Genomic DNA, 56,437 nt, shown 5'->3' with positions numbered 1-56,437 from the left:
ACCTGCGATGGCCGCCCGGGACGGTCAACGAACCAGTCGGTCAGCTCCTGCCAGTCACCCGCCGACCGGCCACGGGCGCGTTCGACATCCGCGCCCAGATCGTCGGTGGAACCCAAGAGCCGCAACAACTCCGGCCGCGCGGTGGCGAACCGCCCGGTGAGGTGCTCGGCGATGGCCGGGGTCTGCCTCAGCACGTCCTCGACGACCTTCTGGATGTACTCCACCAGGAGGTTGCGGAATCCGGAGATCTCGTCCGCGCCCAGGTGGTGCCTGGTCACCACCTGGCCGAGGTACGCGTAGAAGTCGCGCACGGTCGCGGCCAGCTCGGCGTGCTGCAGGAACAGCGTGGTCACCTGCTCGGCCAGCAGCTCGCGGGCCCGGGTGGCGGCGGCCGACTCCGGGTCGCGCTGGTCCTGCTGGACCGCCGTGGCCAGTGACTTGCCCAGCTGGCTCAGGCCGCGCTCGATCGCCGGCAGGAGCTCACGGGACACCTCCCGGGCGCCCTCCGGCACCCGCAGCAGCTCGTCGACGTCCCGCTGCACCCGGACGGCGAGCTTGCTGACCTGGTAGCGCACGCTGCCGTGCTGGAACTCGGCGATGCTGGCGGCGACCACCTCGCGCCGGCCCTGCACCAGGTTGCCCCACTCGACCAGCTGCTTGAGCCGGGTGATCACGTTCTCGATGCGCGACTCGCCGCGCTCGACCGTGCCCTCCCGCTCGGCCGACGCCAGCGCCGCGGCCACGTCCCCGGCCGACAGGTCGGCCAGCAGCGTGGCCGTGAACAGCCGCATGATCGCCAGGTATGTCCGCATGTGCTCCCTGGCTTGCAGGTACGCGTACAGCCCAAGGCGATCCGTGGGCCCGGCGCCCACCGATCGGTCCTGCTGGTCGGGGTTCACGGCTTTGCACCCTAGCTGCCGGGTCCGACATAGGCGGCGCTACGGTTCCCGGTGGGGCGTTTTCGGGAGGGTTCGGGTGACAGCGGGACGGGCGTTGGGGCTGCTGCTCGGGATCGTGGCCGACGGGGTGTTCGGTGACCCCCGGCGCGGTCATCCGGTGGCGGTTTTCGGTGCGGCGGCAGCACGTTTGGAGAAGCTGGCCTACCGGGACCACAAGCTGCCCGGGGTGCTCTACACGGGCGCGCTGGTGGGTTCGGCGGTCGGGCTCGGGGTGCTGGTGGAGCGCGCCGGGAAGCGTCACCCGGTGCTGCGGGTGGCGAGCACCGCGGCGGCCACCTGGCTCGCTCTCGGTGGTAAGTCGCTGGCCAGCGAGGGCACGTCGATGGGCCGGTCGCTGGACTCCGGGGATGTCGAGGCGGCGCGCAAGCGTTTGCCCAACCTCTGTGGCCGCGATCCGGAGGCCCTGGACGCGACCGCGCTGGCGCGTGCGACCGTCGAGTCTGTGGCCGAGAACACCTCGGATGCCGTGGTCGCGCCGCTGTTCTGGGGCGCTGTCCTCGGCGTGCCGGGCCTGTTGGGCTACCGGGCCATCAACACCCTGGACGCGATGGTCGGGCACCGGTCGCCGCGATACCGCCGGTTCGGCTGGGCTTCCGCGCGGCTGGACGACGTCGTGAACCTGGTGCCAGCCCGTGCCGCGGCTGCGTTGACGGTCGCGGGAGCGCCCGTTGTGGGCGGGTCCGCGCAGGGCGCCTGGCGGGCCTGGCGGCGGGACGCGGCGGCGCACCCCAGCCCGAACGCCGGCCGGGTCGAGGCGGCCTTCGCCGGGGCGCTGGAGATTCGCCTGGGCGGGCGAACCGTGTACTCGCATGGGGTGGAGGAACGGCCGGTGCTCGGCACCGGGCGTAGCCCCGACGCCGGGCACGTCACACGAGCGGTTGAACTTTCGCGGGTCGTTGGTGCCCTCGCGGGTGGCGCTTCGGCCGTGCTCGCGCTGCTCAGCCGCCGGTAGTGCGGTGGCCGGGCAGGTCTGCCGTCAGCGCTTCATCCTCTGATGGGAGCTCTGGTTCCCGCAGTGGCGGTAGTTGCGGTGGATAGGAACGTTCCTGTGGTGGAAGGGGACTCCGCGCCCGTACCGTGCACGGCACGGGGTGAGGAGGCGCACAATGGAGCCCTGGGGCTTGTCGGGACCGGAGTTCCTGTTCATCTACATCGGCGCGATGATCGCCGCCATCTGGCTCAGCCAGGCTCTGCGTAACCACTGGTGGACCGCCCCGGAGCGGGAGCAGGGGCGGCTCAGCGAGGACGAGGTCGCCTACCTGTGCGGCGGCCCGCGCCGATTACAGGAGGTCGCCATCGCGCGGATGGTCGAGCGCGGCGCGCTGCGGGTGCAGCGTGATGGTGACCTGACGCCAACCGGTGCTCCGGCGCAGACCCCGCTGGAGCAGGACTTGCTGCAGTTGCTGGAACAGCGTCCCCGTTCGGCGGCACAGCTCGCGACGAGTGGCCATTGGACCGTCAATGCCACCGAGGAGTCGTTGTACAACAGGGGTTTGCTGCACCGCGAGACCCCACGGCAGAAGTTCCTGATCACGTTGCCGGTGCTCGTGGTGTTCCTCGTCGGTGTCGCCCGGCTGATCAACGGGATCTCGTTGGGCCGGCCGGTCGTGTTCCTGCTGATCCTGGTCGTGGTCTCGCTGGTGATCCTGCTCGGCCGGCCGAACGCGTCCACCCGGTGGCGCAGCCGGGCGGGCGACAAGCTGCACGAGGACATCGCGGCCGAGAAGGCGGGCGACCGCATCACGCCCCTCGTCGGCGCCGCGGGACTCGTTGCGGTGGGCGGCTTCGGGCTCTTCCCCGACCCCACCATCGCCACCGCGCTCGTCCCGCCAGTCGCCGAGACGACGTCGTCCAACGATGGCGGCGGTTGCGGAAGTGGTTGTGGCGGTGGAGGTTGTGGCGGCTGCGGGGGTTGCGGAGGCTAGATCAGGCTCTCGCTGAGCTTCCACAGCCGTTCGGCGGACTCGGGGTCGATCGCGTACGGCATCACGCCCTGGGTGTCGAGTTTCCCGATGGCCAGCCTGGCCTGGGTGGCGGTCGGCACGACCTGGGCGATGTCGGAGTTCTGCCAGTAGACGCCGCCGAGACCGTCGAGCTGCGGGCTGGTGGCACACCAGATGCTCTGGTTGTCGATTCCCGGGCTGGACCAGCAGGTTCGGCTGGAGACCGGTGACGTCGCCGTGTTCGACGGCAACCACGAGTTCACCGTATCGAGCGACCCCGGACTCGATCCGGTGGATGCGACGGGTCTGTTCGCCGGGCGCCCGCTGCCGATCGTGCACGTCGGCTCAGGCGATGAGGTGGCTTCGGTGGGCGGTCACATCGACCTCGGCGCGGCCGGCGGGGAGCTGTTGCGCGCGATGCCCCCGCTCACGTACTTGCACAACTGGCGAATGCGCTTGGCACAGCGGACTTTGCGTCAGGACGACACACCGTTGTCCACGCTCGCGCGGTCGCTCGGCTACTCGTCCGACAGCGCCTTCAGCAACGCGTTCAAACGCACGGTCGGCGTCGCGCCCAAGCGGTACCGGGACGCGGCGAAGAAGGCGGCGGTCTGATCAGGAACGGGCAGCGGCCGCGCGTTCGGCGGCCTCTTCCTCGGCGACCAGCTCGGCGACGGACTTGCGGCGCGGGCGTTCGCCGGTGAGAGCGCCACCGGGCTGCAGTTCACGCCAGGTGAAGTACAACCAGCCGAGCAGGGCCATCGTGCCGAACGCGATCCACTGCAGCGCGTACGACAGGAACGGCCCGGCGTCGAGCTCCGGCAACGGCAACGGCCCGAGCACACCCGGGCTGTTGCTCTCCAGCTGCAGATACCCGGGCTGGATGGTCAGCCCGGTGGCGCGGGCCACGACCCGGGAGTCGACCGCCCAGGACTGGAGTTTGCCTTGGGTACCGGCGTCGGCGAAGGCGTTGCGGTTCTGCGGGTCGGTCTCGTCGGCGCGGATCCGCCCGGTCAGCGTGACCTGGCCGGCCGGGGGCGCGGGGTAGGCCGGGACCTGGGACTGCTCTGGCCGCAGGAAGCCGCGGTCGACCAGCAGTACCTGGCCGTCGGTCCGGCGGAACGGCACCATCACCTCGAACGCGGGCTCGCCCTGCACGGTCCGCAGCCGCGCGACGATCTCCTTGTCACCGACGAACGTGCCGGTCACCGTGGCCAGCCGCCACTCGTGCATGGACGGGTCCAGCGGCGCGGGCGGGGCCTTGAACGACGCCGTGATCTGGTCGTTCGTGGTCTTGCGCTCCTCGTGCCGGCGGAACTGCCACGGCGCGAGCAGGGTGAAGCAGGCGATGGCGAACATGATCACCAACGCCGTCAGCGAGAGCCACCCTGGCCGGAGCAGATTCCGCAACCGCACGCCTCCACGGTAGCTACCCCAGCGACACGGCGGAGAACCTGACCCGGTAACCCGGCCCGTCCGGCGACGCGCACATCACCCCGGCGTGCACCGGAACCGCAGGTGGCAGGTAGGCCAGCCGCAACATCGTGCCGCCCGCGTAGACCGTCACGGTGTCGCCGGCGCGGGTGGCCCTGATCGTCACATTGGCGGCATCGGGAACAGGCACGACAGACCAGTCGGAGACACCACGAGTGACCACAACGGACTGTTGGTACTGGCCGTCGACCAGTTCGATGCCGGTCTTGACCCAGTTCTCCGCGTCGATCCGCAGCGCGATCCCGGCCTGGTCGTACTGGTGGGTGTACTGGCCCGCGAACGTCGCCTGGAGCGTGAAGTCGCCCTCGGTCCAGCGGCCGAGGATGTGACCGTTGTCGCGGATGAACCCGTAGTGCGTGGTCCGCCAGAAGTCCGACCCGGCGTCGGTGTGCACCGTCAGCCCGTCGTCGTCCAGCGTCCACTCCGCGGGTTCGGTGAACCATTCCCACCCGTCACTGCCGAATGCCTGCACGCCGATCATGCTCGCAGGGCGGCGCGCGCGGCGGACAGCGCCTGTCCGGCGTAACCGCCGCCGAACAGCACGGTATGCACGAGCAGCGGCCAGATCTGGTGCAGCGCCACGCGTTTCTGCCAGCCATCGGCCAGCGGGTACACCTCGTTGTACGCACCCAGCACGCGATCCAGCAGCGGGCACCCGAACAGCTGGAGCATCGCCAGGTCGGTCTCGCGGTGGCCGCCGTGGGCCGCGGGGTCGATCAGCCAGGCGCGGCCGTCCGTGGCCCAGTGCACGTTCCCGGACCAGAGGTCGCCGTGCAGCCGCGCGGGCGGCTCGACCGGCACCAGGTCCTCGAGCTTGCGGGCGACCTCGTCGAAGGGCGCCGGGTCGATGCCGGACTGCCGCACGTAGGGCTCGATCCGTTGGGTGGCATAGAACTCGGCCCAGGTGTCCATCGGGATGTTGGTCATCCGGGCCAGGCCGATCCAGGCGTCCGTGGGGCCGTCGGGCGGGGGCTCGCCGAACTTCCGTGCCCCGAGGCGGTGCATTTCGGCCAGATCGCGGCCCAGCTGTTCGGCGTGCTGCGGGCTGCCGGGCTCGATCTGCTCGATGACCAGCCAGTTCTCGTTGTGCCCCCGGACCGCCGGGACGGGGACGGCCGCCTCGCCGATCCAGTCCAGCGACTTCGCCTCGGCCAGCACCGCCGTTGCTTCGGAGTGCCACTTCGCGACGACCAGGTCTCCATCGGCGAGTTCGACCTCGTAGACCGTGCCGCCGAGCCGGTGCACCGACGTGGCCTCGTTGCCCGTCAGCTCCGCCACCGCCGCCCGCGGGTCCCTCACCGGTTCTCCCGCACCCACTCGACCAGCCCGGGCGCCGCCGCCTCGATCAACTCCAACACCTCGATGAACCCACCCGGACCGCCGTAGTACGGGTCCGGCACGTCGAGGTCGTCCGCGTCCGCGGCGGGATCGAACGACCGGAACATCCGGACGTCCGCGGCCGGGGCCATCCGCCGCAGGTCCCGGAAATGCCCGGAGTCCATGGCCAGCAACAGATCAGCGTCCAGATGCTCGCGGCCGACCTGCGCGGCAACGTGCGCACTGGGATAACCGTGGTCCACCAGAACCTTCTGGGCCCTGCTGTCCGCTGCCTCACCCACGTGCCACGGACCTGTTCCCGCGCTCACGACTTCGACGTCGTCGAGGCCCGCGCGGCGCAGGTACTCGCCGACCACCAGCGCGGCCATCGGCGAGCGGCAGATGTTCCCGGTACAGACGAAGGCAAGGCGCACGGGGGATCACCCTACCGAGCCCATTAGAATCCCCGTGATGACCAGCGAGGACCTGACCCACCACGGCGACAAGGACACCGCCCCGGGCATGCTGGACTTCGCGGTCAACGTGTGGCTCCCGGCACCGCCGCGATGGCTGCGTGACCGGTTGGCGGCGGCTTTGGACCGGCTGGCGACGTATCCGTCGGCGGCCGACGACGTGTCGGCGCGCGAGGCGGTGGCCGCACGGCATGGGCGGCGGGCCGACGAGGTGCTGGTCCTGAACGGGTCGGCGGAGGGGTTCGCGTTGCTGCCGAACCTCGAGCCGAGGCTGGCCGCGGTCGTGCACCCGAGTTTCACCGAGCCTGAGGTGGCGCTGCGGAACGCGGGTGTGCCGGTGCACCGCGTGCTGTTGGACGGCGACTACGTGCTGCGGCCCGAGTTGGTGCCGGACGAGGCCGACATGGTCGTCATCGGCAACCCGACCAACCCCACGTCGGTCACCCATCCCGCCGAACTCATCCGGAAACTCGCCCGGCCGGGGCGCCTGCTCGTGGTCGACGAGGCGTTCATGGACGCCCTCCCCGGCGAACCCGAGACCCTGACCGGCGATCCCGATGTCCTCGTGTTCCGCAGCCTGACCAAGACCTGGGCGCTCGCCGGGCTGCGGGCCGGGTATGTGCTGGGGCCGAAGCCAACGCTGGAGAAGCTGGCCTGGGACCGTCCACAGTGGCCAGTGGGCACGTTGGTTCTCGAAGCGGTACAGGCCTGCTGTGAGCCCGCCGCGGTCGCGGAGGCTGCCGCCGCAGCGGAGAAAGCATTGGAATACAAGGACGAGTTCGTCGCGGCGCTGAAGAACGTGCCCGGCGTGGAGATCGTCGTCGAGCCGAGCGCGCCCTTCGTGCTCATCCGGGTTCCCGACGGGCGCAAGACGAGGGAAACGTTGCGGGAACGGGGGATCGCCGTCCGCCGCGGTGAGACGTTCCCGGGGTTGTCGGTGGATCACGTCCGGCTGGCGGTGCGCCCGCCGGCCGAGACCGCGAGGTTGTTGTCGGCATGGCCGGTGGAGGTTGCGTGAGTACGGTTCATGACGTGGTGGTGGCGCTGGAGGCCGCGTACCCGCCCGAGCTGGCCGAACCGTGGGACGCGGTCGGCCTGGTCTGCGGTGACCTCGCCGAGCCCGCGGACAAGGTGCTGCTCTGCGTCGACCCGGTGGAGTCCATTGTGGACGAAGCGGTCGCTGTCGGTGCGCAGATGATCATCGCCCACCACCCGTTGCTGCTCAGGGGAGTGCACGGCGTTCCGGCCAGTACACCCAAGGGCAGCGTCGTGCACCGCCTGATCCGGGCGGGCGTGGCGTTGTACTGCGCGCACACCAGCGCGGACTCGGCGAACCCTGGGGTGTCCGACGCACTCGCCGCCGCGATCGGTGTGGTCGTACGGCGCCCGTTGAGCGGCGAAGGGCCGACCGGGCTCGGCCGGATCGGCGACCTGCCCGAGCCGATGACGCTGGCCGAGTTCACCCAGCAGGTGGCCGACCGGCTGCCGGAGACCGTCGGCGGGATCCGCGCCGCGGGCGACCCGAAGCGTCTCATTAGGACAGTCGCGGTCTGTGGCGGCGCGGGTGACTCGCTGCTCGGCGAGGCCGCGGCCGCGCATGTCGACGCCTACGTCACCGCCGACCTGCGGCACCACGTCACCGGCGAACACCTCGACTCCGCCGTGAGCGCGCCCGCCCTGATCGACGTCTCGCACTGGGCCAGTGAGTGGCCGTGGTGCGAGCAGGCGGCGGGCGTCCTGCGCGCCGCGTTCGGGGGTAACGTCGAGACTCACGTATCCACCCGCCGCACCGACCCCTGGACGTTGCGCGCGGCCAGAGACCAGGAGGACCAGCCGTGAAAGCTGACCCAGCCGTTCAGCGCCAGCTCCTGGACCTCGCCGAGGCCGACGCCGAGCTGGCCAGGATCTCCCACCGCAGGCGCACCCTGCCGGAGATCACCGAGATCGCCGAGGCGGAGAAGACCGTCCGGGTCAAGAAGGACGCGCAGGTCGCCGTGACCACGCAGCTCGACGACCTGGACCGGGAGCTCAAGCGCCAGGAGAAGGAGATCGAGGCGGTCCGCTCCCGGGCCGACCGGGACGCCAAGCTGATGCAGTCCGGCACGGTCGCCGCCAAGCAGATGACCGACCTGGAGCACGAGATCGCCACGTTGCAGCGCCGCCAGGGCGTGCTCGAGGACGATCTGCTCGAGCTGATGGAACGCCGTGAGGCGCTGGAGATGGACACCCAGCACGCCGAGGTGGAGCTGGCCAAGGCCGAGGCCGCGGTGTCCGACGCCGCGTCCCGCCGCGACGAGGTGTTCGCCGACCTGGCCACTCAGGAGGCGCGCGCCACCGCCCGCCGCGAGAAGCTGCTGCCGGTTTTCCCGGAACCGTTGCTGGCGCTGTACAACCGGGTCCGCGAGCACAAGGGCACCGGCGCGGCGCTGCTGCGCGCCCGCCGCTGCGGGGCCTGCCGGCTCGAGCTGGACCGGACCGCGTTGTCGCAGATCAAGACGGCCGCCGCGGACGACGTCGTGCGCTGTGAAGAGTGCGGCGCGATCCTCATCCGGACCGGGGAGTCCGGCCTGTGAAGGTCATCGTCGAGGCCGACGGCGGGTCACGGGGCAACCCCGGGCCCGCCGGGTACGGCGCGGTGGTGTTCGACGCGCAAACCCATGCGGTGCTTGCCGAACGCGCGGCCAGCGTGGGCATCACGACGAACAACGTCGCCGAGTACAACGGCCTGATCGCCGGCCTGACCGCGGCGGCCGAGCTGGGCGCCACCGAGGTCGCCGTGCGGATGGACTCCAAGCTCGTCGTCGAGCAGATGTCCGGCCGCTGGCAGATCAAGCACCCGGCTATGCAGCCGCTGGCCCAGCAGGCCCGCACGCTCGCCGCGAAGTTCGGTTCGATCACCTACGAGTGGATTCCCCGCGAGCTCAACAAACACGCCGACCGGCTGGCCAACGAGGCCATGGACGGCAAGCAGCAGGAAGAAAAACCCGTCACCACCCCGCAACGGTGGACCGGCGTCAAAGGCACGCCGACGCGGATGTTGTTGCTGCGCCACGGCCAGACCCCGTTGTCGGTCGAGCGTCGTTACTCCGGACGGGGTGAGCCCGCGCTGACCCCGTTGGGGGAGAAGCAGGCCGCGGCGGTCGCGGCCCGCCTGGCATCCATTGTGGACGCGTCAACGCCGATCGTTTCCTCGCCGCTGGGGCGCACCCGGCAGACCGCGCAGGCTGTGGCAGACGCGGTCGGCGGCAAGGTCGAGATCCACGAAGGACTCATCGAGTGCGATTTCGGCGCCTGGGAAGGGCTGACGTTCACCGAGGCGTCCCAACGTGATCCCGAACTGCACCGGCGCTGGATCGGCGACACGTCGGTGCCCGCGCCCGGCGGCGAGAGCTTCGACGAGGTGCACCGGCGGGTCCGCGAGGCCCGTGACGAGCTGATCGCCGCGCACGGCGGCTCGACGGTCGTGCTGGTCAGCCACGTCACGCCGATCAAGTCGCTGCTGCGGATGGGGCTGGACGCCGGGCCGTCGCTGCTGTTCCGGCTGCACCTCGACCTGGCGTCACTGTCCATTGTGGAGTTCTACCCGGACGGGAACGCGTCAGTCCGCCTGGTCAACGACACCTCGCACGATCCGGGCGAACGCGGCTAGCGACTCCTCGAACGGCGCGGCGTCGGCGTACCACTTGGTCTCGTGCTCCAGCACGATCGGCCCGGTGAAACCCCGTGCCGCGGCAAGGGTTTCCCGGATGGGCACGGTCCCGGTCCCCGGAACGAGCGGGCGCCGGTCCGTGCCCGACGCCGCGTCCTTGAGCTGCAGCTCGCCCAGCCACGGCCGCAGGTGTTCGCCTGCCTCGGCGGGGGTTTCGCCGTCCCGCCAGGTGTGCATGGCGTCCCACACCGCGCCGACGCCTTGGGCGCCCGAACGTTCGAGCACGGCCGCGATCTCCGCGCCCTTCAGCAGGAGATCATGCGTCTCCACAAGCAAAGTGACACCTTCGGCGACCTCGGCCGCCTGCGCCAGCCGCTCGGCGGCGAGGTCGATCGAGGTCTCCGGCGACTTGCCCGGGAACACGCGGATCGCCGGCGAGTTCATGTCGTGCGCCAGTTCGATGTGGGTCTTCAGCTTGTCGAGCGGGTCGTCGCAAAGCCGGTAGTACGACGCCAGCGAATTGATCCGCAGCCCGGCCAGGTCCTCCAAAGCCTGCTTTCGCGCGTCCTTGGAGATGCCCACGTGCACGGGTTCGTCGTCCGCGCAGCGCAGTTCGACCAAGGGGATCTCGTACTTCCGGGCCAGGACGGCGACCGCCGGAAGGGGGAGACCGGGGCAACCGAGCGTGGAGAAACCGAGCATGAGGTTCACCCTATGAGGTAGCGCTGCAGAGTGGGACCGATCCATCGGATGGCTTCCTCGGCGGAGATGTCCACAACGGGTGGCAGCCCCAGGATGTACCGGCACAAGGCGAACCCGAGGATCTGGCTGGCCAGCAGGCCCGCCCGGGTGGGCACGGTGGCCGGGTCGTCGGCGACCTTGAACAGGGTGGGTCCGACCTGGGCGGCGAAGATCGTCCGCATGCGCTCGGCGGCGGCCTCGTTGGTCACGCCCGCTCGAAGCAGCGCCATCATCGTCTCGTCGTTCTCCCAGCGCCACAGGAAGTGCGCGATCAGCCGCTCGCCCCACTCCGCCTGGGGGATCGCCGACAGGTCGGGCAGCCGCAGGTCGAACTCGGCGGCCGCGGCGAACAGGCGCTCCTTGTTGCCGTAGTAGCGCATGACCATGGCCGGGTCGATGCCCGCGTCCGCGGCGATCGACCGGATGGTGGCCCGTTCGTACCCGTCCTTGGCGAACCGCTCGCGGGCCGCCATCAGGATCGCGGCCCGCGTCGCCTCGGAGCGCCTGGGCTTGTCCTCACTCATGTCAACAACTGTAGGCCAACAAGTGTTGACAAGCGAGCCCGACTGGGGTCAACATGTGTTGGCCAACAGTTGTTGACTTGGAGGACGAGATGACTGACGTGCTGGTCGTAGGGGCCGGTCCCACTGGTCTGCTGCTCGCGGGTGACCTGGCCGAAGCGGGTCTGGACGTGACCGTGCTGGAGCGCCGGGCGGGGTCGCAGGCGAACACCACCCGGGCGTTCGGCGTGCACGCCCGCACCCTCGAAGAGCTCGACATCCGCGGGCTGGCCGACGAGCTGATCCAGACCGGGCAGCGGGTCCGCGAGCTGAGCCTGTTCGACCACATCCACCTGGACCTGGGCGCACTGCCCAGCCGGTTCAACTACATCCTGATCACCCCGCAGTACGAGGTGGAGAAGCTGCTCGCGGCGCGGGCGGACCGGCTCGGGGTGAAGATCGAGCACGGCGCCGAAGTCGTTGGCCTGACCCAGAACGCCGGCGGCGTCACCGTCACTTTGGCCGACGGCGGCACGCGCACGGCGAAGTACGTGGTCGGCGCGGATGGTGTGCGCAGCAAGGTCCGGCAGCTGATCGGTCAGCCGTTCCCGGGCAAGTCGGTGCTGAAGTCGATCATGCTGGCCGACGTCCGGGTGACGAGCGATCCGGCGTCCGCGGTGACCGTCAACGCGGTCGGCGAAGGCTTCTCGTTCGTGGCGCCCTTCGGCGACGGCTGGTACCGCGTCTTCGCGTGGGACCGGCGCAAGCAGGTCACCGACGACACCCCGTTGACCCTGGACGAGATCAAGGACGTGACCCGGCGGGCGCTGGGCACGGACTTCGGGATGCACTCGCCGCGCTGGATGTCCCGGTTCCACAGCGACGAACGCCAGGTGCCGCAGTACCGCGTGGGCCGCGTGTTCCTCGCCGGCGATGCGGCGCACTGCCACTCACCGGCGGGCGGTCAGGGCATGAACACCGGTCTGCAGGACGCCGCCAACCTCGGCTGGAAGCTCGCCGCGGTGCTGCGGGGACGGGCCACGGACGCGTTGCTGGACACCTACCAGACCGAGCGGCACCCGGTGGGGCGCATGGTGTTGCGCAGCAGCGGGGCGTTGATCCGCGGCGCGATGATCAAGTCGAAGGCGGGCCGGTTCGTGCGCAACGCGCTCGGCGGGTTGCTGATGAAGCACGTCGGGGCGCGGGCGGCCGGCCTGGTCTCGGGCATCGGCATCCACTACGGTCCCGCGGTTCGCGTGCCGGACATGGACCTCGTCGACGGCCGGCTGTACGAAGCCCTGCGCGGCGGGCATTTCGTGCTCGTGGCGAACGACCAGCCCGCCGATGTGCCGGACCACGTGCACGTCGTCAAGCCGGTAACGCCTGTCGCGCAACCGGTTCTGGTCCGGCCGGACGGGTACCTAGGAGGCCGTGGCGAGGCCGGGACGTTCGGTGACCGCTAGCGCGAACCGGCGGACCGCCGAGTCGAGCTCGAGGCTCGCGGTGGCGGACAGCTCGATGTGGATCTCCGTATCCGGCACGAAATGCCCTGGTACGACGTCGATCGCGCCCCTGGCCGTCAGCAACGGCCGCAGCGCGTACTCGATCGCCACGAGGTGGCCCTGCGTCCCGCCGGTGGCCAGCGGCAGCACGACCTTGCCGGCCAGCGCGTCCTTTCCCAGCAGGTTCAGGAAGGACTGCACCAGGCCGCTGTAGCCCGCGCGGTACACCGGGCTGGCGACGACGATCCCGGCGGCGCGGTGCACCAGCTCCATCGCGTGCCGGATGCTCGGGTCGAGCAGGTCCGCGCTCAGCAACGCCACCGTCGGCAGGTCCCGCACGGTCAGCGTGTGCACTTCATGTCCTTGCGCGGCAAGCATTCCGGAGACCCGCCCGAGCAGGACCCCGGTCGGCGCGGCCGGTGCCGGGCTGCCGGAGACGATCAGGATCGTGGCCATGACTCACTCTCCCCGCGGACCCCTCGCGTCCGGAGTGGACCCACGTCGCTTGTGGACATCTGAGCTGCCGGTCGGGGGCAACAGCTGACCGGCCCGAGTAGAGCAGTGGTCGCGACGACCGGGCAACCGGTTCCACGCCGTGGGATAGGATTGCTCCCGCGGATGAGTCGGCGGGGCGGCCGCGGCGGTCCTGGCGGGACCGTCGAGGAAAGTCCGGACTCCACAGGGCAGGGTGGTTGCTAGCGGCAACCCGGGGCGACCCGCGGGACAGTGCCACAGAGAACAGACCGCCCGGGCCCACGGGCCCGGGTAAGGGTGAAACGGTGGTGTAAGAGACCACCAGCACCCCGGGTGACCGGGGTGGCTAGGTAAACCCCACCCGGAGCAAGGCCAAAAAGGGTGCCCACGGGCGCCCGCGCAGGTGTTCGAGGGCGGCCCGCCCGAGCCTGCGGGTAGGCCGCACGAGCCGGCCGGCGACGGCAGGCCCAGATGGATGGCCGCCACCCGGGCGCGAGCCCGGGTACAGAATCCGGCTTACAAGCCGGCTCATCCGCCCACCCACCCCGCCGTGTCCCCCTTTCCTCCGGGGTGTGTCCCCCGTTCGCCGCCCCCGTGTCCCACATTCGCGGACCCCGTGTTCCACATTCGTCCGCCCCGAGACCCCGCCACGGGAGATTTCGGGGTGCTCGAACGTGGGACACGGGGGCGCCGAATGGGGGACACGCGGGTTGACATGTGACCTTTTGGTCACCTATCTTTGTCTTGTGACCGACGACGACAAGGTGTTCAAGGCCCTGGCCGACCCGACTCGTCGCTTCCTGCTCGACCTGCTGTTCGCGCGGGACGGTCGCACGCTGACCGAGCTGGAGTCCGAACTGGCGATGTCCCGGTTCGGCGTGATGAAGCACCTCAAGGTGCTCGAGGAGGCCGGCCTGGTGATCACCAGGCGCTCCGGGCGGGAGAAGCTGCACTTTCTCAACTCCGTGCCCATCCGCCTGATCCATGACCGGTGGATCGACAAGTACACCGAGCAGCAGGTCGCGGCGCTGTCGGACCTGAAGGCCGAACTGGAGGACGAGGACCCATGAGCACCACCACCAACACCACCGTTCAGATCCACCGGGTCTACATCAAGGCGACGCCCGAGGCCATCTGGGAGGCCATCACCTCGCCGGAGTGGTCGAAGAAGTACGGCTACCAGGCCCCGGTCGAGTACGACCTGCGGCCGGGCGGCGCCATCAAGGGGTACGCGAGTCCGGAGATGATGGAACACCCCGGTACGCCCGAGGTCATCCTGGAGGGCGAGGTGATCGAGTGCGACCCGCCGCGCCGCCTGGTGCAGACCTGGAACCCGCTGTGGATCGACGAACCGGCCACCAGGCTCACCTACGAGATCGAGGAGGGCCCGAACGGGGTCTGCAGCCTCACCCTGACCCACGACGTCACCAACGCCCCGCAGACGGCCGACCAGGTCGCCGGCAAGCTGGAGAACGCGGGCGGCGGCTGGGTGCAGGTGCTGTCGGACCTTAAGACCCTGCTGGAGACCGGGAAGTCGCTTTACTCATAAGTAACGCCTGCCGGGAGGGCGGGGGTGCCATGGGCGCCCTCGCCCTCTTTGTCGTTGTTCCGGATGTGCTAGCGTGGTCCGCGACAATCGAACAGATGTTCGACACATGCGCTACTGTGCATAACTGGTTACGAACTCGTCTCGGATCGGGGGCGAATTTCACCTGAACGGGCGGCGGAGCAGCGGATCTGTCCAGGGTGGACCCCCGCTTGGGGCACCTGTGGGTGACGGGTGACTGCGCCGATCGGGCGATGACGTGGTTGCTAGACTCCAGCGTGCCCGGGACTTACCGCACCAAGGGTAAGTAGTGCCTACGCGGCCGGGTGAACTCCGCTGGATGTTGGGCGAATCGGGTGGTCATTGCACAGGAGCGACGCCCCTCACTCCATCATGGGGGTGGCCAGTGTCATCCGCACCGGCATTTGCACCCGACCGCCCAGCAGGAGGCCGAACTGGATCTACGGTCCGTTTGCCGACCACTACACCTCGTGAAGCCGACATGTTCTACTCGATAAGCACAGCGGGACGCGGTCCCGTGACGCTCGTCGTATTTGGGAGTTCGAGATGTTGACCACGGCCCTGATCACCCTCGCTCAAGACCAGAAGGGCCTGGGCACAGGCGGGGTCCGCGACTGGATCCTCAACAACCTGGTGCCGCTGCTGCTGCTCGCGGTGGCGTTGCTGCTGCTCTGGCTGGGTGGCGGCAAAGGCGACAACGCCGGCGTGATGCGCCGGCTGGCCGGCGTCGTCGTGGCGCTCGCGATCATCGGTCTGGCGGTGACGACCAGCGCCGGCAAGGACATCGGCGAGTGGATCGCCAGCCTTTTCCGGGCCTGATCGCGTGCGGATACGTACTGACGACGAGGTTTACCGCGTCGACGCGGTATGGCTTGGGCCGCCGAAGGCGACGTTCCCTTGGCGTGCCCGCTATGTCGCGTGGGGCGTCGGCGTCGTGGTCTTCCTGTTGTCGCTCACCGTGGAGCGCTGGATGGGCTTCGGTTTCGGCTTCTTCACCACCGCGTGGGCCCTGGTGGCCACGGTGGTGCTGACCCGGTTCATCTGTTCCCGCATCAGTCATGAACGGCCGCTGGGCGCGGTGATGACGATGTGGAGCAAGGAGCTGACCGCTCCCCGGGAGACCACTGCCGGACAGGGTGGCGCGGTGAGCGCGACGAGAGTAAGGGTGAACGGCCAGCGGCCGCGTCCGAAGGTGAGCAAACGTGGCCGATCTGAAGACCGTAGGCGGGAGGTAAGCGGTGTTCGCACGCCGGCGCAAGCCTGGCACTGACCAGGACGGGCGGAACCAGGCGAGGCAGCCGCGCCCGAACGACTACCCGTTCGAGCAGCCGGCCCTCCCGCCGGGCGGCCAGCAGCGCCACCGGCACCGGGCCACGGCCCAGAACCACTACATGCCGCCCCCGCCCGCCACCAAGGCCGGCCGCAAGGCACAGGCCAAGGCCGCGGCCAAGCGCAACAAGCGGCTGCCCGGTGAGCAGTCGTTGCCCAGCTACACGCCGGAGATCGCGGCCCGCAGCATCGATGGCCACCTCATCCGCACCGGCCACGACGTGTACGCGTGGTACCGGCTGGCGCCGCAGCGCTGGTCGTTCCGCAGCGACTCGCAGCGCCAGGACCTGATCGCGGCCATCGCCGGCCAGTACGCCGAGCTGCACGGCCGGTGGATGCACCTGCGCGTGACCGCCCGGCCGTACCCGATCCGGATGTGGGCCGAGGCGCACGTGCACAACGCGGTCGGCCGGCTGCCCGATGTCCCGGGCGCGATGTCGTTCGACGATTACCTGATCGGCGAGCAGCAGCAGCTGATGGGTCGCTCGATGGCCGAGAAGGAGGTCTACCTCGGCGTCCAGGTGCAGACGCGCAACATGGTGGACAGGGCGGTCGAACGGGCCGCCCCGTTGCTGCGCAAGATCTTCCCGGACGCGGTGGACGCCGAGCTGGTCGCGCTGGACAGCGAGGTGGAGCACCTCGACCAGGTGATCGGCTCCGCGGGCCTGGAGGGCCGCCCGGCCACGGCCGAGGAGATCTCCTGGCTGATGCACCGCTCCTGCTCACTGGGCCTGCCGGCGCCGCGCAACCTCCCGGCCGTGCCGGGCGCCGCGTGGGAGCCCGAGGACCTGGCCAGCTTCACCGACGCGGCCGACTACCACCAGGACCCCTATTCTCCGACGCTCACGGTGCGCGGGCGGACGGGCTCGAACGCGGGGGTCACGCGGCATGTCGCGGTGCTGACGGTCGGACTTATGCATGGGCTGCAAATCCCGGAGATCGACGACCCGTGGGTGCAGAAGTCGGATCGGCTGCCCGCGTCGGTCGAGTGGTCGGCCCGGATCTACGTGCGGCGGCCCGAGGAAGTGCAGGGCGAGCTGGCCCGGCAGATGAACAAGGTCCGTTCGCAGGTCAAGCACTACACCGACGAGCACGGCCTGGAGCCGCCACAGTCGCTGGCCCGGCAGGCATCAAGGGTGCTGGAGATCGACGACGAGATGACCTCGGGCTTCACCGCCCTGGGCACGCGTGTGCGGTCGTGGTGGCGCCTGGCGGTGTCCGGTCCGACCGAACGTGACGCGCTCCGGCTTGCCCAGCAACTGCTGGACCTGTACAAGCCCAAGGTCGCGATCGAGCACCCCGAGGCCCAGTACGCGATGGCGCGGGAGTTCATCCCGGGTGAGCCGTTGGCTTCGGCCGCGTACATGCGCCGAGGCTCGGTGATCTGGGCTGCCGCCGCCGTTCCCGCCGCGACCGCTGAGGTGGGTGACCGGCGCGGGATCCTGCTCGGCGAGACCTGCACGGCGACGCGCCGGCCGGTGGCGTGGGACCCGTGGATGGCGCAGGAGTTGCGTGACTCCTCGGGTCTGACGGCGATGGTCGCCGGTCTCGGTGGTGGTAAGTCGTTCCTGGGCGGCGGCATCGTCTACAAGACGCTGCGGTCCGGCGCCTACTGGACGATCCTCGACCCGTCCGGTCCGCTGGCCCGGCTCTGCGATCTGCCCGAGCTGCGGCCGTACGCACGGCCGATCAACCTGCTCAACGCGCAGCCCGGGATCCTGAACCCGTACCGGGTGGTCGCCGAGCCGTTGATCGAGCACTTCCTCGACGAGGAGGACACCGAGCGCGCGTGGCGCCGGGAGAAGGCGCTGGCCGCGGCCACCCGCCGCCGTCTCGTGCTGGACGTGTTGTCGGGTCTGCTGCCCTACGAGGTGGCGCGCCTGCCGCAGACCAGGATCGTGCTGCTGCGAGCCGTCCGGAACGTGGGCGGCCGGTTCGACGCGCACCCGGGCATGGTGTTCGACGCCCTGCGCCGGGACGCCAGTGAGCACCACGAGCATGCCGTCGTGGTGGCGGACTTCCTCGACGAGATGCGCGAGCGCATGTCGCTGCTCATCCCCGAGGCCGACGCCGACCCGTACAACGAGACGCGCGACGACCGGCTGACCGTGCTGACCATGGCCGGCCTGACCCTGCCGAAGGACGGTGTGGGCCGGGAGCACTGGACCGACGCCGAGTCGCTCGGTGTGGAGATGCTCAACCTGGCGGCCTGGCTGACCCAGAGGTCGATCTACGAGCGGCCCAAGGACCTGCGCAAGGGCGTCTGGATCGACGAGGCGTTCTTCCTGTCCGAGGTGCCGACCGGGCGTGTGCTGATGAACCGCTTCGCGCGTGACTCGCGCAAGTGGAACGTCCGGGTGCTGCTGTCCAGCCAGATCCCGGCGGACTTCCTGAAGATCCAGGGTTTCGTGACGCTGCTGGACTCGGTGTTCGTCGGCCGGCTGGACGACGACGCCGCGCAGGCGGACGCGTTGCGGTTGTTGAAGGTCCCGATCGGTGCGGGCTACGAGCAGGTGATCGCCAGCCTCGGCAGGCGGCCCGCGCAGCGCACCGAGACCGAGCGGGACCGGGCTCCCCGGCAGTTCGTCTTCGCGGACGGAACCGGTGGCGTGGAACGGATCCGGGCCGACTTCTCCGGCCCGCACCTGGACCAGTTCCGCGCGGTCATGGACACCACCCCGGACGCGCTGCGGGACTCCGCGGGCGCGGCCGAGGCAGCCAGGCAGGAGGCACCGCCCATGCCCGAACCGCCAGAGCCCCCCACCCAGTACGCGGAAGCGGACGCCGACTTCGAGCTGGAGGCCGACTTCGAGCTCGGCCTCACCGAGGAGGCGATCGAACAACCAGTCGAGCAACCCGTCGGCGGCGGCAAGAAGTCAGGGCGGGAAAGCGCCGCATGAGCACGGTCGTGTTCGTGGCGATCACCGTCGCGCTGTACTGGGCAGCGCGACGGCGGCGGAGACGTTCCTTCGTCCCCCGAGGTCTGGGGCGGCGCAAGGCTTTCCTGATCGTCACCGGCATCGTCGGCCTGCAGCTGGCCGTTTTCTCCCCCTCCGCCTTCGCCCAGCAGGACTGCGCCCAGGCCCCCAACCCGGAACGCCCGACCGCGGGCATGGTCGCCGCGCTCGACGCGCCCCGCAAGGAACACGGCCTGCCGGACACCCCGTACGGCATGTACGCGTACGCGGGCCAGGTCTGGCACGTCTACGACAACAACTGCGGGATCGTCGGCAAGGTCGTCACCGATCCGAACACGACCATCGGCACCTGGATGGGCAACCAGCTGTTCGACATCGGCAAGAACTTCGTCGCCGCCACGAACGGCCTGCACTACGCGCTGGCCAACAACGAGCTGATGGGCCCGCTCGACCACGCCATCGAGAACGCCACGAAGTTGTTCTACGACAACATCTACGTGAAGTGGTTCGGCCTGGCGGCGGTGATCCTGGCGGTGATCCTGTTCCGGTACATCTGGCGGGGCGACCTCGCCACGGTGTCCCGCCGGGGAATGTGGGCGCTGGCCGCGATGTGGGTGGCCACGTCGTTCATCCTGGTCGGCCCGCTGTACAAGGAGATGGAACAACGCTTCCTCACCAAGACGACCCAGGTGCAGGCGGGTTTCCTGGCGGACAACGCACCCGAGCGGGACAAGCACGCGTTGCCGCAGGCGCTGCACCAGAAGGTCGTCTACGAGAACTGGTTGCGCGGTGAGTTCGGCAGCGCGGACGCCCCGGAGGCCAAGCAGTTCGGTGCGCAGCTGCTGGACGCGCAGGCGTGGACCAAGTTCGACAACGCCGACTCGGTCGACCCGAACGCGTTGAAAGCCAAGCAGGACAAGTACAAGGAGATCGCGAACAAGCTCGGCCCGACCAAGGGCTACTTCACCGGCAGCGACGGCAGCCGGACCGGTGCCGGGTTCCTTGGGCTGTTCCAGGGGATCGTGTACTCGCTGTTCCAGCTGTTCGCCAAGCTCGGCGTGCTGCTGGCCCAGGTGCTGCTGCGGATCTTCCTGCTGGCCACGCCGTTGATCGGCCTGATCGCGATCCTGTACCACGACCTGCTGCGCAAGGTGGCCCGCGCGGCCGCCGCGGTCGTGCTGAACGTGCTCGTGCTCGCCGCCCTCGCGGGCATGCATGTGTTGCTGCTCAACGCGATCTTCAACGCGGGGGACAACCTGCCGCCGATCGCGATGATGGCGCTGGCGGCGTTGATCACGGTGATCTTCTTCGTGATCGGGCGGCCGGTGCGCCGGATGTGGCAGATGGTCGAGCTCTCGGTCGGTGCCGTGGGCGGAGCCATGCCCCAAGCGGCGCCGGGGATCTTCTCCCGGTTCCGCCGCAAGGGCGAGCAGCGCACACCCCAGGACGAGTTCTGGGACAACGTGCGTGCGTCGGACGACGACCCCGTGGTGCGCAAGGACGGCCACCGGCCGCGTCCGGAGGCGGCGAACCCGGTGTCCGCCAACGCGGAACGCATGGACCGCACCCCGCCGACCGCCGGGTACGGCCGGCCGGCGATCGGTTCGTCCGCCGTCGGCGTGCTCGGCCCGGGGTATATCGACCCGGGCTTACCACCGGCCCGAGGCCCGGTCGGGGCGCTGCCGCCCGCCCAACGCAACGGCAGCAGTCGCATCGTGGACACGGCACCCGTGTCGGACAACGGCTGGAACCGGGGCGAGGACGCGGTCGTCGTGCCCTCCCACGTGATCACGCCGCGCAGGCGCGACGACGTCACCGTGTACGAGCCGCCAGCGTCGCCGGGACCAAGGCCCGCCGAGACCGAAGTGGTCGCGGGCCGCCCGGTCCACGTGATCTTCCGGCCGTCCAGGGGCCTCGAGGTGGACAACCCCCAACCTCGCCGGATGCCCCTGAGGGACGGCCCCCGAGATACCGATGCCTACATACGCTGAGAGGAGGAGGAGTGCCCATCCGGACCAACCGCGGCCGTGCCGCGGTGTACCGAAGGCTGTGGGGATGGCCGCTGCGGTCTCCCCGGCATCTCGCGGCGTCGGTCCTGGTACTCCTGGCTTTCGTGCTGTTCCTCGGGTACATCCTGCCCAGGGTGACCGGCGGGGGAGCGCAGGCACGCACCACCTCGGCGGAGACGTCCACTTCGGCGTCCACATCGGCCTCGTCGTCCGCGGTGCCGCCGTCGCAGGGCGCGACCGGGGTCATCCCGCCGCCGCCCGCGTCGCCGTCGATCACCGCGACCCGGCAGTCGGTGTCGGAGAACAAGACCCCGGCCAAGGCCGACCCGCAGGCGGTGACCACGGCCACGGACTGGGCGAAGGCGTTCGTCAAACACGATGGGGTGAGCCAGCAGCAGTGGCTTGACGCGTTGAAGCCGCTGACCACCGACGAGTACTTCGCCACCACGATCACCAAGATCGACGCGAAGAACATCCCGCAGACCAAGCTCATCGGCGACGCCGAGCCCACGCCCGACTCGTACACCAGCTCGGTCACCGTCGAGGTGCCGACCGACGTCAAGAAGCTGAGCATCACCCTGGTCAAGACGGCGGCCGGCTGGCGCGTCAACGAGCACGACGAGGTGGGTTAGCCATGCGCGCGGCGGTGTGGCTCACGATCGCTGCCGTTGTCGTCATCGGGGCCATCATCGCCGTGGGCGCGGTGACCACAGTGGTCCAGTCGGCCACGAACCCCCAGCTGGCCGCGTACAACTGCCAGGCCGCGCTCGGTCCTGTCTCGACGGACGGCACCTCCGGCGGCGACGACGCGGCCGCGCTGGACGACGAGCAGAAGCAGCACGTCGCCTTGATCATCCAGATCGGCAAGCAGCGCAACCTGCCGCCGCTGGCCTGGCAGGTGGCCATCCAGGCGGGCATGACCGAGTCGCGGCTGCACAACGTGCACTACGGCGACCGCGACTCGCAGGGCCTGTTCCAGATGCGTCCCTCGATGGGGTGGGGTTCGGTCGAACAGGTCACCGATCCGGTGTACGCGGTGAACAAGTTCTTCGACGTGCTGGAGAAGGTGCCGAACTGGAAGGATCAGCGGCCGGGCGACTCAGCGCAGGACGTCGAGCGGTCCGCGTTCCCGGACCGGTACCACCGCTGGGAGGCCATGGCGGCCACGCTGATCGGCAGCGTCGGCCAGATCGCCGACCCGACCGGCTGCGGCCAGGGCTTCGGCAACCTGCTGCCGCCGCCGACCGCCGCCGCGGGCAAGGCGATCGAGTTCGCGCTGTCCCAGCAGGGCAAGCCGTACCTGTGGGGCGCGTCGACCGCGTCGCAGGACGCCTACGACTGTTCGAGCCTGATGTTGCAGTCCTACCGGACCGCCGGTGTACTGCTTCCGAGGGTTTCCAAGGACCAGTACCGGGCGGGCGCGCACATGCCCGTGGAGCAAGCACAGCCCGGTGACCTGCTGTTCTGGGCCTACGACCCGGGCAATCCGGTCACCATTCACCACGTGGCGATGTATCTGGGAGATGGGAAAATCGTCGAGGCCCAGCAGACGGGGGTGCCAGTGCACGTCCGGCCGGTCAAGTGGACCGAGTCGGAACTGGTGCGCCAAGCCGTGCGGCCGGGAGTCTGAGGAGAGGATGGCCATGTACCCGCACGATCCGATCCCCCGCCCAGCCGGCCCGCCGGCGTCCGGCACCCCGCTGCGGGACTACCTGTCCGGCGGGCCCCTGCCCGCCGTGGTCGACGGGTACGCGGTGCTGCCCAGATCCCTGGCCGAGGGCATGCCGCTGGCCTGGCAGCAGCAGATGGCGCACCTGCTGGCGGAGTTCCACCAGGCGTTCGGGCATCTGTCCTGGCCGGTTTACCGGGTGGTGCCTTCGAGGTATGAGTTGCTCGTGGATCTCGACGAGGAGCAGCTGGCCGAGGTGGGCTGCCTCGTGGAGATCGACGGGGACGGGGAGCTGGTCTACCGGTCACGCAACGGCCAGCGCATCCCCGACCCGGAGCACACCAAGGTCCTGGTGTCCTGCCTCGACCCGATCCCCCAGGAACACGCGGCCGACCTGCAGGACACCCCACCACGCGGTTTCCCGGCACCGCAGAACTGGAGCGCCCGATGACCGATGCCAACCCGGACCCCGGCTGGTACTACTGCACCAAGCACAACCGGGTGGAACACGGCCAGACCTGCCGCAAGGCCGACCTGCTGGGTCCGTATCCCGATCGTGAGACGGCTGAGCGGGCGTTGGAGATCGCCCGTGAACGCACCAAGGCCGCGGATGAGGCCGACCGTAGGTGGTCTGAGGACGACTGAACCGGCTCGGCGGAGCTTGCCTGACGGGTGACCTTGCCTGACGGGGCGGAAAAGAGTGCGCTCGCCGCTAGGCAGGCCGCCAAGAGGGGCAAGGGATCCTTCGGATCCTTTGGGTTGGGTGCGTGCGGCTTCGCCCAGGCCATACGGGAGGGAGAGGACACGAAGGGCAGCCCTGTGACGCGAGCACGCGCAGGGTGGGGGTGGGCGGTGGATTTTGTCGGGGCTTGTTTTGTCTAACACGGAACAAGGGCTCACGTTTGGTTAACTGGGCGGTTAGGGTGCCGTCATGGAAACTGCGCGCGGCACCGGGATGGACTTCACCGGTGTCCGTGCGGACTTCAGTCTTCCGGATGGGTATCCCGAGCAGGCGTTGGCGGAGGCGGAGCGGGCGATCGCGGACCACCAGCTCAACGGGCGTGAGGACGCGACGCATCTGCCCTTGGTGACCATCGATCCGCCGGGTTCGCGTGATCTTGACCAGGCGCTTTATGTCGAGCAGCGAGCCGGCGGCGGGTTTCGGCTGAACTACGCGATCGCGGATGTCGGCTCGTTCGTGGTGCCTGGTGGTGCGCTTGATGCGGAGGTGCGCAGGCGGGGGCAGACCATCTATCTGCCGGATGGGAATGTGCCGCTGCATCCGCGGGTGTTGTCTGAGGGGGCGGCGAGTCTGCTGCCGAACCAGACGGGGCCCGCCGCGTTGTGGACGATCGACCTGGACGAGGACGGCGAGCCGACGGACGTGCGTGTCCGTCGTGCGGTGGTGCGGTCGGTGGCGCAGTTCGACTATGACGGGGTGCAGGCGACGATCGATGCTGGGAATCCGCATCCGTCGGTGGCCGCGTTGCCGGTGTTGGGGCGGTTGCGGCGCGAGCACGCGGTTCGTCGTGGGGCTGTGGAACTCCAGCTGCCCGAGCAGGAAGTTGCGTCCGACGGCAACGGTGGGTGGATGCTGACCCTGCGGCCGCGCAACAACGTGGATGCGTGGAACGCTGAGATGTCGCTGCTCACTGGGATGTGCGCGGCGAAGCTGATGATCGAGGCGGGGATCGGGGTCCTGCGGACGTTGCCGGAACCGGACGATGGGGCGGTCGAGTGGCTCCGGCGGTCGGCGCGGTCGCTGGGGATTTCGTGGCCACGGACGACGAGCGTGGCGGTCATGCTGTCCCAAGTGGACCCAAGCAGCCCGGAGTCGTTGGCGCTCTACATGGACGCGACCCGGCTGCTGCGCGGTGCGGGGTACACGTCGTTCGATGGCACGTTGCCGGAGTTGACCACGCATGCGGGGTTGGGGGCGGCGTACGCGCACGTCACGGCCCCGTTGCGGCGGTTGGTGGACCGGTTCGGCGCGGAGATCTGCCTGGCGGTGTGCGCCGGTCAGCCCGTGCCCGACTGGGTCCGGGCCGTGCTGCCGGAACTGCCCGGCTTGATGGGCGGGTCGGACAGCCTGGCGAGCAAAGTGGACAAAGCGTGCCTCGACCAGACCGAGGCGTGGGTGCTCAAGGACAAGGTCGGTGCCGAGTTCGACGCCGTGGTGCTGCGCGCCGAGTCGGGCAATGCGGAGGTCTTCCTGCCCGATCCGCCGGTCATCGCCAAGTGCAGTGGCGAGAATCTCCCGGAAGGCGGGCGGATCAGGGTAAGACTGCTCGACGCGGATACGTTGAAACGCAGAGTGTCGTTCGAGCAGGTATGACTGGGAGCGCCAAGTGACGGAAGTTTCTGACCTGACGGTGGGCGTGTTCGGCGGGACCGGGCCGCAGGGCCGCGGCCTGGCGTTGCGCTGGGCGCGGGCCGGGCTGAAGGTGATCATCGGGTCGCGCAAGGCCGAACGAGCCGAGGAGACCGCCGCCGAGCTGCGGTCCGAGGCGGGCGTCGAGCACATCACCGGGGTGGACAACGCCGAAGCCGCCCGTCAGGCCGACATCGTGCTGATCGCCGTGCCCTGGGAGGGGCACAAGGCGCTGCTCGAGTCCGTCCGCGCCGAGCTGGCCGGCAAGATCGTCATCGACTGCGTGAACCCGCTCGGCTTCGACAAGCAGGGCCCGTTCGCGCTCCCGGTCGAGGAAGGCAGCGCGGCCCAGCAGGCCGAGGCGCTGCTGCCGGAATCCCGCGTGACCGCCGCCTTCCACCACGTCTCCGCGGTGTCCCTCGCCGACCTCTCGCTGTCCAAAGTGGAGGGTGACGTGCTCGTCCTCGGCGACGACCGCGAAGCCACTGACGTCGTGCGCGCCTTGGCCGAGACCATCCCCGGCTTCCGCGGTGTCTACGGCGGACGGCTGCGCAACGCCCACCAGGTCGAGGCGTTCACGGCCAACCTGATCGCGATCAACCGCCGCTACAAGGCCCATGCCGGTATCCGGATCACCGACATCTGACGACCTCGGCGAGCCCGTGCCGGTGCGTGCACCGGCGCGGGTCGTCAGCCTCGTCCCGTCGCTCACCGATGCGATCGAGACCACCAGATCGGGTCTGATCGTCGGCGCCACCGAGTACTGCACGCATCCGGAATCGCTCGACGTCCCACGAGTGGGCGGTTCGAAGTACCCGAACGTGGACGCCGTGCTCGACCTGGACCCGGACCTCGTGGTCGCCAACGCCGAGGAGAACCGGCCGGAGGACGTGGAACGCCTGCGTGCCAACGGAGTACCCGTGTGGGTGACCGCGGCGGCCGCGTCCGTCCCGGCCGGGCTCGCGTCGGTCCGCCGGCTGCTCACCCAGGGACTCGGCCTGGACGAGCCGTCCTGGCTGCCGGAAGCCGAAGGCCTGTGGCGGGATGCCCAGCCGGCCGAGGCATCCGCGGTCATCCCGGTGTGGCGCCGGCCCTGGATCGTGGTCGGCCGCGACACGTTCGCCGGGGATGTCCTGCACCGCTTGGGAATTCGCAACGTCTACGCGTCGCACGACGACCGCTACCCGCGGCCGCCGCTGGAAGAGCTGCGGGCGAGCGGGGCGGATCTCGTTGTGCTGCCGGACGAACCGTATCCGTTCACCGACACCGACGGGCCCGAAGCGTTCCCGGGCATGCGGTACGCGTTGGTCAACGGCCGCTACCTGACCTGGTGCGGACCGTCGCTCGTCGAGGCGCACGCACACCTCTCAGCCGTGCTGTGACCTGAATGCGGCACAGTGTTCCGCATGCGCGCCTTTTATCCCCCGATCGAGCCATACGAGACCGGCATGCTCGATGTCGGTGACGGGCACCACGTCTACTGGGAGGTCAGCGGGAACCGCGACGGCAAGCCCGCGGTGGTGCTGCACGGCGGTCCGGGCTCGGGCACCTCACCGATCCAGCGCATGCACTTCAACCCCGAGATCTACCGGATCGTGTTGTTCGACCAGCGCGGAGCGGGTCGAAGTACGCCCCATGTGAGCGACCCGGCACACGATCTGGCGACAAACACGACCTGGCACCTGGTCGCCGACATGGAACGGCTGCGCGAGCACCTCGGCATCGAGAAGTGGCTGCTGCTCGGCGGATCCTGGGGCGCGACCCTCGCGCTCGCGTACGCCGAGAAGCACCCCGATCGGGTCACCGAGATCATCCTTCGTGGCGTGTTCACGCTGCGTCAGCTCGAGCTGGACTGGCTCTACGGCGGGGGAGCGGCGCACATCTTCCCGGACGCCTGGGCCGAGTTCGTCGCCCCGGTCCCGCAGAACGAGCGCGACGACATGATCGCGGCCTACCACCGCCTGGTCTTCTCCGACGACCCCGAGACCAGCCGCGCCGCCGCACTGGCCTGGAGCCGCTGGGAAGGCGCGACCGTGTCGACCCAGCTGAACACCGGGAACAGCTACAGCGAGGAACAGTTCGCGGTCGCGTTCGCGCGCATCGCGCTGCATTTCTTCCTGCACAAAGGCTGGCTCGAGGAAGGCCAGCTGATCCGCGACGCGGGCAAACTGGCGGGCATCCCGGGCGTCATCGTGAACGGCCGATACGACATCGTGACGCCGATGATCAGCGCGTACGACCTCGCCCGAGCCTGGCCCGACGCGGAGGGAGTCGGCGTCAACGCCGCGGGTCACGCCGTCGGGGACCCCGGAATCGCGGAGAACCTGCTCGCCGCCACCGACAAGTTCGCGGCGGCGAGCAGGCCCTGACCTAGTGGAAGGTGTGTTCCGGGCCGGGGAATTGGCGGTCGCGGACCTCATTGGCGAATTCCGTGACCGCGCCCGTCAGGACTCCGGCGAGGTCGGCGTAGCGCTTGACGAACTTGGGCGCCTTGCCGGTGCGCAGGCCGGCCATGTCCTGCCAGACGAGGACCTGGGCGTCGCAGTCCGGGCCCGCGCCGATGCCGATGGTCGGGATCTTCAGTTCATGGGTGATCCGCTTGGCCACCTCGCCCGGGACCATCTCCATGACCACGGAGAACGCCCCGGCCTCCTGCAGGGCCAGCGCATCGGCGACCAGCTGGTCACCGGAGTTGCCGCGGCCCTGAACCCGGTACCCACCCAGGTTGTGTTCACTCTGCGGGGTGAAGCCGATGTGACCCATGACCGGGATGCCCGCCGCCGTCAGCGCGGCCACGTGCGGGGCGAAGTGCGCGCCGCCCTCCAGCTTCACCGCGTGCGCACGGCCCTCCTTCATGAACCGCACGCTGGTCTCGACCGCCTGCTGGGGCGACACCTGGTAGGAGCCGAACGGGAGGTCGGCCACCACGAGCGCCCGGCGGGTCGACCGGGTCACCGCCCTGACCAGGGGGATCAGCTCGTCCACGGTCACCGGCAGCGAGGTGTCGTAGCCGTAGACGTTGTTCGAGGCCGAGTCGCCGACCAGCAGCACCGGGATCCCGGCGTTGTCGAACAACGCCGCCGTGTACATGTCGTAGGCCGTGAGCATCGGCCAGGCCTCGCCGCGTTCCTTCATCTCCGCCAGATGGTGGATGCGTACGCGCCGCATGGGTTTCGCACCGTCAGCGGGGGCCGCGCCCGATCCGTAGGGTGCCGCGAGCTCAGAAGACATCGTCGTCCACCGTCCCTTTCCTCAAGGCCCTTGTGGGGTCCCTGGGCTGGTTTGGTTACCGCCAAAGCGTGACAGCAGTACGCGCGGACTGCAGGACCTTGCGAGCAGGCTCACACCCCAGACCCGGCCCCTCAACCCCGGGGTGGAACCGGGTTCAACCCGCACGCCGAAGCGATCAACGCCGGTCCTCGGCCACTGTGACCGGCATGCGGAAACTCGTTCCCAGCATCGCGTTCAACGCGATCGTGCCGTTCGTCGTCTACCTGCTCGTGCGGTCCCACGTGGACTCCGAGGCGACCGCGCTAGCGATCGCCGCCGGCATCCCCGTGCTGTTCACCGCGGCCATATTCATCTGGCGCAAACGCATCGACCCGATCGGCGCGGTCGCCGTGGTGGCCTACGCGATCGTGCTCGCCCTCTCGATCCTGTCCGGCGGCAGCCCGTTGCTGCTCAAGCTCAACGACGCCGTGCTGACCGGGCCGTTCGGCCTGATCTGCCTGGCCTCGCTGGTCGTCGGCAAGCCGCTGCACCTCGTAGTGCACGAGTTCGTCGCCCGCCGCAAGGGCACCGAGGTCTCGCCGTTCGTGCACAAGGCCGCGCCGGTCATCACCGGGATCGTCGGCACCATGCTCACCGTGCACGCCCTGGCCATGCTGTTCATGGCGATCCTGCTGCCCACCGAGACGTTCCTCGCGCTGTCCCGGGTGGTCGGGATCGCCATCATCGCCGCCGGCGTGGGCGCGCTGTTCTGGTACCGGCGCCGGGTCAGCCTTCCCGCCACGCGTTCGTGATCGGCAGCCGGCGGTCCCGGCCGAACGCCTTGAGCGTGATCTTGGTGCCCGGCGGGTACTGGCGGCGCTTGTACTCGGCCATGTCGACCATCCGCAGCACCCGGTCGATCACCTCGCCCGGGAACCCCTGGGCCAGCAGGTCGTCGTAGCCGCGGTCGCCCTCCACGTAGTCGTCAAGGATGTCGTCGAGCAGCTCGTACGGGGGCAGCGAGTCGGTGTCGAGCTGACCTGGGCGCAGCTCCGCCGACGGGGGCTTGCTGATCGAGTTCTCCGGGATCGGCGGGATCTCGCCGCGCTTCTCCGCCTCCGCGTTGCGCCACCGGGCGAGCTGCCAGACCAGGGTCTTGGGCACGTCCTTGATCGGCGCGAACCCGCCGACCGCGTCGCCGTAGATGGTCGAGTAGCCCACCGCGAGCTCGGTCTTGTTGCCGGTGGCCAGCACCAGGTGGCCGAACTGGTTGGACAGGCCCATCAGCGTCACGCCCCGGCAGCGGGCCTGGACGTTCTCCTCGGCCAGGCCGGTCAGGCCGAGCTGCTTGACGAACACGTCGACCATGTCGGCGATCGGCTGGACCTGGTAGTTCGCGCCGAGCCGGCGGGCCAGCTCGGCCGCGTCGTCCTTGGAGTGGTCGCTGGAGTAGTTCGACGGCAGCGAGACGCCGTAGACCGAACCGCCGCCGAGTGCGTCCGCGGCGATCGCTGCCACCACCGCGGAGTCGATCCCGCCGGACAGGCCGAGCGTGATCGACCGGAAGCCGTTCTTGTGCACGTAGTCGCGCAGGCCGGTGACCAGGGCGAACCACACCTCGGCCTCCTCCGGCAGCGGCTCGGCCACCGGCGGCGCGGGAGCGGGCCGGTATGCGGGAACCGGCTCGTCCGACAGCGCGACCCGGCGCACCTCGAACTCGCCGATGGTGCCCTCGGTGCGGCCCGCGGTGGCGGGGAAGTCCATGTCGATGACCATCAGGTGCTCGACGAACTGCGGCGCCCGGGTCAGCAGCGCGCCCTCGGGCGTCACGACCAGCGAGTCACCGTCGAAGACCAGCTCGTCCTGGCCGCCGATCAGGTTCACGTAGACCAGGGGAGCGCCGGCCTCCTTGGACCGCCGCGCGACCAGCGGGAGGCGCTGGTCGTCCTTGTTGCGCTCGTAGGGCGAGGCGTTGGGCGACACGATCAGGTCGACCCCGGCCTGGCCGAGGGCCGCCACCGGGCCGCCGTCCTGCCAGATGTCCTCGCAGATCACCATGCCGATCTCGACGCCGTGCAGCCGCACGATGTCCAGGCTGGTGCCGGGCTTGTAGTAGCGGCGCTCGTCGAACACGCCGTAGTTGGGCAGGTGGTGCTTGAACTGGGTGGCCACCACCTCGCCCCGGTAGAGCACCGCCGCGGCGTTGCGCGGCCCCACCTCGTCGGCGTCCAGGTAACCGACCCATGCGGCCACCTCTCCGCAGCCCGCGTCCGCCAGCCGCTCGGCCAGCTCGCGGATCGTGCGCTGGGAGGCCTGGGTGAACGACTCCCGGATCGAGAGGTCCTCGACCGGGTAGCCGGTCAGCGCCATCTCCGGGAACACCACCAGGTGCGCCCCCGACTCCGCCGCCTTGCGGGTCCACTCGACGATCAGGTCGGCGTTTCCGGCCAGGTCGCCCACCCTCGTGTTGACCTGCGCGGCGGCGATACGTAGCTGAGGCATGGTGACATCCTCCCGCATGTTTTCGCCTGTGAGGCGTAAATGTGGCGCACGGATCATCCCAGATCAGCAATGCTGCCTCACAGCACGGCGCCCTACAACGGGTACGTACCCGCGTAGTTGACCGTGCACACGAGCACATCGCGCCGGGCGTCGACGCCGACGAGCGGGCTGGCGCTGTGCTTGAACCGGGTGTCGTCGAAGATCACGAACTCGCCGGGCTGCAGGACGGTCTTGGCCACGACCCGCTCGTCGGTGATGTCGTGCAGGCTGGTCTCGGCGCCGTCGCCGGCCTTGTCCAGCACGTAGATGACGATGAACCGCTCGTGGTCCTGGTGCGGCCCGGTCACGACGTTCGTGCGGGTACGGAACAGGTTCACCCCGAACGTGCCCCGGTCCAGCCGGTACTCCTCGGGCACCAGGGACAGCATCCCGGTGGTCCACTCCCGGAACCCGGGATGGCTGAGCAGGTCGACCCGGTCGAAGTCACACGGCCCTTCGCGGCCCGCCCGGTTGATGGCGACGGTGTGGTGGCTGGCGAGGTCGACCTGGTCCTCGGACACCCAGTCGTACCGGATGACCTCACGCGCGCGTTCGCGGTCGGCGGGGATGTCGCCGTCGTAGCGCCGGACGATGCGCGGCGTGAAGAAAGCGGCGTGGAAATCCCGCCGGAAGTCCGCGGTCAGCCCGAGCCGGTCCTCGTCACCGAGGTGGAAACCCGCGGCCCGCATGTCGTCCCAGGCCGTCCGCAGGTAATCTTGGCTGATCTCGGGAATGGTCGAGTCGATCACTATTCAGCCCCACAATAAGGTCGGCACAGCGCATCAGTTGGTAAAGAACTCTTCTTTCACGGCGTGGATTAGCTGCCGGGACTCGTCCGGGTCGAGCGCGGTCCTGACCAGCTCGTCGTAGTAGCGGCGGTACCGGCCGACGCGGTCCTTCTCCTCGATGTAGAAGAACCCGGCGTGCGTCTCGACGCTGACGATGTCGCGATCGTAATCGTCGAACTCGAAATACGCGTACATACCGGTGCTGGTGAACGGCGGCGTCGCCGAGAATGGCAGCACCCGGAGTTCGACATTTGACATTCCGGACTGTTCGATCAGGTAGTCGAGCTGACCGCGCATGATTTCCGCCGAGCCGACCAGCTGCCGCACGCTCGATTCGTGCGTGACCGCGATCAGCCGCAGCGGGGCCAGGTCCTGGTCCTCGCGGGACTTCAGCGCCGCCTTGCGCTTCTCCCGGACCTCCAGCAGCTGCTCGAGTTCGGAAGGCGACCGCAACGGTTCCATCCGCTTGAGCAGGGCCCTCGTGTACTCCCTGGTCTGCAACAGCACCGGCAGTACCGGGATCGTGTAGACGCGGGCGATCGACGCCTCGGCCTCGGTCGCCAGGTAGTCGCTCAGGCCGCTCGACAGGTCGTAGTCCTCCCACCAGGCCCGCTCGCCCGCGGCGCGGGCCCAGCGGGTCAGCTGCCGGGCCTGGTCGGTGTTCTCGATCCGGTAGTGGCGGATCAGGTCGCGCACGTCCCGCGGCTGTGGTTTGCCTTGGGCGTTCTCCAGGCGGGAGAGCTTGGAGGTCGAGATCAACAGCGCGGTGGCGACGTCCTCCAGCGTGGCCCCGGAAGCCTCGCGCAGCTCCTTGAGGGCGTTGGCCAGTTGCTTGCGCGGCATCAGGGGACCGGGCATGTCCACCTCACCTGATCTCGGCTGCGGTTGATCCAGACAGTGCCATGTGGGAACAACCTCATGGGATTCCCACAAGCGCGGATCGTACACACATGGTCGGACAGTGGACCGCAACCGGCCATCATTTCGTTACGTGGCAACTAAAACGTACGTATATCCGGTGATCACGAACTGGAACAATTCGCGGGATCCGCCATTTTGGGAATTGCACAGTGACATGCCCACCCCGCATACTCCCAGTGGGAGGAGGAGAGTCATGAACACGCTTCAGGCGACGCCGCCGCACCACCGCGTGATCCTCGCCGTCGACATCGAGGACTCGACGAGCCGGACGAACACCGCGAAGGCCGCCCTCAGGCGAGTCATGTACGAACTGCTGGAGGAATGCCTGATCGCCGCGGGTGTCCCGGAGGAGTACCGGGACCCGCTGGTCGACCGGGGCGACGGGATCCTGGTCCTGATCCACCCGGTCGACGAGGTGCCGAAAACGTTGTTGCTGAGTGCGGTCGCGCCCATTCTGGAAACATTGTTATCGCGGAACGCCGATCAGTTCCCCGGACAGAAACTGCGGCTCAGAGCGGTCGTGCACGCCGGTGAGGTGCACTACGACGGCCGGGGGTGTTTCGGCGAGGCCCTGGACGTGGCCTTCCGCCTGCTGGACGCCGAGGAGGTCAAGGAGCGGTTCCGGCAGGTGGCGAGCCCGCTGTTGCTGGTCGTGTCCGACGACATCCACCAGTCGGTAGTGCGGCACGGCTACGACGGCATCAACACCAGGGACTACGTGCCGGCCGCGTTCGTGAACGTGGCCGGCACGGTGCGCCTGGGCTGGAGCAGGAGCGCTAGCGCTCCGCGCGGATCTTCTTCACTTGTGCCCTGACCTTCTTGAGGGCCTGCTCCGCGTCGGAGTCGAACGGGTTGTCGTAGACCATGTAGGTCCACGTCGAGGTCGGCCGCTTGAGGCCGGCCTCTTCCAGTTCGGCGCCCTTCTCGCTGATCTTGACCGTGTCGAAGCTGGCCTCGGCGGTCTCGTGCGCCTCCGGGACGATCTGGTTGAACGCGGGCACCACGGCGCGGTGGAACTCGTCGATCGGCGTCTCCTTGGCCAGCGCCCGCAGGTGCACGGTCTCCCGGACGTCCGCGGTGAACCCGAGGTGGTCGACCCAGCGGCGGTCCAGGTGGTACAGCAGGATCTGCCGGGCGGCGTTGGCCACCAGCTCCTCGCCGTACTGGTCGACCAGCTCCTTGTGCCGGTCCGGGGCGTGTTTCACGAACAGCTTGTCCGCGACGTCGGTGTGCAGGATCCGGTCGCGGTGCTCCATGATGATGTCCCGCTGCTGCTCGATCAGCCGCGTGTACCGCCAGGTGTTGCGGTGGATCTCCAGCTCGACGCCCTCGGCGACCTTCTGCGCGTGCACCACGAACGCCCGCGCGGTCTTGTCCTTGACCAGCCCGTCCTCGCCGGGCGGCTCCTTGAGCACGTGCAGCTGCACCTCGGGGGCGTACTGGATCAGCTGCTCGTCCTCCAGGCTGGAGAAGAACACCGACCCGCCCGGGTCGCCCTGCCGGCCCGCGCGGCCGCGCAGCTGGTCGTCCAGCCGGGACGACGGGTAGTGCCCGGTCCCGATCACGTACAACCCGCCCAGCTCGGCGACCTTGTCGTGGTCGGACTCGTCGTGCCCGCCGAGCCGGATGTCGGTGCCGCGGCCGGCCATCTGGGTGGACACGGTGATCGCGCCGTACGCGCCCGCCTCGGCCACGATCGCGGCCTCCTCGGCGTCGTTCTTGGCGTTGAGGACCACCGACTGCAGGCCCTTCTCGCCCAGCCGCTTGGCGATCCGCTCCGACTCGGCCACGTCCAGGGTGCCGACCAGGATCGGCCGCCCCTTCTCGTGCGCGTCGATGATCTCGGAGATCAGCGCGTCTTCCTTGGCCTCCTCGGTCGTGTACAACCGGATCAGCTCGTCCTCGCGCACACAGGGCTTGTTCGGCGCGATCACGGCGACCTCGAGCTTGTAGAACTCGCGCAGCTGCTCGGCGACCGCGACGGCGGTACCGGTCATCCCGGCCACCTTCGGGTAGCGGGCGATCAGCGCCTGCACCGTGATGTTGTCCAGCACCTCGCCGCTCTCGGTGGCCGCGACGGCCTCCTTGGCCTCCACGGCCGCCTGCAGGCCATCCGGCCACCGCTGCAGCGCGGCGATCCGGCCGCGGGCGGTGTTGATCAGCTGGACCTTGTTGTCCCGCACGATGTAGTCGACGTCCCGCTCCAGCAGCGCGTGCGCGTGCAGGGCGACGTTCACCGCGGCCAGGTACGGGCTGTCCTCGGCATACAGGTCCACTCCGCCGAGGGCCTTCTCGACCGCCTTGGCGCCGGACGGGGTCAGCCAGGCGTTGCGGCCGTCCTCGTCCTCCTCGTAGTGGATGCCCGAGCGCAGCCGCCGGACGATCTCGGCCATGTCCGCGTCCCGCTCGACGCCTTCGGCGGTGCCGGCCATCACCAGCGGCACCTTGGCCTCGTCGACCAGCACCGAGTCGGCCTCGTCGATCAGCGCCACCTGCACGTTGTGCGGGCGCTGGACCTCCTGTGCGGGGTCGGTGGCCAGCCGGTCGCGCAGCAGGTCGAAGCCGATCTCGCTGACCGAGCCGTAGCAGACCTCGGCCTCGTAGGCGGCCCGCCGGTGCTCGGCGGTGATCCGCTCGCCGACGTACCCGACGGTGACGCCCAGCAGGTCGTAGACCGGCTGCATCCACTCGGCGTCGCGCTTGGCCAGGTAGTCGTTCACCGAGATGACGTGCACCTGCTTGCCGCGCACGGCGAACCCGCCCGCGGCCAGCGCACCGGCCAGGGTCTTGCCCTCACCGGTCGCCATCTGCACGACATGCCCGGCGAGCATGCCCATCACACCCAGCAACTGCACGTCGTACGGACGCTCGTTCAGCGCGCGCTTGGCGGCCTCACGGGCCAGCGCGCAGTACTCGACCAGCTCGTCGTCCCCGAAGTCCCGGTCCGCCCGCAGCTTGCCGACCTTCGCGGTCAGCTCCTCGTCGCTCAGCTTCGCGATGTCGGACTCGCGGTCTTCGATCTTGGGCAGCAAGGCCTCGTACTTGGTGAGCTCCACCGAAGCGGGTCGTTCCATCAACCGGCGCAACCGGTTGCGGACCCGGGTGAGCATCGTGGCCACGCGGCACCTCCAACAGCACGGACAGACACAGCCTTAACGCGACGGTGTCGATATCGAGTTCCGCCCCGGCCCGGTTTTCGCTCGATGGCAGTATCGAGTCGTGACCCCGTTCGGCCGTACCTGGCGATTTTCCCTCGCATTCGCGCTGGTCGCAGCATGCGCGGCCTGCACGTCCTCCACCGGCGCGCCCGCAGTCCCGCCAACGACCGAACAACGGGGGCCGACGGGGACGGTACCGGCTGGACTGGAACGGTTCTACGGGCAGCCGCTCACCTGGGGTGACTGTGCCGGATTTGCCCGGACTTCGGACGACCAGAGCACATTGAAGTCGCGCACCGCAAGATGCGCACGTCTGACAGTGCCGTTGAGTTACGCCGACCCCGGCGGGCGGACCATCACGCTCGGCCTGCTGCGGATGCCGGCGGGTGACCCACAGCGACGGATCGGCTCGCTGGTGATCAACCCCGGCGGCCCGGGCGTCTCCGGTCTCGCGCCCGCGCTGCGGCTGGCCGAGCAGTCCAAGAACTCCGATCTCGGCAAGCGGTTCGACTTCGTCGGGTTCGACCCGCGCGGGGTCGCCTCCAGCGAACCGGCCATCCGGTGCCTGTCCGACCAGGAACGGGACACCGAACGTGCCGAGGACGACGAGCTCGACTCGTCGCCTGCCGGGGTGGCCAAGGTCGAGGGCGAGCAGAAGGACTACGTGAGCAAGTGCGTGCAGCGCACCGGCGACGGCGCGGACATGCTCGCGAACATGGGCAGCCGGGACGTTGCCAAGGACCTGGACGTCATGCGGTCGGCCCTGGGCGACGACAAGCTGACGTACCTCGGCATCTCGTACGGCACCCGGATCGGCACGACCTACGCCGAAACGTTCCCTAACAACGTCAGAGCGCTGGTCCTCGACGGCGCCCTCGACCCGAACCAGAACGTGGTCGACGAGCTCGTCGCGCAGGGCGAGGGCTTTCAGAAGGCCTTCGACGCCTTCAGCGCGTGGTGCGTCAAACGTCAGGACTGCGCGCTGGGCCAGGACGCGGGCAGGGTCCTGCCGAACTACCTCGGCCTGGTCCGCCCGCTCGCCGACCGTCCCTTGGATCTCGGCAACGGCCGCAAGCTGTCCTACTCGGACGCGACCACCGGCGTGATCCAGGCCCTGTACGCAGCGGACCTGTGGGAACCGTTGAACAACGGCCTCGCGGAGTTGAAGCGTCAGCGCGGCACCACGTTGATGCTGCTGGCGGACACGTACTTCGAGCGCGACTCCAACGGCCACTACTCGACGACCCAGGACGCGTTCACGGCCGTGCGTTGCGTGGATGACCCGCGCGTGACGGACAAGAACCTGATCCTGGAAGCGCAACGGCGGTACAAGGAGGTCGCGCCATTCCTCGACGACGGCCGCCCGGCCAGCCCGGCGCTGGACGCGTGCGCGTTCTGGCCGGTACCCAACACGGGGTCACCGCACCTGCCGAACGTGCCTGGGCTGCCGCCCATTCTGGTGATCTCGACGACCGGGGACCCCGCGACGCCGTACCAGGCGGGCGTGAACCTGGCCAAAGCCCTCAACGGTGCGCTGTTGACCTACGAGGCGACTCAGCACACGGCGTTCCTGCAAGGGCACGCCTGTGTGGACGACGCAGGTGTGAACTATCTGGTGAACCTCACGCCCCCGCCCAGCGGTAAACGCTGTTCGTAGTTAGGTAACGACGCTATGTTGTCGACCGATCGTGTACACATGCGCCGCTCTTGGGGACTGGGAGCGCTGGGGGTCCTCACCGCGCTCGTCACTGCGTGCTCCAGCGTGGTGTCCGGAACTCCGGTCGCCGTCCAGCTGACGAAGGCCGGCCCGGCGGGACCGGTTCCGGCTGGGCTGGAACGGTTCTACGGTCAACCCCTGTCCTGGGGCTCGTGTTCGCGGTTCGCCGAGGACGAGATCAGCGAGCAGCTGTACGGCGGGCGCGAGCTCGACTGCGCCCTGCTGACGGTGCCGATCGACTACGCACAGCCACAAGGCAAGACCGCCCAACTGGGTCTGTTGCGCAAGAAGGCGACCTCGCAATCCGGCCGGGTCGGCGCGGTCGTGCTCAACCCGGGCGGCCCCGGCGAGTCCGGGATGACCGCCGCGGCGAGCATCGCCAAGGACAACTGGACCGGCGAGCTGGGCAAGCGGTTCGACCTGGTCGGGTTCGACCCGCGCGGCGTCGGCGCCAGCACGCCCCGGGTGAAGTGCTTGTCCGACAAGGAGAAGGACGCCGAAAGGCTGGAGCCGCCGATCGAGGGCGCGGACGCGGTGGCCCGGATCGAGAAGAAGAACCAGGAGTTCGCCGGCAAGTGCGCGGCCGCGACGGGCAAGGACCTGCTCGCGAACGTCGGCACGCGGGACGTCGCGCGGGACATGGACGTGCTGCGTTCGGTGCTGGGCGAACAAAAGCTGACCTACCTCGGGTACTCCTACGGCACACGGATCGGAACCGCTTACGCCGAGGCGTTCCCGGGCAACGTGCGGGCGATGGTGCTCGACGGTGCCGTGGAAGCGAACTCCGATCGAGTGACCCAGAAGGTCGGGCAGATCAACGGGTTCAAGAAGGCGTTCGACGAGTACGCCAAGTCCTGCGCGCAGAAACAGACCTGTCCGCTGGGCACCGACCCGGCGCAGGCCGAGGCGCAGCTGGACAAGATGCTGGAACCGTTGAAGAAACAGCCGCTCGCGGTCGGCGACCGGCAGATGTCCTATTCGGACGCGACCATCGCCGTGGCCCAGGGGCTGTACAGCGACCAACTGTGGGATCCGCTGACCCAGGGGTTGCAAGATCTCGCCAAGGGCAAGGGCGGCCTGCTGCTCCGGTTCTCGGATTTCTACCAGGGACGTGACGACAGCGGCCGCTACACCGGCGTGATGGACGCGTTCACCGCGATCCACTGCGTGGACGAGCCGCCGGTGAAGGACCGGGCCGTCGTCGAGGACGAGACCCGCCGGGTCAAGGCGGCCGCACCGCCGAGCCCGGTGGAGGACGAGGAGGACTTCCAGCCGGCGCTGGACACCTGCGCGTTCTGGCCGGTCCCGAACACCGGGGCACCGCACGAACCGAAGACCGCGGGCCTGCCGAAGCTCCTGGTGATCTCCACGACCAACGACCCGGCCACCCCGTACCAGGCGGGCGTGAACCTGGCCAAGTCCCTCGGCGCCGGCCTGCTCACCGTCGAAGGCACCCGCCACACCGCATACCTGCAGGACATCCTGTGCGTGGACAAGCTCGTCGACGCCTACCTCATCGACCTCAAACAACCGGCCGAAGGGACCAAATGCAGCTAGCGTCCCATTTGGACCGGAACGTCCCGGTGTAGTCGGATGAGCGCGGGCGTGCCATTCTGTGCGCATGCGTTCCCGCCGCGCTTTCGTCAGCTCGGTCGTTGCCGCGCTGCTCATGACTGTTCCTGGGTGTGGTCTGCTGTCGGGCAACTCCACCGATACACCGCCGTCCGGTCCGGCCAACGCCAGGATTCGTTTAGGCGTTATCCCCATTGTCGACGTCGCCCCGGTGTACATCGCCTTACGCAAGGGGTACTTCAAGGACGAGGGCGTGGACGTCGAGCTGAAACAGATCCAGGGCGGTGCCGCCGGTGTGCCGCTGCTGGTCAACGGCGAGCTGGACGTGACCTTCGGTAACTGGGTTTCCTTTCTCGCCGCGCAGGCCAAGGGCGCGGCGGACCTGAAGTTCGTGGCGGACGGGTATCGCGGCAAACCGGGGATGTTCCTGGTGCTGGCGCCGCCGGACACGCCGCTGCACACCGCGGCCGACCTGGCCGGCAAGAAGATCGCCGTGAACACCCGCGGGAACGTCGCCGAGCTGGCGGTGCGGGCGGCGATGAAGGCGCAGAACGTGGATCCCGGCGGCGTGCAGTTCACCGAGATGGCCTTCCCGGACATGCAGGCGGCGTTGCAGCGCAAGGACATCGACGCCGCACTGGTGGTCGAGCCGTTCATCACCCGTGCGGCCCAGCAGATCGGCGCGGTCACCGTGCTGGACACGATGGCCGGCCAGGCCGAGGACCTGCCCATCGGCGGCTACGCCACCAGCGCCAAGTTCGCCCGCGAGAACCCGATCGTGCTCGACGCGTTCCGCCGCGCGCTGACCAAGGCGCAGCGCGACGCCTCGACCCGCAGCGAGGTCGAGGCGGTGATCACCGACTACGCCAAGGTGGACAAGTCGATCGCGTCGGTGCTGCACTTCGGTTCGTACCCCAACAGCATCGACGTGGCCAGACTGCGCAAGGTGGTGGACCTGATGCGGGCCAACGGAATGCTCACCGGCGACGTCGACCCGCAGGCGATGCTGTTCTAGAGGGCCTTCAACCGGCTGATCCGCCGCAGCGCGAGCCACACCAGCCCGGCGGTCAGCGCGAGGTAGACGAGGATCTCCAGGAACTGCAGCACGGCCATCCGGTCCAGCGGCTGGTAGTCCACGTAGTGCCCGCGGATTCCCGTGCGGGAAAGGCATTCCGCCTGCAGCTCCCGGGTGTGGCTGGTCAGGCTGCACTCGTACATGTCGCCGGAGGGCACGGTGACCTCATTGCCGTGGTCGCCGAGAAACCCTTCGCCCACCCACAGGACGTCGTCCGGCGGTGGATCCTGGAACACGCGGACCGGGAGCTCCCATGGGGTGGCGATCCGGGCCGGCGGCAGCAAGTGCGGCCGGATGCTCGTGGCGAACAGGATCCGGACCAGCACATAGGTGGCCAGTGTCGCGGCGACGGCGAACACGCTCTGCCGGAACAGCGCGCTGAACAGCACCCCGAGCGCGATCGCGAACAACGTGTAGGTGATGGCCATGAAGACGTTGGCCTCGAACGTGATCGCGGTGAATCCCCGGACCGGCAGGTCACTGATCATGAACCGCTCGATGACGTTCAGGGCCACCGTCAGCGCGACGGCCGGGACCGCGAGCACCACCAGGTTGGCGCGCAACCACTGCCGCGGTGTCGCGTCCTGCGTCCACGACACCAGGTGCGTGCGGTTGTCGAACTCCCTGGCCACCAACGGCGCCACCCAGAACGCGCCGATCACCGCCGACAACGCGACCGGCAGGTACGGCTTCCACCACACGATGTAGATGTCCATCACGAACCCGAACGGCCGGTCCGGGCCGGAGAGCAAGGCGAACAACGCGATCGCGGTGATCAGCCCACCGGTCACCAGAATGGCGGCCCGGTGTTGCCGCCACCCGATCCAAACCCAGCTGCGCCAACCGATCCGGTCGCGTTCGATGACGGTCACGCCGCGCCTCCGTCCCGGCTGCGAGCCAGGTGCGCGACCACGATGTCCTCGATCGACGCGGGTTCGGCGACCACACCCTCGGGCGGTTCCGGTTCACCGGTGAGCCGGACCATCGACGTGCCGTCCGGCCCGGTGAAATGCCAGTGCTGGGACTGAAGCTCGTCGAGGCCGCCATCGAGGATCAGATTCCCCTTGCCCAGCAACAACAAGTTGTCGGCCACACCCACGATCTCGGCCACGATGTGCGTCGACAGCACCACCGCCGTCCCGCTGTCCGCGGCCTCGGTGAGTAACTCACTGGTGACTTCCTTGCGCACCAACGGATCCAGGTTAGCCAACGGCTCGTCCAGCAGCAACAGATCCGGCCGGGCCCCTATCGCCATCGCCAGCGCGACCTGCGTCCGCTGGCCGCCCGACAACCGCCCACACGGCAGCTTCGGGTTGACCCGGAAGCGTTTCAGCCACTGCTCGGCCCGCTCCTGGTCCCAGATCCGGTTGAGATGACGGGCCAGCGCCAGCATCTCGTTGCCGGTGAACCGCTCGTACAACGGTTTGTCCTGCGCCACGAAAGCGATCCGGCCGTCGGTGCGCACCTGTCCCTCGTCGGGTGCGAGCAGTCCGGAAAGGATGGACAGCAAAGTCGTCTTGCCGGACCCGTTCGCGCCCACCAGCGCGGTGATCTGCCCGCACCGCAACTCGAAACCGCAGTCCCGCAACGCCCATTTGTCACCGTAGCGTTTGCCGAGGCCCTCGACCCGCTGGATGACGTTGTCCACCACCGCGACCGTCACGTTCATGCCCCCTTGTCGGTGAGGACCGCGCGCACCAGCGCCTCGATGTCCTCGTTGTCCAGTCCCGCCGCATGCGCCTCGGCGACCCACTTGCCGAGCCGTTCGCGCAGTTCGTCCAGCGTCTCCTGGCTGGCGGTCCCCAGTGACGCCGAGACGAACGTGCCGGAGCCCTGCCGCGCCTCCACCAGGCCGGACAGTTCCAGCTCGCGGTACGCCTTGAGCACCGTGTTGGCGTTCACCCCACTGCTCCTGACCACATCCCGCACGGTGGGCAGGCGGTCCCCGGGCGCCAGCCACCCCAGCCGCAACGCCTCCCGGACCTGCCGGACCAGCTGCAGATAGGCGGGCAACCCAGCGCTCCGGTCGATCCGGAACTCCACCAGCCCCCTCCAGAATTGTTCTACTTAACTAAGACACTAGCTAACTAGAACACCCACCCCCGGTCAACCCCCCACAAAACCCCCAAACCCAACCCCGCCAACACAAAAGCCCGGACCAACCCGGCCCGGGCGAGTTCGCGGCGCCGCTGGGCACCCACACGGCTCCTGGTGACCCCATCGCGGCGCCCAGTAGGCACATCGCGGTTCGATTTTGTGCGGGGTGGCGGCGCACACAAGCACTCCGGCGGGGCAGGTCGCAGACCTGCTCCCGCTTTGCGCCACAGCCGCAAGAGGGCAGCCCGCAGCACCACCCCAGCCAAGAGGCGCCGCGAGCGGAGAAGAGCGCACGCCGACCCGAGCGGTGGTCAGCGGAGGGGAGAGCCAGGCGGTGGCTGCACGCCGAGGCTGGAGTCAGACCTGGAACGGGTTGCGCGGCAAGGGCTTCTGCGGCGCAACCGCGTCCAGAGCGTCCTCGTTCGCTGGTTGGCTGAACAGGTTCTGGTGTGATGCTTTGGCTTGGTTCAGCGGGGTGCTCGTGACCTCGTCGGCCTTGGCGTGGCTGAACAGCTCGTTCGATGGGGTAATGGCACACATCCTCGTCTCGAAGAAGTGGGATACCCCGATCCTAGTCTCGAACACCCCGCATTTCCCGTGTTTTCAGGGAGAGGCGCGCCGTTGCTGTGCTGCCCGTACCGCGATGGGGGCACCGGCCAGGTCCTCGTCGTTGCACAGCAGCTTCACTTCGTAGTACGGCGAGTTCTCGCTGTCGTCGTAGTCCAGGTGGATCGCGATGACGTCGAGCGGCTCGCCCAGCCACTCCTCCGCTTTTCGCAGCCACGACGCCGCGCGTTCGAGCGCGTTCGGCAGGTTGTCGTCGCGGAAATCCACTGGCCGGTACGGCACCTGTTGGACTTCATCTTGCGCATGGTCCAGCCGGGGCAGATCAACCGCCACGCCGGCCTCGTTCAGATCCAGTACGACCCGTTGCTCGGTCACTTTTGCAGGGTCCCCTACTCGCCGGTCGCGCGCAATCCGCGAGCGTTGTCAATCACGCGCCGCAGACCGGCCGACACACAGCGCGAGCACCGCGCCCACGACGCAGATCAACGCCGTGATCAGGAACATCTCGCTGTACTCGGTGTTGAGCGCGGTCATCAGCTTGGCTTTGTAGTCCGCGACCTGCGCGTCGAACTGTTCCTTGCTGATGCCGAACGGAAGCGGCGTGTTGAGGTTCGCAGTCAGGCTGTGGAACCGGTACAGGCCCCACGCCGTGAGCGCGGCCACGCCGACCAGCATCCCGGTCATGCGGGCGACGACTACACCAGCCGAAGCCACGCCATGCTGTTGTGCCGGAACGACCCGGAGCACGGCCGAGGACAGCGGGCCGATCACCAGGCCGAGGCCGATACCGGCGATCACCAGGTCGGTGTCCAGAACGGGCAGCCTGAGGATGCCCAGATCGTGTCGCGCCGCCAGGACGTCCACGGGCCAGTTGGCGATCAGCAGGTACCCGGCGGCGGCGATCAGCAGGCCGCCGAACGCGACCCACCGGTCGCCGAGCCGGGTGGCCAGCCAGCCACCGGCCAGCGCGCCGATCGGCAACGCGATCAGGAACCGCAGCAACAGGAAGACCGCGCCGGTCCGGTCCTTGCCCAGCATCGTCTGGGCGATCAGCTCGACGTCGACCAGCGTCACCATCAACGCGGCGCCCGCGGTGACGGAGGCGCCGAGCGCGGCCAGGAACGACCCCATCCGCACCCCGGCCGGGTCGATCATCTTGGTGCGCGCGACCTTCTCCCAGACCAGGAACGCCACCAGCGCGACCACGGCGCCGATCAGCACCGGAACACCCCACGGCGGCAGCACGGCGTGTTCCGGGTCCGGGTTGTACAGACCCACGACGGCCAGCGCCAGCGTCACCGCCAGCAGGATCCCGCCGATGATGTCGATCTTCGCAGGCGGGCCGCCGTCCTTGTGCCGCCCGGGAACCGTGAAGTGGATCGCCACCATCGCGATCACCGCCAGCGGCACGTTCACCCAGAAAAGGCCGCGCCAGGTTCCCATCACCGTTGCCAGCAGGACACCGTAGAGCGGGCCGAGCACGCTTCCCAGCTCCTGCGCGGCACCGACGGCACCGAGCACAGTGGACCGCCGGTGTTCCGCCCACAGGTCCGCTGCCAACGCCAGGGTGACCGGCAGCAACGCACCACTTGCGACACCCTGAACGACACGGCCCGCGACCAGCGTCGGCAGATCTGTAGCCAATGCGGTGACAACAGAGCCGGCGGCGAACCCGAAGAGGCAGACCTGCAACAGCGCACGGCGACCGAACCGGTCCGAAGCCTGCCCCAGCAGGGGCATCGCGGCGATGTACCCGAGCAGGTACCCGGTCACCGCCGGGGTGATCTGCTCGAGCTTGTTCACGGCGATGTTGAGGTCTCGCATGATGTCGTTCAGCACGCTGACCACCACGTAGGTGTCCAGCGCGCCGAGCAGCACGGCCAGCCCGCCGGCGCCGATCGCGACCCGGCGGCCCTTGCGATCCGGCGCCGCCGAAGTGTTCACGCCGGTCTCTGTGGTCATCAGACCGGCTTGGTCACGGAGACCGGCTTGTCCACCTCGGACAGCAGGATGTCCACCGAGTTGCCCTGGCTGATCTCGACATTGGCCTTCACCGGCAGGTGCTTGCCGTCCTCGGCCAGCCAGATCTTGCCGTTGACGTCGGACTGCACGCCCGGCACGAGCCCGGCCAGGCCGTCCTTGCCGACCTTGCCGCTGACCCGGAACGTCTTGACGCCGTTGACGTCCTCGCGGCCCTCGTTCTTCGGCGACTGCACCGAGCTGAGCATCTTGGCGATGCCGCGGTTCGGGTCGAGGATGGCCGAGGTGTCGTAGATCGCCGTGGCGTCGCCCAGTTTCTGCCACGAACCGGTGACGCCCTTGATGTAGATCACCTTCTCGGCGACCACGAAGTCCACCTGGAACGTCTGGCCGAACTGGTCGAGCTTGGCGTTGCCCTTGGCGTCACCGTTCTTGTTCAGGTCGCCGTCCAGCTCCTTGATCGGCAGACCGGCCACAGTCCCGTTCACCTTCAGCGTGAAGTGCGCGCTGTTGATGGACTTCGAGGCCTCCGCCGAGTCCTTCAGCAGTGCCGCGCCGTCGGGCAGCTGGGCGCCGTTGTCGGTCGACGTCGAGGACGAACATCCCGCGACGGCAACAAGTCCCAGCACACCGAGTACTACGAGCCGCTTGACCATGGGGGCATCGTAGGGCGCCGCACCTGAGACGTGTCTCACCCCTCATGAACGTGGTGCCTGGAACGCCTTCCTGTAACTCAACGGTGACACTCCCAGGTTCGCTTTGAGATGTTGCCGCAGCGAGGCGGCGGTGCCCAGGCCGGAGTCGGCGGCGACCCGGTCGACCGGCAGGTCGGTGGTCTCCAGCAGCCGTCGTGCGTGCTCCAGCCGCTGGCCGAGGAGCCACTTGCCCGGGCTCATCCCGGTCTCCGCGCGGAACCGGCGGCTGAACGTGCGCACGCTCATCCGCGCGTGCTCGGCCAGGCACTCCAGCTGCAGGTCGCCGCCGAGCCGTTCCAGCGCCCAGGCCCGGGTCGAGGCCGTGCTCGCCTCACCGATCTCGGGCATCGGGCGTTCGATGAACTGCCGCTGCCCGCCGTCCCGCCACGACGGGACAACGCAGTAGCGCGCCGCATGGTTGGCGACCTCGCTGCCGTGGTCGCTGCGCAGCACATGCAGGCAGAGGTCGATGCCCGCGGCCAGCCCGGCGGAGGTCAGCACGTCGCCGTCGTCCACGAACAGAACGTCCTCGTTGAGCAACACCTTCGGGTACAGCTGCCGGAACTGGTCCATGTGCTGCCAGTGCGTGGTGGCCGGGCGGCCGTCCAGGATCCCGGCGGCGCCGAGCACGAACGCCCCCGTGCAGATCGACATCACCCGGGTGCCCGGCCGGATCAACGCCAGCGCCTCAGCCACTTCCGCGGGCAGCCGTCCTTCGTACCGCGGCCCGCCGATCCTCGTCCCGGGAACGATCACGGTGTCGGCCTCGGCCAGCGCCTCCGGCCCATGGTCGAGCAGCAGCGAGTAACCGTCCAACGTTCGAACGGGTTTGCTGTCGGCACCACAGATCCGGACGTCGTACCGGCCCTCGGCAGCACCGAACACCATCGACGGGATGGTCAAGTCGTACCCGACGGCCTCGGTCAACGCGAGAACGGCCACAACATGGGGCATGGCCGGATTCTTGCACATGTTGGCGTTCGGGCCACTAGTTTGAAGGCGGTCGAATAGTCACCCTTGATGCGTGACTCAACTGACTGAGGCGCCGACCCGGCGCGTGCACTGGGCCTGGTGGGTGGCCGGCGTCTCGTTCATCTCGTTGCTCGGGGCGGCCGGGTTCCGGGCGGCGCCCAGCGTGCTGATCGACCCGCTGCACGCCGAGTTCGGTTGGTCGCACGGCACCATCTCGTCGGCTGTTTCAGTGAACCTGGTCCTCTACGGGGTGATCTCGCCGTTCGCCGCGGCGCTGATGGAACGCCTGGGCATGCGCAAGGTCGTGGCCTTCGCGTTGACCCTCGTCGCGGCCGGCGCGGGGCTGACCGTGCTGATGACAGCCAGTTGGCAGCTGATCCTCTTCTGGGGGATCTTCGTCGGCGTCGGCACCGGATCGATGGCCATGGCGTTCGTCGCCACGGTGACCTCACGCTGGTTCGTCAAACGCCGCGGCCTGGTCAGCGGCATCCTCACGGCCGCGGGCGCGACCGGCCAGCTGATCTTCCTGCCGGTGGTGGCCAGCATGTCCACGACCATCGGCTGGCGCGCGGCCTCCCTGGTCATCGCGGGTGTGGCGCTGCTGGTCGTGCCGATCGTGCTGATCTTCCTGCGGGACCACCCACGCGATGTGGGCACCACCGCTTATGGCGCCGAGGTCGACGAGGACCCGCCGGCGCCCACCACGGGCGCGGCCCGCCGAGCCGTGACGGTGCTGTTCTCTGCCATGCGCTCCGGCACGTTCTGGCTGCTCGCGGGCGGGTTCGCGATCTGCGGCGCGTCCACCAACGGCCTGGTCGGCACCCATTTCGTGCCCGCCGCCCACGACCACGGCCTGCCGGTCACCACCGCGGCTAGCCTGCTCGCCCTGGTCGGCATCTTCGACGTGGCCGGCACGATCTTCTCGGGCTGGCTGACCGACCGGATCGACCCCCGGTGGCTGCTGGGCGCCTACTACTCGTTGCGCGGCCTGTCGCTGCTGATCCTGCCCCAGTTGCTCGCGCCGTCCGTGGAACCACCCGTCTGGGCGTTCATCATCTTCTACGGGCTCGATTGGGTGGCAACCGTCCCGCCGACCGTCGCTCTGTGCCGGGACAAGTTCGGCATGTCCGGCCCGATCGTGTTCGGCTGGGTCTTCGCTTCCCACCAATTGGGTGCAGCCTTCGCCGCCTCCGCGGCCGGCATCACTCGCGACACCACCGGCAGCTACGACCTGGCCTGGTACGGCGCGGGCCTGCTGTGCATGATTGCTGCCTTGCTTTCCCTGGCGATCAGGCGAAAGGGCAAGGTCTCCCTCACCGTCTAGCCGCCATGCCAAGGTGTGCGCCATGTCCACACCCCTGCACCAGCTCGAGGATGACAACCTGCGGCTGGCGGTGCTCGACCGGCTGATGGCGACGGAAGTCCTCCCGCGCTTCGACCGGAAGGCGTTCAACGGCGACGACTACGACGAAGACCTCGACTACGAGTACCGCGACGACGTGGCCGACGCGTTGCTGGCGATCCCCGTCACCGCCGAGCAGTGTTCCTCGATCCGCGAGGTGCACTGGGAGGCCGGGTACAACGACGTCATCTTCGACATCTGGGCCCAGTGGGACGGCGAGAGCGACGAGTTCACCGTGACGTCGTTGGCGGGCATCGCCGCCGCCCTGCCCTCGCTGGAGTCACTCTCGATCCAGATGTGCGCGGTGAACGACCTGTCGCCACTCAAGGACCTGACCCAGCTGCGGACCCTCGCCCTGAACGGCGGGTTCGCGGTCACCGACCTCAGCCCGCTGGCCTGCCTCGGCGCGCTGCGGTCGCTCACGCTCAACCACGTGCTGGACCCCCGGGCGCTGACCGGGATCCTCCAGCCGCTGGCCGGGTCGCGGCTGGAGACCATCGACCTCGACACCAACGGGAACGGCACCGGCGTCGAGCCGCTGTTCGACTTCGCGCCGCTGGAGCACATGACATCCCTGCGGACGCTGCGGTTCCGGCGGTCCGTGCGCAGCGGGCCCGCCCCGGTGGCGACCGCGTTCGACAACGCCCGGGTCCTGGCGGTCCTGCGGGACCGGGACGTGCGGGTCGACATCGCCTGACACGCAGCGTGATGAGTCCGCAGCACCCCTCGCAACATGGCGTTAACAAGGCCTGCCTAGGCTCCAGTCATGGATCGGCAGCAAGAGTTCGTCCTGCGCACGCTCGAAGAGCGCGACATCCGCTTCGTCCGGCTGTGGTTCACCGATGTGCTCGGCTTCCTGAAGTCGGTCGCGGTCGCCCCGGCGGAGCTGGAGGGCGCGTTCGCCGACGGCATCGGTTTCGACGGCTCGGCGATCCAGGGCTTCGCCCGTGTCTACGAGTCGGACATGGTGGCCAAGCCGGACCCCTCGACGTTCCAGGTGCTGCCGTGGGAGACCCCGGACGGCGACCACTACTCGGCCCGGATGTTCTGCGACATCTCGATGCCGGACGGCTCGCCCTCCTGGGCCGACCCGCGGCACGTGCTGCGCCGGACGCTCTCGCGCGCCAGCGAGAGCGGGTTCACCGTGTACGTGCACCCGGAGATCGAGTTCTTCCTGCTCAAGGACCTGCCGACGGACGGCAGCGAGCCGGAGCCCGCCGACAACGGCGGCTACTTCGACCAGGCCTCGCACGCCACCGCGACCAACTTCCGCCGGCACGCCATCGAGGCGCTCGAGGCGATGGGCATCTCGGTGGAGTTCAGCCACCACGAGGGCGCGCCCGGCCAGCAGGAGATCGACCTGCGCTACGCCGACGCGCTGACCATGGCCGACAACGTGATGACGTTCCGGTACGTGGTCAAGGAGGTGGCACTGACCCAGGGCGTGCACGCCTCGTTCATGCCCAAGCCGTTCTCCGACAAGCCCGGCTCGGGCATGCACACCCACCTGAGCCTGTTCGAGGGCGACCGCAACGCCTTCTACGACGCCGAGGACCCGTACGAGCTGTCCGAGGTGGGCAAGAGCTTCGTCGCCGGCCTGCTCAAGCACGCCCGTGAGATCTCCGCGGTGACCAACCAGTGGGTGAACTCCTACAAGCGGCTGATCGTCGGCGGTGAGGCCCCGACCGCCGTCTGCTGGGGCCACGCCAACCGGTCCGCACTGGTCCGCGTGCCGATGTACTCGCTGGGCAAGTCCTCGTCGCGCCGGGTCGAGGTCCGCAGCCTCGACTCCGCCTGCAACCCGTACCTCGCCTACGCGGTGATCATCGCCGCTGGCCTGCAGGGCGTGCAGAAGGGCTACGAGCTGCCACCCGCCGCCGAGGACGACGTCTGGTCACTGTCCGACTCCGAGCGCCGCGCCGCGGGCTACGACAACCTCCCGCAGAACCTCGGCGAGGCACTGGCCGAGATGGAGAAGTCCGAGCTGCTCGCCGAGGCCCTCGGCGAACACGTCTACGACTTCTTCCTGCGCAACAAGCGCGCCGAGTGGGACGCCTACCGCCGCAGCGTCACGCCCTACGAGCTGAAGACCCTGCTCCCGGTTCTCTAGTGCTGTGGCCGGATAGGTTTGCCGTCGAGAACCGGTGAACCTATCCGGTCACAGCACTAGCGTCGCCGGAAATCCGGCGGCACGGTGTGGGCCAGCCGTTCGCGGTTCTCCGGTGTCGCGTCGAGCCAGGTGATCTCCACCCGGAGGTGCTCTTCGAAGGTCCCGCGGACCGGTAGGTAGGTCCGCGGGTCGAGGACCACGTCGAACGGGCTGAGATAGAGCTCCGGCCGTTTTGTTCCCGGCGAGATCAGGTGAATTTCGCCACCACGCTGCGTCACGGACAGGTGCGGGTCGACCAGCCACTCCTTGGGGTCGCGGATCACCGGCGGCATCAATGCGATGACCACCTCCTCGTCGTTCGACACGTCGATGCTGCGCACGGTCTTGTCCCGGTAGTCGACGGTCTCGATCGAGCCCGTGCGGAAGACCCGGTCCTCCACGATCTTGTGGTCGCTGCCGGAATCCGAGGTCGCGCGGCCGATCCGTTCCGACCGCAGCGCCCAGATCTCCTGCACGTTGTACATCGCGTCGTTGGTGACCCGGAAATAGATGATCTTCCCGGTGGCCGCCGCGTCGGCTTCCCTGGCTCGTTGCAGCACCTCGGCGACATTCAGTGGCTGAGGCGGCCGGGCCGGCGGGGCCGGTGGGCTGGCCAGCAGCCCCACCAGCAGGACCGCGACGACCGCGGTCGCCGCCAGCGAGCCACCCGCCAAGGTGAGCCGGGCCCGCTTGAACCGCCGGGCATGCCCACGTGACAACGTGTCGAGCAGATCGCCGGGCGGCCGCAGCTCCGCGGTCTCGGCCCGTAGCCGGTCCCGCAGCTGGTCTTCGAGAGTCATGGTTCACGCACCTCTTGAGGGTCTTCGAGCAGCAGCCGCAACCGGGCCAGCGCGCGGTTCGTGTACGACTTGACCGCGCCCTCGGACAGGCCGAGGGTCCTCGCGGTCTCGGCCACTGGGAGGTCGGCGAAGTACCGCAGCACCACGACCTCACGCAGGCGCGGCGGCAGTTCGCGCAGCGCCCCGGCGAGTGACTCGCGGTCGGCGACCCGCTGGGCCGCGTCGGCGCAGGCGGACTGCGGCGGCTCGGGTTGATGTCGTTCCCGGACCCGGCGGCTCAGGTTGCGCCAGCGGTCCCGGGACAGGTTGACCAGTACCCGGCGCGCGTAGGCCTCGGGCTGCGCACTAGCAGCCGCCCAGCGCCACGCGACCCTCAGGAATGTCGTCTGCAACAGGTCTTCGGCGTGCCCGCGGTCACCGGTCAGCAGGTAGGCCGTGCGCAGCAAGGACGCCGAGCTCGCCTGTACGAAGCTCTCGAACGCGGCGTCCAGTTCGCGGGATCTCACGGCCGGATGAACTCCGGCCGCGGCGGCCGGGTTGCCCGTCGATCGGCGGGTTGCGCCGGATGCGCCAGGGGAGTGTGGTGGATCTGTGCTGCGCTGGCTCGCACCCCTTGTCCTCCTGGTAACGATGGCGGCTCCAGTGTCTGCGACCCCTCGGCTCGACCTCGACCGGTCCAGCATTCCCGAGCTGCAACGACTGATGAACCGCGGCGAGCTGACCGCGGTCGGCCTGACGAACGCCTATCTCGGCCGGATCCGGGCACTGGACAGGAAGATCAACTCGATCATCCTGCTCGACCCGACCGCACTCGATCAGGCGAAAGCCAGTGACCAACGGCGACGGGCGCACAAGTTGCGCGGCCCGCTCGACGGCATCCCGGTGCTGCTCAAGGACAACGTCGACACCGCACACCTGCAGACCACCGCCGGGTCACGCGCTCTGCTGGGCACACCGCCCGCGAAGGACGCGACCCTGATGGCGAACCTGCGCAGAGCCGGAGCGGTGCTCCTCGGCAAGGCGAACCTGTCCGAGTGGGCCAACTTCCGCGCCGCCAAGCCGACTTCCGGCTGGTCGGGCGTGGGCGGCCAGACCAGCAACCCGTACGTCCTGGACCACAATCCCTGTGGTTCCTCGGCGGGGTCCGGCGCGGCCATCGCGGCTTCGCTGGCACAGGTGGCAATCGGCTCGGAGACCGACGGTTCGATCGTGTGCCCGTCCGGGATGACTGGTGTGGCAGGCCACAAACCGACGCTTGGCCTGGTCAGCCGTACCGGGGTCGTACCGATCTCGGCCGAACAGGACACCGCAGGTCCGATGGCTCGCAACATCACCGACGTCGCTCTGACCTTGGCCGCGCTGCAAGGCCGTGACCCGTCCGACCCGGCGACCCTGGAAATCCCGCGCAACCAGCCGCGCGAATACCGGCTTGACCCGCATTCCCTCCGTGGCAAGCGAATCGGCCTGTGGCGGTTGCCGGTCCTCGGCCCGGACGTGGACAAAATCATGACGCAGTCGGCAGCGGCCATGCGAGCACAGGGCGCGCAGGTGGTCGAAGTGACGCTGCCGTACCAGGACCGCATTCACGAACTCGAGTTCCCAGCCCTGCTCACCGAGTTCCACCGCGATATCGACAAGTACTTGTCCACCCGCAACGGACCTCGCGATCTCGCCGCGCTGATCGCGTACAACCGCAGCGACCCGCTGGAGCAAACCTGCTTCGCCGGGCAGGAACTGTTCGAACAGGCCCTGGCCGCGCCGCCGCCGACCGACCCGGGCTACCTCGCCGGCCGGCACGAGCTCACTGACCTGGCCAAACGATCCATCGACGAGACCATGGCGAGGTTCCACCTGGACGCGATCGCCGCCGCGACCAACCCGCCGGCCTGGAAAACCGACTGCGCCATCGGCGACAACGACATCATCCCGTCGTCGACCCCGGCGGCCGTGGCCGGATATCCGGCGGTGACGGTGCCCGCGGGCTTCGTCGGACCGCTCCCGGTCGGCATCTCGTTCATGGCCTCGCGATGGTCGGACGGTCGTCTACTTTCCTTCGCGTCGGCGTTTGAGCAGGCCACGAGGGCTCGCAAGGCACCACGGTTCCTCCCGTCCATGGGCGGTTGAGGCCAACCAGTAGCTTGGTGGCGTGACCGAGTTGTCTGCGTGCACGGTGGCGACGAGTTCCCAGCTGCCTGCGGCCCGGGTGGCCGCCGAGTCCTACCGGGCGGCCCATCCCGGCGCCAGGTTCGACATCCTGCTGGTGGATGGTGAACCCGGGTCGGACGTGCTGACCCCGGCGGACATCGGGGTCGACGAGCACGAGCTTGCGATGCTGGCGACGGCCTACACCGCCGAGCAGACCCGCGCCGTGTTGCGGCCGCAGCTGCTGAAGACGTTGCTGGTGAACGGCCCGGTGCTGTACCTCGACCCGTGGGTCCTGGTGCTCAACCGGGTCGACGAGGTCGTCCGGGAGGCCCTCAAGCTGGTCGACTTCGCTTTAGTGCCAAGGGTTCTGCAGCCGCTGCCGCACGACGGCCTCGCGCCGGCGCCGGAGGACCTGATCGAGGCCGGTGTGTACGAGCCCGGGTTCCTCGCGGTCGGCCCTGGTGCCGTTGACGTGCTGACTTCCTGGTCGCAGCATGCCCGTCGGTCGCCCGAAGCGGCGGAGACGTTCCTGGACGGCCTGCCCGCGCTGGCCTCGCACCAGGTGCTGCGGAATGTCGGTATCGGCCTTTCGGTCTGGAATGCCGGGCAGCGCGATCCGGATTTCGTGAACAACCAGTATTTCGTCCAGGCGGTTCCGATCGGCGATCTCGAGCCGCTGCGGACCATGCATTTCCACGGGTTCGACCCGAAACAGCCGTGGCTGCTGGATGCCGGGATCACCGACAAGCCCCGGGTGCTGCTGTCCGAGCGCCCCGGCCTGCAAAGCCTGTGCGACGACTACCGCGCGAAACTCGTCGATGCCGGTCCGCAGGCGAAGGGAAAGCCCTTCGCGCGATTGTCCGATGGGACCGCGTTGCCGGAACCGTTGCGGGCGGAGTTCCGCGCGGAGTGGCAGGCCGGGTTCGAGCCGCCGCCCGCGGCCACCGACGAGAAGGCGTTCCTGCGTTGGGCCTGCGCACCGGTGAACGGGCTGCCGGGCAGCACGCTCTGGTCGAACGCGGTCTGGCAGGACGACCCCTGGCTGCGGGAGCGCTATCCCGAGCCGTTCGGGGCGAACGCCGACGAGTTCCGCCTCTGGTGTGAAAGCGAAGGCGTGCTGCAGGGACGGTTGCACCCGGTAGCCGTGCCGGCGCCGCTGCAGACGCGGGTCGAACTTGTCGACCAACTGGGTGTCTCGGTGCTGGGTGTGGGCCCCCTGGCCGAATCGGTCCGGCTCAGCGCGGGCGCCACTGGATTGCCCATTTCGTCGGATCCGATGTACCCGGTCGTGCTGTGTGTCGGTGACGTTGAGATACCGAAGAACCGGCATGTGGTCGTGGTCCAGGACGAGCCAGGCCCACGTTCGCCAGGTGTTGACGACGTCTGGGTGCCCTGGCCTGCGCCGAACGGTGCCAATGCCGTGGTCCTCCCCGTTCCCGACCAGGAGGAACGCGAGGAGACCGAGCGCGAGGAGGCGCTCAACAGCCTCGGCGTCGCCGCGGGTGCGGTGTTCACCAGCTTCGTCGACCACGACGAGGGCTGTTGCGCCAACGAGACCGATGTCGTCGCCGCCTTCCGTGCCGCGTTCCCGGACCGCGACGACGTGACTTTGCTGCTGGCCGTCCGCGGCGCCGCCGACCGGCGCGCGGCCGCCGAACGACTCCGCCTCGCGACCGCGCACGACCGCCGTATCCGCCTGGTCGAAGCCGAGTCCGCGCACCGGCTCGCGGTGGACGCCGCCGACTGGGTGGTCTTGCTGCACAACCGCGACTGCCCGGCATCGTCCGAGCTGAGCGCGGTCGCGGCCAGGGGAGTGCCGTTGATCACGACCAACGTCGGGGTGGCGGCCGAGCTGTTCGACCCGGACAGCGTTTTCTTCGTGTCCCGGTTGGACGGTCAGTCGGACGCGCACGTCCAGCTGGCGGCCCGGGCCATGCGTGAGCTCGCGCCCGATGCCGCGGTCGCCGACAAGCTCGGCGCGGCCGGGCGAGCCTGTGTCCTGAACCGGCGGTCAGTCGAAACGTCGTCGGCGCAACTACGGGAACGGGTCGAGCACGCTTACCGCACCTGGCGGGTCGAGCACGGCCGCCGGCTGGCGGGGGAACCAGATCCGTTCGCGCCGCTGCAGGCCGCCAAGCACGCATTGCTACGCCAGCCGGACGTCGAGATGGGTCATCGCATCCCGATGGCGCCCGCGCTGCGCAAGGCCGTGCTGCGCGTGCTCAACCACTACGACAACCATGTGCGCACGATCATGGGGTCCATTGTGGACTCCGTGGAGCGGTCGACCCGAGAAGTGCTGCGCCGCCAGGAGGAACTGGCCACCGCGCCGCAACCGGTCCAGACCCAGGTCGCCGGACCGGATCCGAGAGTGGACCGGCTGACCAACTCGCTGGACACCGCGATGCGGCGGATCGAGACCCTCGAGGACATCATCGCCGCCCAATCGAGGGAACGTGACGACACGGTCCGTGCGGCCTCGGCGGCGACACGAACCACAGATGCACTCCGTCGTGTGGTTGTCCGGGAACACGAACGAGTGCACGGCGGGGTGGACGGCAGTTCGCTCGTGCTGTGCGACGCCGGCCTGCTGAGGCTGCCGTCCGACGACATCGCGATGCTGCCCTTGTTGTCCAGCAACGGAGTCTGGGAGTCACCGGTCGCCGACCTGATCGACTCGCTGATCGAGCCGGACGGCGTCTTCCTCGACATCGGCGCCTATGTGGGCTATCACACACTGCGAATCCTCACCCGATTGGGCAACAGCGGGGCGGTGGTCGCGGTCGAGCCCGATCCGATCGCGGTGAACCTGTTGCGGCATAACGTGACCGCGAACACAGCGGACCACGTGTCCGATCGCCTGTTCGTGGTGGAGGCCGCGGCGTGGGACACGAACGGAACCCTGGTCACCGACCCCGCGCTCGGCGGTGGGGTGTCGGTCTGGCCGGGGACGGGCGAACCCGAGCGCACGGTCCGCGCGATGCGCATGGACAAGGAGCTGGAAAGCATCCCTGGCCTGGGCAAACTCCGGCTGTCGGTGGTGAAGGCGGACGTTCCTGGGCGCAGTCACCGGGCGCTCGGCGGGCTGGTCCGGCTGCTGCGCCGGGACCGGCCGCACGTGATCTGCTCGTTCAACTCGGCCGCGATGAAGGAGCTCGGCGACGACCCGTTGACGGCCCTTCGCGAGTTCCGCACCTGGGGCTACGAGGCGGCGTTCGTGGGCGACCAGCACACGACCCCGCTGCCCGAACTGGCCGAGGCGCTGGCCTCCTCGGGCGAGCGAAACCTCTGGCTCAGGCCGCTGACCAGCCGATTTGACTTTGTGCGGGGCGACTGAGTAACTTTCTCCCCGTCGCAAGGACAGCCGGACGGAACAGGACCTCGAGAGCCTGGCGGGGACGGCGAAGGGCAGAAAACCTCTCTGGTAACCTGGATGAGGAACAGCCCACCGGGACAGGCGGATTTGACACCGCGAAACGGACCGGGTAAGCTTCTACGACGTGCCACCAACCACCTGAGTTTTCCGGTTGGGCCCTTCGCGGGCTAAATCGAGTCTCTGGTACCGTGGCGAAACCGAGTAAAAATTAAGACTTTAGCAGTACTGCCCCTTTGACGGTCGGCATAATGCCGCTCTGATAGGTGTGCGTGTGTTGTTTGAGAACTCAACAGTGTGTCGAACTATTAAAGCCAGTAGAGCTTTATGATGAACCCCTTTGTGGGTTCCTTTGAGATG

At 68.9% G+C, this 56,437-nt stretch carries 56 protein-coding genes and 1 other RNA gene (1 of these 57 cut by a window edge); 33 read left to right on the top strand and 24 right to left on the bottom strand.

Annotated features, from left to right (window positions below):
* Positions 1-899: the 5' portion of a DUF2397 domain-containing protein gene (locus AB0J95_RS40505; protein WP_364770319.1), read on the bottom strand. It extends 658 nt beyond the left edge of the window; the window shows 899 of its 1,557 coding nt (coding positions 1-899); it begins with the start codon at positions 897-899; the stop codon falls past the left edge of the window.
* A gap of 76 nt (positions 900-975) precedes the next feature.
* Between AB0J95_RS40505 and AB0J95_RS40500 the strand changes: the two genes are divergently transcribed.
* Complete coding sequence (locus AB0J95_RS40500; protein WP_364770317.1) at positions 976-1,911, top strand: cobalamin biosynthesis protein; 936 nt, start codon at positions 976-978, stop codon at positions 1,909-1,911.
* A gap of 154 nt (positions 1,912-2,065) precedes the next feature.
* Positions 2,066-2,884 (top strand): TIGR04222 domain-containing membrane protein, encoded by an 819-nt coding sequence (locus tag AB0J95_RS40495; protein WP_364770315.1) that lies wholly within the window; start codon positions 2,066-2,068, stop codon positions 2,882-2,884.
* On the opposite strand, the gene AB0J95_RS40490 is transcribed toward AB0J95_RS40495, so the two are convergent.
* Positions 2,881-3,165 (bottom strand): hypothetical protein, encoded by a 285-nt coding sequence (locus AB0J95_RS40490; RefSeq protein ID WP_364770718.1) that lies wholly within the window; start codon positions 3,163-3,165, stop codon positions 2,881-2,883. The two genes, AB0J95_RS40495 and AB0J95_RS40490, sit on opposite strands and share 4 nt — an antisense overlap.
* Between AB0J95_RS40490 and AB0J95_RS40485 the strand changes: the two genes are divergently transcribed.
* The gene (locus AB0J95_RS40485) at positions 3,077-3,517 is read left to right on the top strand and encodes an AraC family transcriptional regulator (protein WP_364770683.1); all 441 of its coding nucleotides are present in this window, start codon (positions 3,077-3,079) and stop codon (positions 3,515-3,517) included. The genes AB0J95_RS40490 and AB0J95_RS40485 overlap by 89 nt on opposite strands.
* Here AB0J95_RS40485 and AB0J95_RS40480 read toward each other — a convergent pair whose 3' ends face one another.
* The 4 genes from AB0J95_RS40480 to AB0J95_RS40465 are packed head-to-tail and all read right to left on the bottom strand — an operon-like array spanning position 3,518 to position 6,147.
* On the bottom strand, positions 3,518-4,318 hold the full coding sequence (locus AB0J95_RS40480; RefSeq protein WP_364770313.1) for an SURF1 family cytochrome oxidase biogenesis protein: 801 nt from the start codon (positions 4,316-4,318) through the stop codon (positions 3,518-3,520).
* 13 nt (positions 4,319-4,331) lie between these two features.
* Complete coding sequence (locus AB0J95_RS40475; RefSeq protein WP_364770311.1) at positions 4,332-4,877, bottom strand: DUF1349 domain-containing protein; 546 nt, start codon at positions 4,875-4,877, stop codon at positions 4,332-4,334.
* Positions 4,874-5,695 carry a fructosamine kinase family protein gene (locus AB0J95_RS40470; RefSeq protein ID WP_364770309.1) on the bottom strand — a complete coding sequence of 274 codons (822 nt, stop codon included), beginning with the start codon at positions 5,693-5,695 and terminating at the stop codon, positions 4,874-4,876. Before AB0J95_RS40470 ends, AB0J95_RS40475 begins: the two co-directional genes overlap by 4 nt.
* The gene (locus AB0J95_RS40465; protein ID WP_364770307.1) at positions 5,692-6,147 is read right to left on the bottom strand and encodes a low molecular weight protein-tyrosine-phosphatase; all 456 of its coding nucleotides are present in this window, start codon (positions 6,145-6,147) and stop codon (positions 5,692-5,694) included. Before AB0J95_RS40465 ends, AB0J95_RS40470 begins: the two co-directional genes overlap by 4 nt.
* A gap of 37 nt (positions 6,148-6,184) precedes the next feature.
* On the opposite strand from AB0J95_RS40465, the gene cobC reads away from it, so the two are divergent.
* From cobC to AB0J95_RS40445, 4 genes are read left to right on the top strand one after another with little or no spacing between them, the layout of a single operon-like run.
* Positions 6,185-7,204, top strand: coding sequence for an Rv2231c family pyridoxal phosphate-dependent protein CobC (gene cobC / locus AB0J95_RS40460; protein ID WP_364770305.1), 1,020 nt, complete (start codon positions 6,185-6,187; stop codon positions 7,202-7,204).
* Positions 7,201-8,025 carry a Nif3-like dinuclear metal center hexameric protein gene (locus AB0J95_RS40455; protein ID WP_364770303.1) on the top strand — a complete coding sequence of 275 codons (825 nt, stop codon included), beginning with the start codon at positions 7,201-7,203 and terminating at the stop codon, positions 8,023-8,025. Before cobC ends, AB0J95_RS40455 begins: the two co-directional genes overlap by 4 nt.
* On the top strand, positions 8,022-8,759 hold the full coding sequence (locus AB0J95_RS40450; RefSeq protein ID WP_364770301.1) for a C4-type zinc ribbon domain-containing protein: 738 nt from the start codon (positions 8,022-8,024) through the stop codon (positions 8,757-8,759). Before AB0J95_RS40455 ends, AB0J95_RS40450 begins: the two co-directional genes overlap by 4 nt.
* A complete protein-coding gene (locus AB0J95_RS40445) occupies positions 8,756-9,835 on the top strand; it encodes a bifunctional RNase H/acid phosphatase (protein WP_364770299.1) in 1,080 nt (359 codons plus the stop codon). Before AB0J95_RS40450 ends, AB0J95_RS40445 begins: the two co-directional genes overlap by 4 nt.
* Here AB0J95_RS40445 and AB0J95_RS40440 read toward each other — a convergent pair.
* On the bottom strand, positions 9,785-10,537 hold the full coding sequence (locus tag AB0J95_RS40440; protein WP_364770297.1) for a sugar phosphate isomerase/epimerase family protein: 753 nt from the start codon (positions 10,535-10,537) through the stop codon (positions 9,785-9,787). The genes AB0J95_RS40445 and AB0J95_RS40440 overlap by 51 nt on opposite strands.
* A gap of 5 nt (positions 10,538-10,542) precedes the next feature.
* Positions 10,543-11,100 carry a TetR family transcriptional regulator gene (locus tag AB0J95_RS40435; protein WP_364770295.1) on the bottom strand — a complete coding sequence of 186 codons (558 nt, stop codon included), beginning with the start codon at positions 11,098-11,100 and terminating at the stop codon, positions 10,543-10,545.
* Positions 11,101-11,189: 89 nt separating this feature from the next.
* Between AB0J95_RS40435 and AB0J95_RS40430 the strand changes: the two genes are divergently transcribed.
* On the top strand, positions 11,190-12,539 hold the full coding sequence (locus AB0J95_RS40430; protein ID WP_364770293.1) for an FAD-dependent oxidoreductase: 1,350 nt from the start codon (positions 11,190-11,192) through the stop codon (positions 12,537-12,539).
* On the opposite strand, the gene AB0J95_RS40425 is transcribed toward AB0J95_RS40430, so the two are convergent.
* Positions 12,498-13,034 carry an NAD(P)H-dependent oxidoreductase gene (locus AB0J95_RS40425; RefSeq protein ID WP_364770291.1) on the bottom strand — a complete coding sequence of 179 codons (537 nt, stop codon included), beginning with the start codon at positions 13,032-13,034 and terminating at the stop codon, positions 12,498-12,500. The two genes, AB0J95_RS40430 and AB0J95_RS40425, sit on opposite strands and share 42 nt — an antisense overlap.
* 163 nt (positions 13,035-13,197) lie before the next feature.
* Between AB0J95_RS40425 and rnpB the strand changes: the two genes are divergently transcribed.
* From rnpB to pip, 15 genes are all read left to right on the top strand, one after another.
* Positions 13,198-13,587: RNase P RNA component class A (gene rnpB, locus AB0J95_RS40420), an RNA gene on the top strand.
* A gap of 211 nt (positions 13,588-13,798) precedes the next feature.
* Positions 13,799-14,122 (top strand): metalloregulator ArsR/SmtB family transcription factor, encoded by a 324-nt coding sequence (locus tag AB0J95_RS40415; RefSeq protein WP_364770289.1) that lies wholly within the window; start codon positions 13,799-13,801, stop codon positions 14,120-14,122.
* Complete coding sequence (locus AB0J95_RS40410; RefSeq protein WP_364770287.1) at positions 14,119-14,601, top strand: SRPBCC domain-containing protein; 483 nt, start codon at positions 14,119-14,121, stop codon at positions 14,599-14,601. Before AB0J95_RS40415 ends, AB0J95_RS40410 begins: the two co-directional genes overlap by 4 nt.
* Before the next feature lie 564 nt (positions 14,602-15,165).
* Positions 15,166-15,438 (top strand): hypothetical protein, encoded by a 273-nt coding sequence (locus AB0J95_RS40405; protein ID WP_364770285.1) that lies wholly within the window; start codon positions 15,166-15,168, stop codon positions 15,436-15,438.
* Between the two features lie 4 nt (positions 15,439-15,442).
* The gene (locus tag AB0J95_RS40400) at positions 15,443-15,889 is read left to right on the top strand and encodes a hypothetical protein (RefSeq protein ID WP_364770283.1); all 447 of its coding nucleotides are present in this window, start codon (positions 15,443-15,445) and stop codon (positions 15,887-15,889) included.
* A 121-nt stretch (positions 15,890-16,010) separates the two neighbouring features.
* The gene (locus tag AB0J95_RS40395) at positions 16,011-18,848 is read left to right on the top strand and encodes an ATP-binding protein (protein ID WP_364770681.1); all 2,838 of its coding nucleotides are present in this window, start codon (positions 16,011-16,013) and stop codon (positions 18,846-18,848) included.
* On the top strand, positions 18,845-20,857 hold the full coding sequence (locus AB0J95_RS40390; RefSeq protein ID WP_364770281.1) for a hypothetical protein: 2,013 nt from the start codon (positions 18,845-18,847) through the stop codon (positions 20,855-20,857). Before AB0J95_RS40395 ends, AB0J95_RS40390 begins: the two co-directional genes overlap by 4 nt.
* A gap of 11 nt (positions 20,858-20,868) precedes the next feature.
* The gene (locus tag AB0J95_RS40385; protein ID WP_364770279.1) at positions 20,869-21,507 is read left to right on the top strand and encodes a hypothetical protein; all 639 of its coding nucleotides are present in this window, start codon (positions 20,869-20,871) and stop codon (positions 21,505-21,507) included.
* Between the two features lie 2 nt (positions 21,508-21,509).
* A complete protein-coding gene (locus tag AB0J95_RS40380; RefSeq protein ID WP_364770277.1) occupies positions 21,510-22,505 on the top strand; it encodes an NlpC/P60 family protein in 996 nt (331 codons plus the stop codon).
* 13 nt (positions 22,506-22,518) lie between these two features.
* The gene (locus AB0J95_RS40375) at positions 22,519-22,995 is read left to right on the top strand and encodes a hypothetical protein (RefSeq protein ID WP_364770275.1); all 477 of its coding nucleotides are present in this window, start codon (positions 22,519-22,521) and stop codon (positions 22,993-22,995) included.
* The gene (locus AB0J95_RS40370; RefSeq protein ID WP_364770273.1) at positions 22,992-23,189 is read left to right on the top strand and encodes a hypothetical protein; all 198 of its coding nucleotides are present in this window, start codon (positions 22,992-22,994) and stop codon (positions 23,187-23,189) included. Before AB0J95_RS40375 ends, AB0J95_RS40370 begins: the two co-directional genes overlap by 4 nt.
* 286 nt (positions 23,190-23,475) lie before the next feature.
* On the top strand, positions 23,476-24,879 hold the full coding sequence (locus AB0J95_RS40365) for an RNB domain-containing ribonuclease (RefSeq protein WP_364770271.1): 1,404 nt from the start codon (positions 23,476-23,478) through the stop codon (positions 24,877-24,879).
* Positions 24,880-24,892: 13 nt separating this feature from the next.
* Positions 24,893-25,561 carry an NADPH-dependent F420 reductase gene (gene npdG, locus AB0J95_RS40360; protein WP_364770269.1) on the top strand — a complete coding sequence of 223 codons (669 nt, stop codon included), beginning with the start codon at positions 24,893-24,895 and terminating at the stop codon, positions 25,559-25,561.
* Complete coding sequence (locus AB0J95_RS40355; protein WP_364770267.1) at positions 25,533-26,297, top strand: helical backbone metal receptor; 765 nt, start codon at positions 25,533-25,535, stop codon at positions 26,295-26,297. Before npdG ends, AB0J95_RS40355 begins: the two co-directional genes overlap by 29 nt.
* A gap of 24 nt (positions 26,298-26,321) precedes the next feature.
* Positions 26,322-27,284 (top strand): prolyl aminopeptidase, encoded by a 963-nt coding sequence (gene pip, locus AB0J95_RS40350; RefSeq protein WP_364770265.1) that lies wholly within the window; start codon positions 26,322-26,324, stop codon positions 27,282-27,284.
* 1 nt (position 27,285) lies between these two features.
* On the opposite strand, the gene panB is transcribed toward pip, so the two are convergent.
* Positions 27,286-28,146 (bottom strand): 3-methyl-2-oxobutanoate hydroxymethyltransferase, encoded by an 861-nt coding sequence (gene panB, locus AB0J95_RS40345; RefSeq protein ID WP_364770263.1) that lies wholly within the window; start codon positions 28,144-28,146, stop codon positions 27,286-27,288.
* A gap of 206 nt (positions 28,147-28,352) precedes the next feature.
* Between panB and AB0J95_RS40340 the strand changes: the two genes are divergently transcribed.
* Entirely contained in the window at positions 28,353-28,937 is a 585-nt protein-coding gene (locus AB0J95_RS40340; RefSeq protein ID WP_364770261.1) for a VC0807 family protein, read from the top strand.
* On the opposite strand, the gene AB0J95_RS40335 is transcribed toward AB0J95_RS40340, so the two are convergent.
* From AB0J95_RS40335 to AB0J95_RS40325, 3 genes are all read right to left on the bottom strand, one after another.
* Positions 28,912-30,627, bottom strand: a complete 1,716-nt coding sequence (locus AB0J95_RS40335; protein ID WP_364770259.1) for an NAD+ synthase — start codon at positions 30,625-30,627, stop codon at positions 28,912-28,914. The two genes, AB0J95_RS40340 and AB0J95_RS40335, sit on opposite strands and share 26 nt — an antisense overlap.
* A gap of 92 nt (positions 30,628-30,719) precedes the next feature.
* The gene (locus AB0J95_RS40330; RefSeq protein WP_364770257.1) at positions 30,720-31,415 is read right to left on the bottom strand and encodes a 2OG-Fe dioxygenase family protein; all 696 of its coding nucleotides are present in this window, start codon (positions 31,413-31,415) and stop codon (positions 30,720-30,722) included.
* 33 nt (positions 31,416-31,448) lie between these two features.
* The gene (locus AB0J95_RS40325; RefSeq protein ID WP_364770256.1) at positions 31,449-32,312 is read right to left on the bottom strand and encodes a helix-turn-helix transcriptional regulator; all 864 of its coding nucleotides are present in this window, start codon (positions 32,310-32,312) and stop codon (positions 31,449-31,451) included.
* A gap of 256 nt (positions 32,313-32,568) precedes the next feature.
* Between AB0J95_RS40325 and AB0J95_RS40320 the strand changes: the two genes are divergently transcribed.
* Positions 32,569-33,189 (top strand): hypothetical protein, encoded by a 621-nt coding sequence (locus AB0J95_RS40320; RefSeq protein ID WP_364770254.1) that lies wholly within the window; start codon positions 32,569-32,571, stop codon positions 33,187-33,189.
* Here the strand turns inward: AB0J95_RS40320 and secA2 are convergent.
* Positions 33,152-35,485, bottom strand: coding sequence for an accessory Sec system translocase SecA2 (gene secA2 / locus AB0J95_RS40315; protein ID WP_364770679.1), 2,334 nt, complete (start codon positions 35,483-35,485; stop codon positions 33,152-33,154). The two genes, AB0J95_RS40320 and secA2, sit on opposite strands and share 38 nt — an antisense overlap.
* A gap of 154 nt (positions 35,486-35,639) precedes the next feature.
* Here secA2 and AB0J95_RS40310 point away from each other — a divergent pair, with 154 nt between their 5' ends.
* The 3 genes from AB0J95_RS40310 (at position 35,640) to AB0J95_RS40300 (ending at position 39,837) form a co-directional block, all read left to right on the top strand.
* Complete coding sequence (locus tag AB0J95_RS40310) at positions 35,640-37,190, top strand: alpha/beta hydrolase (RefSeq protein ID WP_364770677.1); 1,551 nt, start codon at positions 35,640-35,642, stop codon at positions 37,188-37,190.
* Between the two features lie 39 nt (positions 37,191-37,229).
* Entirely contained in the window at positions 37,230-38,807 is a 1,578-nt protein-coding gene (locus AB0J95_RS40305; RefSeq protein WP_364770252.1) for an alpha/beta hydrolase, read from the top strand.
* A gap of 64 nt (positions 38,808-38,871) precedes the next feature.
* Entirely contained in the window at positions 38,872-39,837 is a 966-nt protein-coding gene (locus tag AB0J95_RS40300) for an ABC transporter substrate-binding protein (RefSeq protein WP_364770250.1), read from the top strand.
* Here the strand turns inward: AB0J95_RS40300 and AB0J95_RS40295 are convergent.
* The 8 genes from AB0J95_RS40295 to AB0J95_RS40260 all read right to left on the bottom strand — a co-directional run bounded on the left by AB0J95_RS40295 (position 39,834) and on the right by AB0J95_RS40260 (position 46,190).
* Positions 39,834-40,769, bottom strand: a complete 936-nt coding sequence (locus AB0J95_RS40295; protein ID WP_364770248.1) for a hypothetical protein — start codon at positions 40,767-40,769, stop codon at positions 39,834-39,836. The two genes, AB0J95_RS40300 and AB0J95_RS40295, sit on opposite strands and share 4 nt — an antisense overlap.
* Positions 40,766-41,566: an ABC transporter ATP-binding protein gene (locus AB0J95_RS40290; protein WP_364770246.1), complete on the bottom strand. Its 801-nt coding sequence runs from the start codon at positions 41,564-41,566 to the stop codon at positions 40,766-40,768. Before AB0J95_RS40290 ends, AB0J95_RS40295 begins: the two co-directional genes overlap by 4 nt.
* Positions 41,563-41,943: a GntR family transcriptional regulator gene (locus tag AB0J95_RS40285; RefSeq protein WP_364770675.1), complete on the bottom strand. Its 381-nt coding sequence runs from the start codon at positions 41,941-41,943 to the stop codon at positions 41,563-41,565. The genes AB0J95_RS40290 and AB0J95_RS40285 overlap by 4 nt, the downstream gene beginning before the upstream one ends.
* 408 nt (positions 41,944-42,351) lie before the next feature.
* A complete protein-coding gene (locus tag AB0J95_RS40280; RefSeq protein ID WP_364770244.1) occupies positions 42,352-42,534 on the bottom strand; it encodes a hypothetical protein in 183 nt (60 codons plus the stop codon).
* Between the two features lie 63 nt (positions 42,535-42,597).
* The gene (locus AB0J95_RS40275) at positions 42,598-42,936 is read right to left on the bottom strand and encodes a hypothetical protein (protein WP_364770242.1); all 339 of its coding nucleotides are present in this window, start codon (positions 42,934-42,936) and stop codon (positions 42,598-42,600) included.
* Positions 42,937-42,984: 48 nt separating this feature from the next.
* Entirely contained in the window at positions 42,985-44,523 is a 1,539-nt protein-coding gene (locus tag AB0J95_RS40270; RefSeq protein WP_364770240.1) for an MFS transporter, read from the bottom strand.
* Positions 44,523-45,197: an LppX_LprAFG lipoprotein gene (locus AB0J95_RS40265; protein ID WP_364770238.1), complete on the bottom strand. Its 675-nt coding sequence runs from the start codon at positions 45,195-45,197 to the stop codon at positions 44,523-44,525. The genes AB0J95_RS40270 and AB0J95_RS40265 overlap by 1 nt, the downstream gene beginning before the upstream one ends.
* Before the next feature lie 42 nt (positions 45,198-45,239).
* A complete protein-coding gene (locus AB0J95_RS40260) occupies positions 45,240-46,190 on the bottom strand; it encodes a helix-turn-helix domain-containing protein (protein WP_364770236.1) in 951 nt (316 codons plus the stop codon).
* 79 nt (positions 46,191-46,269) lie between these two features.
* Here AB0J95_RS40260 and AB0J95_RS40255 point away from each other — a divergent pair, with 79 nt between their 5' ends.
* From AB0J95_RS40255 to glnA, 3 genes are all read left to right on the top strand, one after another.
* Complete coding sequence (locus AB0J95_RS40255; protein WP_364770673.1) at positions 46,270-47,532, top strand: MFS transporter; 1,263 nt, start codon at positions 46,270-46,272, stop codon at positions 47,530-47,532.
* A 22-nt stretch (positions 47,533-47,554) separates the two neighbouring features.
* Positions 47,555-48,307 (top strand): hypothetical protein, encoded by a 753-nt coding sequence (locus tag AB0J95_RS40250; protein WP_364770234.1) that lies wholly within the window; start codon positions 47,555-47,557, stop codon positions 48,305-48,307.
* Positions 48,308-48,376: 69 nt separating this feature from the next.
* Complete coding sequence (glnA, locus tag AB0J95_RS40245) at positions 48,377-49,720, top strand: type I glutamate--ammonia ligase (RefSeq protein WP_364770232.1); 1,344 nt, start codon at positions 48,377-48,379, stop codon at positions 49,718-49,720.
* A gap of 56 nt (positions 49,721-49,776) precedes the next feature.
* On the opposite strand, the gene AB0J95_RS40240 is transcribed toward glnA, so the two are convergent.
* Both AB0J95_RS40240 and AB0J95_RS40235 read right to left on the bottom strand, forming a co-directional pair.
* Positions 49,777-50,559, bottom strand: a complete 783-nt coding sequence (locus AB0J95_RS40240; protein WP_364770230.1) for a hypothetical protein — start codon at positions 50,557-50,559, stop codon at positions 49,777-49,779.
* Positions 50,556-51,065: a SigE family RNA polymerase sigma factor gene (locus AB0J95_RS40235; RefSeq protein WP_364770228.1), complete on the bottom strand. Its 510-nt coding sequence runs from the start codon at positions 51,063-51,065 to the stop codon at positions 50,556-50,558. Before AB0J95_RS40235 ends, AB0J95_RS40240 begins: the two co-directional genes overlap by 4 nt.
* Before the next feature lie 124 nt (positions 51,066-51,189).
* On the opposite strand from AB0J95_RS40235, the gene AB0J95_RS40230 reads away from it, so the two are divergent.
* Positions 51,190-52,683 carry an amidase gene (locus AB0J95_RS40230; RefSeq protein WP_364770226.1) on the top strand — a complete coding sequence of 498 codons (1,494 nt, stop codon included), beginning with the start codon at positions 51,190-51,192 and terminating at the stop codon, positions 52,681-52,683.
* 22 nt (positions 52,684-52,705) lie between these two features.
* Positions 52,706-56,041, top strand: a complete 3,336-nt coding sequence (locus AB0J95_RS40225; protein WP_364770224.1) for an FkbM family methyltransferase — start codon at positions 52,706-52,708, stop codon at positions 56,039-56,041.
* Positions 56,042-56,437 lie beyond the last annotated feature (396 nt).

Source organism: Actinocrispum sp. NPDC049592 (genome assembly GCF_040675465.1).
In the GTDB taxonomy this organism is placed as follows: Bacteria; Actinomycetota; Actinomycetes; order Mycobacteriales; family Pseudonocardiaceae; genus Kibdelosporangium.
Note: the sequence above shows the minus strand (reverse complement) of the source record. Positions and strands in the feature narration are given on the sequence as shown.

Bases quoted from the DNA above. Each gene is read 5' to 3' on its own strand.
- AB0J95_RS40365 (WP_364770271.1), top strand. From the start codon at position 23,476: ATGGAAACTGCGCGCGGCACCGGGATGGACTTCACCGGTGTCCGTGCG.
- AB0J95_RS40395 (WP_364770681.1), top strand. From the start codon at position 16,011: ATGCCGCCCCCGCCCGCCACCAAGGCCGGCCGCAAGGCACAGGCCAAG.
- AB0J95_RS40335 (WP_364770259.1), bottom strand. From the start codon at position 30,627: ATGCCTCAGCTACGTATCGCCGCCGCGCAGGTCAACACGAGGGTGGGC.
- AB0J95_RS40290 (WP_364770246.1), bottom strand. From the start codon at position 41,566: ATGAACGTGACGGTCGCGGTGGTGGACAACGTCATCCAGCGGGTCGAG.
- glnA (WP_364770232.1), top strand. From the start codon at position 48,377: ATGGATCGGCAGCAAGAGTTCGTCCTGCGCACGCTCGAAGAGCGCGAC.
- AB0J95_RS40305 (WP_364770252.1), top strand. From the start codon at position 37,230: ATGCGCCGCTCTTGGGGACTGGGAGCGCTGGGGGTCCTCACCGCGCTC.
- AB0J95_RS40355 (WP_364770267.1), top strand. From the start codon at position 25,533: ATGCCGGTATCCGGATCACCGACATCTGACGACCTCGGCGAGCCCGTG.
- AB0J95_RS40260 (WP_364770236.1), bottom strand. From the start codon at position 46,190: ATGCCCCATGTTGTGGCCGTTCTCGCGTTGACCGAGGCCGTCGGGTAC.
- AB0J95_RS40485 (WP_364770683.1), top strand. From the start codon at position 3,077: ATGCTCTGGTTGTCGATTCCCGGGCTGGACCAGCAGGTTCGGCTGGAG.
- AB0J95_RS40440 (WP_364770297.1), bottom strand. From the start codon at position 10,537: ATGCTCGGTTTCTCCACGCTCGGTTGCCCCGGTCTCCCCCTTCCGGCG.
- AB0J95_RS40390 (WP_364770281.1), top strand. From the start codon at position 18,845: ATGAGCACGGTCGTGTTCGTGGCGATCACCGTCGCGCTGTACTGGGCA.
- AB0J95_RS40475 (WP_364770311.1), bottom strand. From the start codon at position 4,877: ATGATCGGCGTGCAGGCATTCGGCAGTGACGGGTGGGAATGGTTCACC.
- AB0J95_RS40280 (WP_364770244.1), bottom strand. From the start codon at position 42,534: ATGTGTGCCATTACCCCATCGAACGAGCTGTTCAGCCACGCCAAGGCC.
- AB0J95_RS40425 (WP_364770291.1), bottom strand. From the start codon at position 13,034: ATGGCCACGATCCTGATCGTCTCCGGCAGCCCGGCACCGGCCGCGCCG.
- AB0J95_RS40230 (WP_364770226.1), top strand. From the start codon at position 51,190: ATGGCGGCTCCAGTGTCTGCGACCCCTCGGCTCGACCTCGACCGGTCC.
- AB0J95_RS40320 (WP_364770254.1), top strand. From the start codon at position 32,569: ATGAACACGCTTCAGGCGACGCCGCCGCACCACCGCGTGATCCTCGCC.
- AB0J95_RS40380 (WP_364770277.1), top strand. From the start codon at position 21,510: ATGCGCGCGGCGGTGTGGCTCACGATCGCTGCCGTTGTCGTCATCGGG.
- AB0J95_RS40370 (WP_364770273.1), top strand. From the start codon at position 22,992: ATGACCGATGCCAACCCGGACCCCGGCTGGTACTACTGCACCAAGCAC.
- AB0J95_RS40410 (WP_364770287.1), top strand. From the start codon at position 14,119: ATGAGCACCACCACCAACACCACCGTTCAGATCCACCGGGTCTACATC.
- AB0J95_RS40265 (WP_364770238.1), bottom strand. From the start codon at position 45,197: ATGGTCAAGCGGCTCGTAGTACTCGGTGTGCTGGGACTTGTTGCCGTC.
- AB0J95_RS40325 (WP_364770256.1), bottom strand. From the start codon at position 32,312: ATGCCCGGTCCCCTGATGCCGCGCAAGCAACTGGCCAACGCCCTCAAG.
- AB0J95_RS40375 (WP_364770275.1), top strand. From the start codon at position 22,519: ATGTACCCGCACGATCCGATCCCCCGCCCAGCCGGCCCGCCGGCGTCC.
- AB0J95_RS40435 (WP_364770295.1), bottom strand. From the start codon at position 11,100: ATGAGTGAGGACAAGCCCAGGCGCTCCGAGGCGACGCGGGCCGCGATC.
- AB0J95_RS40300 (WP_364770250.1), top strand. From the start codon at position 38,872: ATGCGTTCCCGCCGCGCTTTCGTCAGCTCGGTCGTTGCCGCGCTGCTC.
- panB (WP_364770263.1), bottom strand. From the start codon at position 28,146: ATGTCTTCTGAGCTCGCGGCACCCTACGGATCGGGCGCGGCCCCCGCT.
- cobC (WP_364770305.1), top strand. From the start codon at position 6,185: ATGACCAGCGAGGACCTGACCCACCACGGCGACAAGGACACCGCCCCG.
- AB0J95_RS40430 (WP_364770293.1), top strand. From the start codon at position 11,190: ATGACTGACGTGCTGGTCGTAGGGGCCGGTCCCACTGGTCTGCTGCTC.
- secA2 (WP_364770679.1), bottom strand. From the start codon at position 35,485: ATGCTCACCCGGGTCCGCAACCGGTTGCGCCGGTTGATGGAACGACCC.
- AB0J95_RS40405 (WP_364770285.1), top strand. From the start codon at position 15,166: ATGTTGACCACGGCCCTGATCACCCTCGCTCAAGACCAGAAGGGCCTG.
- pip (WP_364770265.1), top strand. From the start codon at position 26,322: ATGCGCGCCTTTTATCCCCCGATCGAGCCATACGAGACCGGCATGCTC.
- AB0J95_RS40250 (WP_364770234.1), top strand. From the start codon at position 47,555: ATGTCCACACCCCTGCACCAGCTCGAGGATGACAACCTGCGGCTGGCG.
- AB0J95_RS40340 (WP_364770261.1), top strand. From the start codon at position 28,353: ATGCGGAAACTCGTTCCCAGCATCGCGTTCAACGCGATCGTGCCGTTC.
- AB0J95_RS40240 (WP_364770230.1), bottom strand. From the start codon at position 50,559: ATGACTCTCGAAGACCAGCTGCGGGACCGGCTACGGGCCGAGACCGCG.
- AB0J95_RS40270 (WP_364770240.1), bottom strand. From the start codon at position 44,523: ATGACCACAGAGACCGGCGTGAACACTTCGGCGGCGCCGGATCGCAAG.
- AB0J95_RS40495 (WP_364770315.1), top strand. From the start codon at position 2,066: ATGGAGCCCTGGGGCTTGTCGGGACCGGAGTTCCTGTTCATCTACATC.